Origin of the sequence: Methylopila capsulata (assembly GCF_016907975.1) — a bacterium.
Lineage (GTDB): Bacteria > Pseudomonadota > Alphaproteobacteria > Rhizobiales > Methylopilaceae > Methylopila > Methylopila capsulata.
The window spans coordinates 1-53,969 of the sequence record NZ_JAFBCY010000005.1; the positions used below are offsets into that span (position 1 = coordinate 1).

Below are 53,969 nucleotides of genomic sequence, written 5' to 3' on the forward strand. Positions count from 1 at the left end.
ATCGCCATGTCGGTCGCGACGAACGCCCCGTAGAGCTTCTCGACCACCGAGCCCGCCTGCTTGGCGAGGTCGCCCGAAAGCCCCAGCGCCTTCGCAACCGTCCGCCCATGATGCGGCTGCACGCCGGTCGCGGGATCCACGGTCACCGTGTGGATCTTCTCGGGTGTGTCGTGCGCCACATCCTCGATGTTCATGCCGCCTTCGGTCGAGACGACGAAGGCCACATGGCCGGAATCGCGATCGACGAGGGCCGACAGATAGAACTCCTTGGCGATGTCGGAGCCTTCCTCGACGTAGAGGCGATTCACCTGCTTGCCGGCGGGGCCGGTCTGCAGCGTCACCAGCGTCTTGCCAAGCATCTGGCCAACGAATTCCTTCGCCTCTTCCGGCGACTTGGCGAGCCGGACGCCGCCCTTCTCGCCCGCCTCGGGCTCCTTGAACGTGCCCTTGCCGCGGCCGCCCGCGTGGATCTGCGACTTCACCACCCAGACAGGACCGTCGAGGCCGGCGATCGCCGTGTCGGCGTCCGCGGCGACGAGGATCGGGAAGCCCGTCGGGACCGGAACGCCGAAGGTCCGCAGCAGCGCCTTGGCCTGGTACTCATGGATGTTCATCGAAGTGTCCCTGAGGCCTGAGTGAGGGCGCCCCGCCGGACGGCGGGGCCGCTCCACGCCGCCCGCGCACGGCCTTGCGGCGACGCTGGACGACCAAGCGGTCCACGCCGTTGGCCACGGAGGCCAGGATGGCGTGCACCAGAAGAAGAAACGCGGTCAGCGACGCGCCCATGACGATCGGGGGCAGGACGCCGTTCACGAAACGGTCGGACGGCTCGCCCGGCCCGAAACCGGAGAAGAGCGCGGCCAGCGCGAACAGCGGTCCGAGGAGACCGCCCGCGAGCGCGGTCGCCCCGTCGACCACGCGACGGACCGGCCCCCTGCCGGGGTTCGGTCCGTCCGGCCAGTCCTTCAGGCCGTCGGCCAGGTCGGACAGGTCCAGGTCGTCCATCGCAGCTCCCGTCGGCGCCTTCCGGCCGCATGACGTCCGCCCCCGTGTCGCTTTAGCCCCGGCCCTTTTACTTGCCGAGGTTCGGCGCGATCTGCTTGCAGGCGTCGATCAGGCCCTTCACGGCCCCGACCGACTTGTCGAAGCCGGCCTTCTCGTCGCCCTGCAGCTCGATCTCGACGATCTTCTCCACGCCGCCGGCGCCGATCACGACGGGCACGCCGACGTAGATGCCGTCCACCCCGTACTGCCCCGTCAGGTAGGCGGCGCAGGGCAGCACGCGCTTCTTGTCCTTGAGGTAGCTCTCGGCCATCGCGATGGCCGAGGCGGCCGGCGCGTAGAAGGCCGAGCCGGTCTTCAGCAGGCCGACGATCTCGGCGCCGCCGTCGCGGGTGCGCTGGATGATCTGGTCGAGGCGCTCCTGGGTCGTCCAGCCCATCTTCACGAGGTCCGGCAGCGGGATGCCGGCGACCGTGGAGTAGCGCGCGAGCGGCACCATGGTGTCGCCGTGGCCGCCCAGCACGAAGGCGGTGACGTCCTCGACCGAGACCTTGAACTCGTCGGCCAGGAAGTAGCGGAAACGCGAGCTGTCCAGCACGCCGGCCATGCCGACGACCTTCTCCGGCGGCAGGCCCGAGGCCTGCTGCAGCGCCCACACCATGGCGTCGAGCGGGTTGGTGATGCAGATCACGAAGGCGTCCGACGCATACTTCGCGATGCCGGCGCCGACCTGCTCCATCACCTTGAGGTTGATGCCGATCAGGTCGTCGCGGCTCATGCCGGGCTTGCGCGGCACGCCGGCGGTGACGATCACCACGTCAGCGTCGGCGATCCCTTCGTAGGACGACACGCCGGACAGCGCGCTGTCGAAGCCGTCGACCGGGGAGCTCTGGGCGATGTCGAGCGCCTTGCCCTGGGGAACGCCGTCGACGATGTCGAACAGCACCACGTCGCCGAGTTCTTTGAGACCCACGAGATGGGCGAGCGTGCCGCCGATCTGGCCAGAACCCACGAGTGCGATCTTGCTGCGCGCCATGTCTGTCAGTTCCTCTTTGGTCGTACGACCTGCCGAAGGGGCGAGGCATTTTGCCGCTTGTGGGCGGCGGCCCTTCGACTATCGCGATTGAGCAATCCGTTCAAGTGATCGGACCTGTGAATTGTGCGCTGCGATCTCGCATTGCGAGGTCGAGCAAAGAGTAAGGCAGGCTCACGTTTCGACCAGCCCCGCAGCGCTTCCGCTCGCCGCGCTGTCGGGCCGTCCATGGGGACGATCGAGCCAGGCGTCGGAGCGCATTTCGACCAGGCGCGAGGCGGTCCGGGCGAAGCCGAAGGTCTCGTAGCCCTCGGTCCCGCCCCAGAGACCGTCCGGCTCCGCCTCGGCCGAGGCCACCAGCTTGACGTGATGCTCGTAGAGCGCGTCGACCATCGTCATGAAGCGGCGCGCCTCGTTGCGGCGGCCCTCGTCCAATGTCGGCACCCGGTCGAGCACAAGCGTGTGATAGCGGCGTGCGATCGCGATGTAGTCGGCGGCGCCGAGCGGTCTCGCGCAGAGATCGTCGAAGCTCGCGCGGGCCACGCCGTTCGACACCCGCGGCAGCGCCACGTGGCGGCCCTGCACGTCGAGCACGCCCGGCGCGCCGTCGGAGCCCGCAAGCGCGCGGAACGCCTGATCGAGAGCGGCTTCGGCGCGGGCGTCGGCCGGCGTGTGCCACACGCCCGTGTCGCCCAGCTTCTCGCGGCGGAAATCGGTGGGCGAGGCCAGCTTCACCACCTCCATGCGCTGCTCGAGCATCTTGATGAAGGGCGTGAACAGCGAGCGGTTGAGGCCGTCCTTGTAGAGATCCTGCGGCGGCACGTTGGAGGTGGCGACCACCGTGACGCCGGCGGCGAACAGGCGCTCGAACAACCGCGCGAGGATCATGGCGTCGGCGATGTCGGTGACGTGAAACTCGTCGAAACACAGCAGCGTCGCTTCCGCCGCGAGCGCCTCGCCGACCGGCGGGATCACGTCGCCGGCAGGCCCCTTGCCGACCTTCGCGTCCGCGCGGGCCGCATGGATGCGGGCGTGCACGTCGATCATGAAATCGTGGAAATGCGCGCGGCGCTTCTTCGCGACCGGAACGGACTCGAAGAACAGGTCCATCAGCCGCGTCTTGCCGCGGCCGACGTCGCCCCAGACGTAGAGGCCGCGCAAGGGTTCGGCGGCGCGCTTGGCGAACAGCCAGCCGAGCGCTCCGGACTTGCCGCGCCCGCGGTCGCGCAGCGCCTGGTCAAGCTCGCCCAGGCGACGCACCACCGCCTCCTGCGCCGGATCGCGATCGAGCGCGCCCGATCGGACGAGCGCTTCGTAGCGCTGGGTGGTGGTTTCGGTCATCGCAGGGACGCGACGCCTCGCGGGGTGGCGGAGCGCGGAGATCGGCCGCGGTCCGAGAGGGACGACCGTCGCTTACCAGACGATCGGGGACCCGTCATGCGGTCCGATCGTGGGACAGACCTTCGTCGAGCGCGCATCACATCTGCGGAGGCCCAGGAACGCGGCGGTCGTCGGCGGCGTTTCTCCTGCGCCTCGGACGGAAGCCGGATGTCGCCGTCCGCCGCCTCAACAGAAAGGATCCGCCGCGTGCGCACCGCGCTCTGTCTCGCCCTCGGCCTCCTCGCCGCCAGCGTCGCCGCAGCCCACGCGGGCCAGACGAAGACCCACGCCCGACACGACGCGCGCGTCTACAACCGCGCGCCGGACGACGCCTGGCGGCCGTTCAGCGGCGTCCGGGAGAGGCGAGCTTACGCGCCGGACACGCCCTACGGCCCGCGCTACCAGACCCAGGAACAGGAGCAGCAGTCGATGTACGACTTCTCCACGGGCAAGCGCGGCAACATGCGGGAGTACTGGTGGCGCGACTGACGATCGGCGCAGGCGCGGGCTGAGGCGCGCCGCGGCGGCGGCAAGGCCCCGCCGCGAAGAACTCGGCGCTTGAGCGCGATCGCGCGCGGCTTGTGGGCCGCTTCCGGGCGGCCTAATCCTAGCCCTGTGAAACGGCTGAAGATCCTGACGGTCGCCCTGTGCGTGGCGGTTCTCGCGGTGTGCGCCTGGACGACGCCTTACGTCTGCGCGCCCGGCGGACATGCGCCTGTGGCCGTCGCCTCGATGCATGGCGAGCATGCCGCCGCCCATCCCGTCGACCGCGCGTCCCACTGCCTGTCCGTCTGCGCCGCGCTGCCCGCGGCCTTGGCCGCGGCGCTCGCCCCGCGGTCCGAAGGCGAGACCTCCGACCTCTGGCGCGCGCTGGGCGTGCGGAAAAGCCATACGCCCGACATGGCGAGCCCGCCGCCCCGCTCCGTCTGACGCCTCGGGCGCACCTGCGCCCTCACCTCAACACTCAGATGGAGCACTCACATGACGTCCTTCAAGGCGGCCCTTCTCTGCGCCGCGACCCTCGCCCTCGCGACGCCTGCGGCGGCGGACCAGCACGACGCGTCCGGCCATCAGGGGCACGGAAGCGCGACCGCCGGGGAAAGCCCGGCGTCCGCGGCCTTCCGCGCCGCGAACAGCAAGATGCATGAGGCGATGACGCTGCCGCTCAGCGGCGACGCCGACGCGGACTTCCTGCGCGCCATGATCCCCCATCACGAGGGAGCGCTCGACATGGCGCGGATCGAACTCAAGCACGGCAAAAACGCCGCGGCGCGGGAGCTGGCCGAGCGGATCGTCGCCGCGCAGGAGCGCGAGATCGCGGAGATGAAGGCGCTTCTGGCGCAGATCGAGGCCGCTCCGTCGAAGTGACGCGCGGGCCATAAGCCTGACGTCCGGGAGCGCGCGTCCCGACGGGCGCGCGCTCCTCAGCGGAACGCCGCGTCCACCGGCGGCCGCAGGCCGTTGACAAGGGCGTTGGTCTTGTTCGCGAGAGCGATCACGGACAGCAGCTCGGCGAGGCCGGCGTCGTCGAGCCCCTTGGCGAGGGCGCCGGCGGTGTGGGAGCGGATGCAGTACTCGCAGCCGTTCGTCACCGAGACCGCGATGTAGACGAGCTCCTTGGTCAGCGGATCGAGCGCGCCGTCGCCCATCACCGCCTTCACCTCGGCCCAGGTCCGCTCCAGCGCCGCCGGGTCGTTCGCGAGCGCCCGCCAGAAGTTGTTGACGAGGTCGGTCCTGCGAACCGCCCGGATGTCGTCGAACACGGCGGTCACGCGGGGGTCAGCCTCGGCGTCGGACACAGGCGGGAGCAGAGGACGGGGATCGGACATTGCGGTCTCCAACAAAATCGCTTCGCCGACCATTCCGCCCTGCGCTCAGGATCGCAACCCGACGCTCGGCGGTGGTCCACCCGCGCGAGAGCCCGTATCTGGCCCTGAGGAAAGCGAGGCGCTTCCGTCACTCGCCCTGGAGACCCGCGATGCCCCTGACGCTCTGGTGCGTGCTGATCGCCGGTATTCTGCCGATTTTCACGGTCGGCCTCGCCAAATGGAGCGACCGCAACTTCGACAACGCGAACCCGCGCGGCTGGGCGGATAGCCTGAGCGGTTGGCGCAAGCGCGCCGTCGCCGCCCAGCAGAACGGCTTCGAGGTGTTCCCGCTGTTCGCGGCGGCGGCGCTGGTCGCGGTGACGCAGGGCGCGGATCTCACCACGGCGAACGCGCTCGCGGTCGCCTTCATCCTGCTCAGGATCGCCTACGTCGCCTGCTATCTCGCGGACCGCCCGACCCTGCGCTCGGGGGTGTGGAGCCTCGGCTTCCTCGCGACGGCGACGCTGTTCACGTCTCCGGCGTGGAGCTGAGCTACTCGGCGATCAGCGTGAGGCCGAGCTCGGACGCCTTGGCGTGGACGTCGCCCTGCGAGCGACGCAGCCGCATGGCGATCACGCTTGCAGGCACCTTCTCGCGGGCGAGCGCCTGAAGGTCCTGCACGTTCTCCACCGTCCACGGACGGTCCTGGTCGACCACGTCGTTCATCACAACCTCCCTGACACGCGTTGATCGTTCGATCGACGTGGGTCGGAAGGGGACGGCTTTCGAGCGCTAGGCACGCCTAAAATTCAGGCGGATTCCACGATGTCCGTCGCAGGCGTTCGCCGTATCCAGAACGGAACGGCGACCCCTGCGACATAGAGCACGAGGAAAAACGTCGCGGCGTTGCGGATCGGCGCGGCCCAGAACGCGCGCGACTCGCGCAACGGCGGAGTCTCGCCCGCAAGGCGCGCTCGGGCGCGTTCGGCGTCGCCTGCGGACGTCCGGATCTCGATGCCGCCCAGGGCCGGAAGCATATGCCAGTCGAGCGAGGCGAACCCGCCGCCGACGACGGTGACAGAGACCCCTTCGGCCTCCAAAGCCGACTGTGCGGTCGCGGCGGCGGGGTAGCCGTGACAGACGGCCACGGTGACCAGCGCGTCGGAAGCCATCGCCCGCCCCCGCGCCGGCCTCAGAACTGCCGCGCGACCATCATGCCCTTGATCTCGGCGATCGCCTTGGCGGGGTTCAGCCCCTTGGGGCAGGCCTTGGCGCAATTCATGATGGTGTGGCAGCGGTAGAGCTTGAACGGGTCTTCGAGGTCGTCCAGCCGCTCGCCGGTCGCCTCGTCGCGGCTGTCGATCAGCCAGCGGTAGGCCTGCAGCAGCGCGGCGGGACCGAGGTAGCGGTCGCCGTTCCACCAGTAGCTCGGGCACGAGGTGGAGCAGCAGGCGCAGAGGATGCACTCGTAGAGGCCGTCGAGCTTCTCGCGGTCGTCGCGGGACTGCTTCCACTCATCGCCCGGCGCGCGGGTGTCGGTCTTGAGCCAGGGCTCCACGGACGCATGCTGGGCGTAGAACTGGGTGAGGTCCGGAACGAGGTCCTTCACCACCGGCATGTGCGGCAGCGGGTAGATCTTCACCGTCCCGCCCGAGGCGCAGTCGTCCATGCCCTTGGTGCAGGCGAGCGTGTTGGTGCCGTCGATGTTCATCGCGCAGGAGCCGCAGATGCCCTCGCGACACGAGCGGCGGAAGGTCAGCGTCGAGTCGATCTTGGACTTGATGTAGATCAGCCCGTCGAGGACCATCGGCCCGCAGTCCTCACGATCGACATAGAAGGTGTCGACCCGCGGATTCTGCCCGTCCTCCGGATTCCAGCGGTAGACCTTGAATTCGGTCGTGGTCTTCGCGCCGGCCGGCTTCGGCCAGGACTTGCCGCCGACGATGCGGGAGTTCTTGGGAAGGTTGAGCTGAACCATGGATTTACGGTTTCCGGTTCGGTCAGGCCGCCGCCAATTGCGGCGAGGGCAGGAAACGCAGGAGCGCGGCGACGATCGCTTCGGGCGCGTCTTCCTGCACAAGGTGGCCCGCTTCGGGGACGCGGATGAGAGCGCCGCCGGTCAGGCGGCGCGCGAGTTCTTCGCCGCGCTCGATGGGGATCCAGGCGTCCCGATCCCCCCACAGAAGCTGTACGGGGCAGCGGACGTCGCCATAGCGGGTTTCGATCTCGTCGGTGAACCGCTGATCCATCTGCGCGATCTGGCGATAGAAGGCCGGGCGCCCGGTCTCGCCGCGCCAGGGCGCCGCGTACCCCTCGAGCGCATCGGCCGCCAGCGGCCGGTGCGCTGCGCCCTTCAGATAAGCGTCGAGGGCCGCCTCGTGAATGTAATCCGGCATGCCCGAGAAGGCCGCCTCGTGCTCGCGCACATGCCGCACGAACGGCGAGCCCCAGGGCGCGAGCGCGACCGGGTCGACCAGCGTCAATGACCGGTAGTCCGCGCCGTGAAGGAGGTGCGCGCGCAGCGACGTTGCTCCGCCGAAGTCATGCGCCAGCACGTCGGGCCGATCGAGGCCCAGGTGCTTGAGGAGAGCCGCCAACATCTCGCCCTGCCGACCCAGCGAAACGTCCTGCCCATCGCGCTTCGACGACTGGCCGTAGCCGATGAGGTCGAACAGCACCACCCGTCGCTCGACCGCGAGGATCGGGGCGATGCGCCGCCAGACGAAGGACGAGAACGGCGTGCCGTGCGCCATCACCAGCGGCGGACCGTCGCCGAGGGAATCGAACGCCACCACGTCGTCGCCGAAGGCGAAACGTTCGCGGAGCGTTCCGGTCGAAGGCGCGGCGGTCATCGGTTCAGTACACCCGCGCCTTGGGCTCGATGTACTGGATGTCGTTGGTCATCGTGTAGGTGTGGACCGGCCGGTAATCGATCGAGACCTGCCGCTTCGCCACGTCCGCCCAGGCGAGCGTGTGCTTCATCCATTCCTTGTCGTCGCGGTCCGGGAAGTCCTCGCGGGCGTGGGCGCCGCGGCTCTCCTTGCGGTTGACCGCGCTGTCCATGGTGACAACGGCCTGGGCGATCAGGTTGTCGAACTCGAGCGTCTCGATCAGGTCCGAGTTCCAGACCAGCGAGCGGTCGGCGATCCGCACGTCCTCCGCGCCCGACCACACCTCGTGGATGAGGCCGTGGCCCTCCTGCAGCACCTCGCCGGTGCGGAACACCGCGCAGTTCGACTGCATGACCTTCTGCATTTGGAGGCGAAGCTCCGCGGTCGAGGTGCCGCCGGAGGCGTTGCGCAGGCGGTCGAGCCGGGCGATCGCGGGCTCGGAGTAGGACGCCTGGGGCTCGCGGTGGGTCGCGTTCGGCTCCATGGTCGCGGCGCAGCGGTCGGCGGCGGCGCGGCCGAACACCACGAGGTCGATCAGCGAGTTCGAGCCCAGGCGGTTGGCGCCGTGCACCGACACGCAGGCCGCCTCGCCCAGCGCCATCAGGCCGCGCACCACGGTGTCCGGGTCGCCGTTCGACTTGGTCAGCACCTCGCCGTGAAAGTTCGTGGGGATGCCGCCCATGTTGTAGTGCACGGTCGGCAGCACGGGGATCGGCTCCTTGGTGAGGTCCACGCCCGCGAACACCTTCGCGCTCTCCGAGATGCCCGGCAGGCGCTCGTGCAGGATCTTCGGATCGAGGTGGTCGAGGTGCAGGTAGATGTGATCCTTGTTCTTGCCGACGCCGCGGCCCTCGCGGATCTCGACCGTCATCGAACGGGAGACCACGTCGCGGGAGGCGAGATCCTTCGCGGAGGGCGCGTAGCGCTCCATGAAGCGCTCGCCCTCGGAGTTCGTGAGATAGCCGCCCTCGCCGCGGGCGCCTTCGGTGATCAGGCAACCCGCGCCGTAGATGCCGGTCGGGTGGAACTGCACGAACTCCATGTCCTGCAGCGGCAGGCCGGCGCGCAGCACCATGGCGTTGCCGTCGCCGGTGCAGGTGTGGGCGGAGGTGGCGGAGAAGTAGGCCCGGCCGTAGCCGCCGGTCGCGAGGATGGTCTTGTGGCTGCGGAAGCGGTGCAGCGTGCCGTCGTCCATCTTCAGCGCGATGACGCCGACGCAGGCGCCCTCCTCGTCCATCATCAGGTCGATGGCGAAGTATTCGATGAAGAACTCGGCCTTGGCCTTCAGCGCCGCGCCGTAGAGCGTGTGCAGGATGGCGTGGCCGGTGCGGTCGGCGGCCGCGCAGGTGCGCTGGGCCGTGCCCTTGCCGTAATGGGTCGTCATGCCGCCGAACGGGCGCTGGTAGATCTTGCCCTCCTCCGTGCGGGAGAACGGCACGCCCCAGTGCTCCAGCTCGTAGACCGCGGCCGGCGCGTTGCGCACGAGGTACTCGATCGCGTCCTGGTCCCCGAGCCAGTCGGAGCCCTTGACGGTGTCGTACATGTGGAAGCGCCAGTCGTCCTCGCCCATGTTGCCGAGCGCGGCCGAGATGCCGCCCTGCGCCGCCACGGTGTGCGAGCGGGTCGGAAACACCTTGGTGATGCAGGCGGTCTTCAGGCCGGCTTCCGAGCAGCCGACCACGGCGCGCAGGCCCGCGCCGCCGGCGCCGACGACGACGACGTCGAAGGCGTGGTCGATGAAGGGATAGGCCCGGCCGTTGAGACCGGGAGCGCCGTTCGGCTTCGCGGCGTCGGCCATGGCGTCAGACTCCGAAACTGATCTTCAGAAGCGCGAAGACCGCCGACAGACCGACGACGATCGCGAAAAAGGTGTTGCCCATCAGCAGAAGCAGCTTGGGCAGCTCCGCATGGACGTAATCCTCGATGATCACCTGCATGCCGATACGCATGTGGACCACGACCGAGATCACGAACAGCAGCATCAGGATCGCGACGATCGGATTCGACAGGGTCGCGACGACGCTCGCATGGCTGTCGCCGGCGAGCGACACCAGCACGCCGACGAAGACCGTCGACAGCACGAGATTGGAGACGGCGGTCAGCCGCTGAAGCCAGAAATGGTCGGTGCCGGAACGGGCGGCGCCGAGTCCGCGGACCTGGCCGAGGGGGGTGCGCATGGGTGCCTCCTTCAGCCGGTCGCGCCATGGGTCGCGTAGACCACGACCCAGATCAGCACGGTGAGCGCGATCGAGCCGATCAGACCGCCCTTGATCAGGCGCTCGCGGCTCTGGTGATCGAAGCCGCGGCCGGTGTCCCAGATCAGATGCCGGACGCCGCCGAGGCCGTGATGGATCAGGGCCCAAGTGTAGCAGAACAGCACGAGCTGGCCGAGGATCGACCCGTAGATCGACTGGATGGTCTCGAAGGCCGAGGGGCCCGACGCCGCGGCGACCAGCCAGATCACCAGCAGGATGGACCCGACGTAGAGCGCCGCACCTGTGATGCGATGCACGATCGACATCATCATCGACAGCATCGGACGGTAGATCTGGAGGTGCGGGGACAGCGGCCGGTTCGAACCGGCCTTCGACGACGCCATCGCTTTTTGGACCTCTTCGAAGTATGCGCCGGATGGGGTTAGCGGACGCTGCGCTGCAGCGCAATGTCGCAGACCCCCCTCTGAGACGAATATCTGAGACGCGCGGATCACGGAGCTTGCCACCGCAGCCGCACAATCCGGCGGCGTGCGAAGCCGGTCCCGCCAGCGTCGGCTCGGTTTATAAACCGCTGATTTTAAACGATTCCAACCCCCTCCCCCGGCGGTCGACCATCCGTTAGACAGAAGAATGAGTGCGACATAGCGCCGCTAAGTGTTTTACCCGTCTGGTCGGGGGGGCGGTCAAGCGCGCATTGTGTTCGACAGATCAGCCGCTCGTTTTGCGGCCGCGAACGTTGGGATGCTCCATATGTCGTCCTCCCCCATGGCAGCGGGCCTCCCCGCTCAGCCTCGTCGCCGCGCGCCTCGTCTCGCGGGCGACGCCCGGCGCGCGCAGATCATCGCCGCCGCCTGCACCTTCTTCGCGGACAACGGCTTCAGCGGCCCCACGCGCGATCTCGCCGCCTCAATCGGCGTGACGCAGGCGCTGCTCTATCGCTACTTCGACCGCAAGACCGACCTGATCGACGCCGTGTTCGCCGAAGTGTTCCGCGACCACTGGGCTGAAGGCGCGCTCGAGACGCTTAAGTCCATGGCGAACCTGCCGATGGTGGAGCGGACGTCCGCGGTCTACGAAGGCATGGTGTCGCACATGACCTGCACGGCGACCCGCCTGCTCTTCCGCGCCGGCCTCGACAATTACCCCGGCCCCATCTTCGCCAGCGCCAACCGCTGCTGGCCGATCTGGACCGCCATGCTGGACGAATGGCGCCGCGAGGAAGGTTTGCCGTCGCTCGCGAAGCGGCCCATGCTCGAGGGCGAGCGCGCCCTGATGCTCTCGTTCCACAACGCCATGGTGATGATCCGCGTGCGCGAGCACGTGTTCCACGCCCAGCGCGTGCTGTCCGACGCCGAGGAGATCCGCCAGGTCGCGGAGACCCACGACGCCGGCATCCGCGAAGTGCTCCACAAGCTGCACGGCGGCGACGCGCATGACGCGCGGAGCCTGCCCGCGAGCGACGAGACCCAGGCCGCCGCGTAAGGCGTCAGCCGGCGACCGACTGCGCCGGCGCCGGCGTCTCGACGCCGGGTTCGCCCGCCGACGGCGCCAGCTCCGCAAGAACGGCCGCCGAACTCAGCGGGACCATCATCCGGGCCGCCTTCGGCAGCGTCTCGTAGACCACCGGCATAGTCTCGCGGGTGAGCTCGCCGTCGGTCGCGACCCAGGCGCGGCGGCGCCATGACTTCGTCACCTCGACCTTGCTGGCGCGGAACGACTCGATCAGCGGGTTGGTCCGCCATCCGCCGGCCACGACGTCGAGGCCGAGCCGCAGGCGCTCCTTCATCGTTCCGGCGTGGGCCACGATGATCTCAAGTTCGCCCGCGTCGAGCCGCGGTCGCCGCCAGGCGCCGTCGCCAAACGCGTTGTTGGTGACGAGCACCGCGGTCGCGTCCACCTTGATCGGCGCGCCGTCGATGACGAGCGTGTAGCGCGAGCGACCCGAGCGGAAGAACGCCCGCAGCGCCGCGAAGCTGAACCCGGCGTAGCGACCGAAGCCCTTCAGCCCCCGCGCCGCCTCCCGCGCCCGCGCCATCTGCGCGAAGAACCCGAGGCCGGAGATCGAGTGGAACGGCCGCCCGTTGATGGAGGCGAGGTCGATCATCTGAGGCTCGGAGCGCGCGAGTGCTGAGATCGCCTCCTCCACCTGCTGCGGCACGCCGAGGTCGCGGGCCAGCAGGTTCATCGTGCCGAACGGCAGCACGCCGAAGGTCTTGCCCGACGAGATCAGCTTCCGCAGCGATCGGGAGAGCGAGCCGTCGCCGCCGCCGACGATGATTTCGTCGTGGGCGTCGGCGGCGTTGAGCTCGTCCAGCACACCGCCGAGATCGCGCGGCGGGACCAGGCGCACGTCCACATCCTTGCCGGCCGCCGCGAAGGCCTTGCGCACCCGCTCTGCGGCGTCCGCGCCGTCGCCGTCTCCAGCGAGATCCTTCAGCGTTCCCGCGCGCGGGTTGAGCAGCACGAGGCAGCGGGCCATCGGCGTCGATCCTTCGATGAGGCGGCGAGATCTCCGCGCTATATAGGCGCGACGTCTCCCGTGGATATGGGCGCCGGCGCCTCCCAGCCAAGCGCGGCGAAGGTCGCCGCCATGTGCGGCGGCAGCGGCGCCTCCACCACCACCGGCGGCAGCTTCTCGCGCATCGGGATCGACAGCGCGCGGGCGTGGAGATGGAGCGCCGCGCCGCCGGCCGCCTCCGCGCCGTAGATCGGATCGCCGAGCAGCGGCAGGCCGATGTGGGCGGCGTGCACGCGGATCTGGTGGGTGCGGCCGGTGAGCGGGGAGAAGGCGATCCAGGCCAGGCCGGCGCCGCGCGCCATCACCTTCCATTCGGTCACGGAGGGCTGCCCCGCGGGATCGACCGCCATCCACCAGCCCCGCTCGGGACTGCGCTTGGCGAGCGCCGCGTCGATCCGGCCCTCGTCCGCCTCGGGGGCGCCGCGGACCACCGCCCAGTAGGTCTTCGCCACCCGCCCGTTCGAAAACAGCTTGCCGAGCCGGGCGAGCGCCTTGCGGTGGCGGCCGAGGACGAGGCAGCCGCTGGTGTCCTTGTCGAGCCGGTGGGCGAGCGCGGGATTCCGAGGCAGGCCGAACCGCAGGGCGTCGAACATCTGCTCGAGATTCGCGCCGCCCTTCGGACCGGCGTGAACGGGCAGGCCAGCCGGCTTATCGACGACGAGCATCAGCCCGTCCCGATGCAGGACGCGGGCGGCGAGGTCGTCCGGCGTGAAGTCGTTGATGTGACGCATTTGCGAAGAGCTGGGTCCGGGAGCGGTATGGGCGGCGGGCGAGGCCGCACTATGTCGGCGCAGATGAAGCTTGTCGCCACCGTCTTCGAAGTCGACCCCGAACACATAGCGGCCTTTCGCGCCGCTGTGTTCGCGAGCGCGAACGAGGTCGAGCGCGCCGACCCCGCGTGCCGCGGGGTGGCGATCGCCGAGGACCCCGAGGCGCCGGGCTTTTTCCTCACCTCCGCGCTCTACGCCGACGACCAGGCGGCCGCGGCGCACGACCGGACCGCCGCCGGCCGCGCGTTCGAGGAGGCCGTGCGGCCCTTCGTGAAGTTGAAGCGCGTGCGGCTGTTCGATCTCGGCTAAGACGCCCGCGTCATACTTGGCTCCGGAGGTTCCGTGACCCTTCTCGTCGGCGACATCGGCGGCACCAACTCGCGCTTCGGGCTCGTGGCCCAAGGCGACCTTCGTCCCGACGGTGTGCGGACCATCAGGAACGACGATCACTCCTCGTTCGAGGAGGCTGTGGCGGCCTATCTCGATGGGGCGGCGGAACGCCCGAAACGGGCCGCTTTCGCTCTGGCGGGGCCGGTCGCCGGGCGGGCGGCGAAGCTCACGAACCGGGATTGGCCGATCGACGCCGACGCGCTCCAGACCCGCCTGGGACTGGACCACGTCGCCCTGCTCAACGACTTTGTGGCCCAGGCCTCCGCGCTTCCTCATTTCCAGGCCGGCGAAACCACGCCGATCGGCGACGTCGCCCCCTCCAACGCGGCGTCGAAGGCCGCGCTCGGCCCGGGCACCGGGCTCGGCGTGGCGGGCCTGCTCCTGACCGACGGCGCGTGGCTACCGGTTCCGAGCGAGGGCGGGCACATCGAACTCGCGGCGGTCGACGCCCGCGAGTTCGCGATCTTCGCGCTCATCCGGCGGGGTTTTGGCCGCATCTCGGCCGAGCACGTGCTCTCGGGCCCCGGCCTGCGCCGGCTGCACGAAGCGCTCGCCGCCGTCGAAGGCGCCGCGCCGCCCGACCTCGAACCGGCCGAGATCGTCGCGCAGGCGGAGGCGGGCGACGCAAGTGCGGCGGAGGCCGTGGCGCTGTTCCTGCGTCTGCTCGCGCGCTTCGCCGGCGACGTGGCGCTGACCTTCGGCGCCCAGGGCGGCGTCTATCTCTGCGGCGGGGTCGCGCCCAAGCTGCTCGGCCTGCTCGACGTCGCGGCCTTTCGCGCCGCGTTCGAAGCGAAGCGCCCCCACGAGGCGCTGATGCGCAAGACGGCGACGGTCGTCGTCACCAGCGAGGTCGCCGGCCTCATCGGGTGCGCCGCCGCCGTGAGGTCCGATCGCGCCGCCTGAAGCCAGGCCGCCAGGATCGGAAGATGGTCAACGGCCGTTAACGCGCCCGGTAAAGACTGGCTTAACCTCCGTTAACCACAAGCAACAAACGACGCCAAATCAACTAAAATTCGAGATGAATTTGATTGAAGCCGGACGCATCCCGCCGTAATTCTGATTTCAAGATGAAGCAATGAAGAGACGGCGAACGAAGACCGCCCCTTCAGACGATCATCACCGGAATTGCTTCGGCCACGCCATTCCCGGTCGAAGCAAGCGTGCGAGGCGGCGTCGTTCTGCGACGCCGCCTCGCTGCGTTTTCAACATCGGTCCCTGCCGGCAGACCGCTCAGGCCGCCGTCCAGCCCCCGTCGATCGGCAGCGTCGCGCCGGTGATCTGGGAGGCGGCGTCCGAGCACAGAAACACCACGAAGGCCGCGACCTGATCGACCGTGACGAACTGCTTCGTCGGCTGGGCCGCCAGCAGCACGTCGGTCTTCACCTGCTCCTCCGTCAGGCCGCGGGCCTTCATCGTGTCGGGGATCTGGCGCTCGACCAGCGGCGTCCAGACGTAGCCAGGGCAGATGGTGTTGGCCGTGATCCCCTGCTGCGCCACCTCGAGCGCCACGGACTTGGTGAAGCCCGCGATCCCATGCTTCGCCGCGACGTAAGCCGACTTGTAGGGCGAGGCCACCAGCGCGTGGGCCGAGCCGGTGTTGACGATGCGGCCCCAGCCCTTGCGCTTCATGGACGGCAGCGCCGCCTTGGTGGCGTGGAACGCCGAGGACAGGTTGATCGCGATGATCTGGTCCCACTTGTCCTCGGGGAATTCATCCACCGGCGCCACGAACTGCACGCCGGCGTTGTTGACGAGGATGTCGACGCCGCCGAAGCGTTCGTCCGCGGCCTTGACCATGGCGACGATCGCCTTCGGATCGCTCATGTCGGCGCCGTCGTAGAGCGCCGTCACGCCGAACTCCTGCTCGATGGCGGAGCGGATCGCCTCGATCTCCCCCTTGTCGCCGAAGCCGTTGATCACGACGTTCGCTCCAGCCTGCGCGAGCCCCCGGGCGACCGCGAGCCCGATGCCGCTGGTGGAACCCGTGACGACGGCCGTCTTGCCCTTCAGCATGGCGCGCTCCTGATGCGTTCGCGGCTCGGACGAGCCGTCCCTGGACGGCGACAATCTGGAGCGCCGCCCCGGCCTTCGCAACGCGCCGTCACACGAACCGTGCTATGAACCGACCGATGACGCAGGCTCACGCCACACACGACCACGCCGACGCCTTCGCGGGTCCCGACCACGACCATCACGTCTGCGCGCGCGACGTGATCGCCCGGGCCGAGGCGCTGTGCGCGGCGCGAGGGGCGCGCCTCACCGAGATCCGCCGCCGCGTGCTGGAGGCGCTGGCCGCCGACCACGCGCCCGCAGGCGCCTACGAGGTCATCGAGCGGCTCGCCAAGGACGGCGAGCGGCGGCCGGCGCCCATCACGGTCTATCGCGCGCTGGACTTCCTGCTCGCCCACGGCTTCGCCCACCGCATCGAGAGCCGCAACGCCTTCGTCGCCTGCAGCCACGATCATGGGCCGGACGCCCGGCAGCCGGTGGTGTTTCTCATCTGCGAGCGCTGCGGCGCGGTCGGCGAGGCGGCGACGCCGAAGCTCGGGGCCGCGCTCGACGAACTGACCAAGGCCGCGGGCTTCCGCCCGCGCGCGCCGGTGATCGAGATCGCCGGCGACTGCGCCCACTGCCGCGCCGCCGAAGGGGCGCACGAGGATTAAGCGATGACGCGCCTGTCCGAAGTTCCGCTGTCCGATCCCTGCCTGCCCGAGCCCGCCTCCTGCCCCTCCGCGCTGTCTCCGCGCCGGACGGCGCGGGCGGTCGACGTCGGCGGCGTGACCGTCGGCGGCGGCGCGCCGATCGTCGTGCAGTCGATGACCAACACCGACACCGCCGACATCGAGGGCACCGTGCGCCAGGTCGCCGCGCTCGCGCGCGCCGGGTCCGAGCTTGTCCGCATCACCGTCGACCGTGCGGAGGCGGCAGCCGCCGTGCCCCACATCCGCGACCGGCTGGCGGCCCGCGGCGTGACCGTGCCGATGGTGGGCGACTTCCACTACATCGGCCACACGCTGCTGTCGGAGCATCCGGCCTGCGCGGAGGCGCTCGCGAAGTACCGCATCAACCCCGGCAACGTCGGCTTCGGCGCCAAGAAGGACCGGCACTTCGCGCAGATCGTCGAGATCGCCGCGCGGAACGACAAACCGGTGCGCATCGGCGGCAACTGGGGTTCGCTCGACGGCGAGCTGCTGACCCGGCTCATGGACGAGAACGCCGCGGCGCCGGCGCCGAAGGACGCGCGTGAGGTGACGCGCGAGGCGCTGATCCGCTCCGTGCTGCTCTCCGCCGCCCGCGCGGAAGAGCTCGGCCTGCCACGGGAAAAGATCATTCTGTCGGCTAAGGTGTCCGCCGTGCAGGATCTGATCGCGGTCTATCTCGAGCTGTCGCGCCGCGCGGACTACGCGCTGCACCTCGGACTGACCGAGGCCGGCATGGGCTCGAAGGGCATCGTCGCCTCCTCGGCCGCGCTCGGCGTGCTGCTGCAGCAGGGCGTGGGCGACACCATCCGCGTCTCGCTGACGCCCGAGCCCGGCGGCGACCGCACGGTCGAGGTCAAGGTCGCGCAGGAGATCCTGCAGACCATGGGGTTCCGGACCTTCGTGCCGCTGGTCGCGGCCTGCCCCGGCTGCGGACGAACCACGTCGACCGTGTTCCAGGAGCTCGCGCGCGACGTCCAGACCTACATCGTCAACCGCATGCCGGAGTGGAAGGCGCGCTACCCCGGCGCGGAGGCGCTGAACGTGGCCGTCATGGGCTGCATCGTGAACGGCCCGGGCGAGTCCAAGCACGCCGACATCGGCATCTCGCTCCCCGGCACCGGCGAGGCCCCGACCGCCCCGGTGTTCGTCGACGGCAAGAAGGTCGCCACGCTGCGCGGCCCGAACCTGGTGCAGGACTTCAAGGAGATGGTCGAGGCCTACGTCGACCGCCGCTTCGGCGGAGCGGGCCAGAGCGCTGCCGGCCAGGACGCCGCGGAGTAGGCTTCTGGCGGGGGCCTTCCCTTCTCCCCCTGTGGGAGAAGGTGGCGCGAAGCGCCGGATGAGGGGTCGTCTGGGACGTCCTGAACGTGGTGAGGATGATCCAGACGACCCCTCACCCCTACCCTCTCCCGCAAGGGGAGAGGGGGACCGCGACGGCGCGAATCATCTTCACGCATAGAGCCCTGCTCGCCGCGCGTGATCCCCTCACACGATGTCGACGATCACCGGCACGTGGTCGGACGGGCGCTCCCAGCTGCGGGCGAAGCGCAGGGTCTCGACGCCGGTGGTGCGGGCGGCCACATCCGCGCTCGCCCAGATGTGGTCGAGCCTGCGGCCGCGGTCGACGGCCTCCCAGTCGGCGGCGCGGTAGCTCCACCAGGAATAAAGCTTCTCGGGATGCGGCACGTGGCTCCGCACCGTGTCCACCCAGCGGCCGGCCTCGCGCATGGCGTCGAGGCCCTCGGTCTCGACCGGCGTGTGGCTGACGATCTTGAGCAGCTGCTTGTGGTTCCAGACGTCGCTCGGGTCCGGCGCGATGTTGAGGTCGCCGACCATGATGCGCCGGCCGGTGTCCGCGATCCGCGTCGACCAGTCGGTCAGCTCGGACAGGAACTGCAGCTTGTGGGCGAACTTCGGGTTGACGATCGGGTCCGGCTCGTCGCCGCCGGCCGGCACATAGAAGTTGTGCACCGTCACGCCCTCGAGCGGGCCGGCCGCGAAGGTGGTGGCCAGATGCCGGGCGTCGTCCTTGTCGGCGAACCGCTCACGGGCGGTCGTGACGAAGGGGAAGCGCGAGAAGGTCGCGACCCCGTGGTAGCCCTTCTGGCCGTGCAGCGCGACGTGCTCGAAGCCAAGCTTGCGCACGTCCGACATCGGAAACTTGTCGTCGGGGCACTTGGTCTCCTGCAGGCAGAGCACGTCGATCCGATGCTCGCGCACGAGCTTCTCGACGAGGCCGATGCGCAGGCGCACCGAATTGATATTCCAGGTGGCGAGGCGAAGCGGCATGGGCTGGGGCGGGCGACCTGTCGGAGGGGCTCGGCCGGCTTTAGGCCATCGCGCCCCGCGGCGCCAGCGACCTCGCCAAAAAGAAAGACGCCCAGCCTCGGGGGGAAGGCTGGGCGTCTCTGCGCTCGAAGCGCTCTCTCGTCGGCATCGGGGGAAGACCGACGACGCGGGGTGCGGCTGCAGACGCGACGGGGGGACGCAGTCTGTGGCTCGTTCGCCTCGCTCAAGATCCGAGATGGGCCCGCCGCGCCCCGGCGTCAAGAGCCCTGATGCGTGATTCTACGTAGGACGAAAACCTACTTCGGCGGGCGCGCTACGCCCTGGCGGTTGATGCGGAAAATTCGCGGATCGGGCTTGGCGGAGGTGTCCACGTTCGACAGGGCGACCGAAGTCTCCATGCCCTGCGCGTCCGTCACCGTCCATTGCTGAAGCTGGTAGTCCGCGCCGCCGAACATGAGCTGGAGCTGGGCCTTGCCGCCGATCGAGCGCTTCTCCTCGAGGATCACGGAGACGAGTTCCGGCTCCTGGAACACGCCGAGCACGTTGGCGTCGCCGAGCAGATCGACCTTGCTCTGGAGCAGGAACCGCAAGGGCGTCTGGCTGAGGGGGTACATGTCCTGGGTGTTGAGCCGGCGGTTTCGGACCACCACCGAATTGCCGTCGGCGATGATTTCGAGCGGGCTCGGCTTGTCGTACTGGAAACGGATCTTGCCCGGCCGGTCCATCCACAGCGTGCCGGTGGTGCGCTGACCGTCCGGACCGACCTGCACGAACTTCGCCGTCATCTGCTGCAGGGCGTTGAAATAGGTGTTCACGCGGGAGAGCGTCGCGCGCTGCGTCGGATCGAGCTTCGCCACAGGCACGCCGCGGTTCGCCGCCGCCAGCTGGGCGTCGGCGACGCCGGGCGGGGGCGAGACGTCCATCGGCGCCGCCTGCTGCTGGGCGAAGGCGGGGCCGGCGACAACGGCGCTGGCGAGGAAGGCTGCGGCGAGAAGGCGAGTCATCGGCGGAATGGGCCTCGTCATGGGGGACGGCGCCCGGAGACTAGGGCGCGGCGGTCGATCGGTCGACGCTCACCTAGGGCGCGTTCGTGGCGTTTTGAGGTTTCGCGACGCGCCGCCCCCGGGCATCCTCCGCCGAAACGCGTGAGGAGACGGCATGCTGCGGGGCCTGCGGATCGAGTGGAGCAAGGTCGAGGACCGCGGCGGTTACCCCTATGACATTCCCGCGATCGCGCAGATCGAGGAGCTCGACCTCAACGCGTCGGTCACGATCTTCGTCGGCGCGAACGGGTCCGGCAAGTCGACGCTGCTGGAGGCGATCGCGACGCAGCTCCGGTGCAACCCGGAGGGAGGCTCGCGCAACTTCGCGTTCTCGACAGAGAACACGCTGTCCCCGCTGCACCGGACGATCCGGCTGATCACCGGCGCGCCGGTCCACAAGGATGCATTCTTCTACCGCGCCGACACCTATTTCAACGTCGCGACCGAGATGCGGCGGCTGGACGGCGAGGCGTCGTTTGGACCGCCCGTCGTCAGCTCTTATGGCGGAACCGACCTTCACGACCTCTCGCACGGACAGGCCGTCATCCGGCTGCTGCGCCACCGGTTCTCGCCGCGCGGGATTTACGTCATGGATGAGCCGGAGGCTGCTCTCGCGCCCGAGACGCAGTTCGAAGCGATCGCCGCGATCGCCGACCTTACCCGCCGCGGAGCGCAGTTCGTGCTTGCAACGCATTCGCCGCTGCTGATGGCGATGCCCGGCGCAACCCTCTACGAGCTCACCGAGCACGGCCTTGAGCGCCGCGCCTACCACGAGCTCGGCCACGTCCGGCTCTACAAACGCTTCCTCGCCGATCCCGCGAGCGTCCTGGCCCACCTGACGGAGGACTGACCGGCTCTTACGCCGCGTCGTCGTCGCGGTCGGCGCCTTCCAGCAGAATCTCGCGCTTGCCGGCATGGTTGGCCGGGCCGACGACGCCTTCCTTCTCCATCCGCTCGACCAGCGAGGCCGCGCGGTTGTAGCCGATCTGCAGGCGGCGCTGGATGTACGAGGTCGAGCACTTCTTGTCGCGCAGCACCACGGCCACCGCCTGGTCGTAGACGTCCGCGCCCTCGTCGCCGAAGCCGCCCTTGTCGAACACCGCGCCGTCGTCGCCGGCCTCGCCCGCCTCGTCGTCCTCGGTGATGACGGCGTCGAGGTAGTCGGGCTGCCCCTGCGCCTTCAGGTGCGCGACGATGTCCTCGACCTCCTCGTCCGAGCAGAACGGCCCGTGGACGCGGGAGATGCGGCCGCCGCCGGCCATGTGCAGCATGTCGCCCTGGCCGAGCAGCTGCTCCGCGCCCATCTCGCCGAGGATCGTGCGGCTGTCGATCTTCGAGGTCACCTGGAAGGAGATCCGGGTCGGGAAGTTCGCCTTGATCGTGCCGGTGATCACGTCGACCGAGGGCCGCTGCGTCGCCATAACGATGTGGATGCCGGCCGCGCGCGCCATCTGCGCCAGACGCTGGATCGCGCCCTCGATCTCCTTGCCGGCCACCATCATCAGGTCGGCCATCTCGTCCACGATGACGACGATGTAGGGGAGCTTGCCGAGCTCCATGATCTCCTGCTCGTAGACCGCCTCGCCGGTCTCCTTGTCGAAGCCGGTCTGCACCGTGCGGGTGATCGCCTCGCCCTTCTCCAGCGCCTGCGCCACGCGGGCGTTGAAGCCGTCGATGTTGCGGACGCCGAGCTTCGACATCTTGCGGTAGCGGTCCTCCATCTCCCGGACCGCCCACTTCAGCGCCACCACCGCCTTCTTGGGGTCGGTCACGACCGGCGTCAGCAGGTGGGGAATGCCGTCGTAGATCGACAGCTCGAGCATCTTGGGGTCGATCATGATCAGACGGCACTCCTCCGGCTTCAGCCGGTAGAGCAGCGACAGGATCATCGTGTTGATCGCGACCGACTTGCCGGAGCCGGTGGTGCCCGCGATCAGCAGATGCGGCATGCGCGCGAGCTCGGCGATCACCGGCTCGCCGCCGATCGTCTTCCCGAGGCAGAGCGGCAGCCGCATCTTGGCCTTTTCGAAGTCCGCCGAGGCCAGCAGCTCGCGGAGGTACACGGTCTCGCGGCGCGCGTTCGGCAGCTCGATGCCGATGGCGTTGCGGCCGGGAATGACGGCGACGCGGGCCGCGACCGCGCTCATGGAGCGGGCGATGTCTTCGGCGAGGCTGATGACGCGGCTCGACTTCACGCCGGGCGCGGGCTCCAGCTCGTAGAGCGTGACCACGGGGCCGGGCTTGACGTTGATGATGGCGCCGCGGACGCCGTAGTCCTGCAGCACGGCCTCCAGCATGCGCGCGTTCTGCTCCAGCGCCTCGTGGCTGACCTGGGGCGCGGCCGTGCGCTTCGGCTCGGCCAGCAGCGAGAGCGGCGGCAGCTCGTAGCCGTCGCGGTCGAGCAGCGAGGGCTGGGCCTCCCGCGCGAGGCGACGGCCGGGCTTGGGCGCGGCCGGCGGCGCGGCGACCCGGCCGATCGGCCGATCTCCGGCCGCGAGCTGCAGCGGCGCGCCGCCCAGAACGGAGGGGGTTTCACGGCGCAGCGGCGGCTCGCGGCGCTCCTCGGCCGCGCCGAAGCCGGGCTCCCGCCGGAGCGGCGCGCCGAGGTCCTCGTCGTCGCGAGAGGCGCGCTCGAGGATGCGGGACAGCGCGCGATCGTCGTCGCGCTCGCCGCCCCGGCGGGAGAAGGCGCGCCCGGCGGCGGCCTTCGCCGACAGCGCCCAGTGGGTGAGCAGGCCGAGCGAGATCAGGCGACGGTCGTCGTCGTCGTCATAAAGATCGGCGTCGGGTTCGGGCTCGGCGGACGCCCGCTCGGGCGCCATCCGCGGCTCGGCGCGGCCGGCCGACATCGGCGGCGGGGCGCGGACCGGCTCGTCGGCTTCGGCGCGGCGGAACGTCGGGGTGGCCCCGATGGCGAGCGCGAAAGCGACCGCGCCGCCGCCGGCGAGCGCCGCCGCCACGCCGGCGCGGACGGCGCCGTTGGCGAGGCCCACCGCGTCCGCGGTCATGAGGAACAGATCGCCCAGCACGCCGCCGAGACCCGTCGGCAGGGGCCAGGACGGCGTCGCCGGCAGCAGGCCCGCGCCGCCCGCGAGCAGCGTCGCGGCGAGCGGCCAGGCGAGCAGCTTGATCTTCTCGCGCTCGACGGCGCGGTGCGTCAGCAGCCGCCACCCCCAGATGGCGACGGGGAGCACGAACACCGCGGCGGCGAGGCCGAAGGTCTGGGTCAGCAGGTCGGCGACCACCGCGCCGAGTGGACCCAGCGCGTTGTGGACCGGACCGTTGGTGGCGTGGCTGAAGCTCGGGTCCTGCACCGACCATGTCGCGAGGGCGACGGCGGCCAGCGCGCCGAGCGCGACCAGGGCCAGCCCGCCGAGCTCCGTCGCGCGCCTCAGCAGCGTGTCGCGCAGGCTGTCCGGCAGCAGGGCGACCGACTGGAAACCGCGCGAGCGGGAGCGGGCGACCCGCATCTCAGGACGCCTCGGCCGCGCGGCCGGACATCCGACGCGACATGCCCCTGCGGGCGGCTCCGCCGCCCGCGATTTCGTCCTTGCAACGCACCTGCATGAACGACGCGACCCTTCTGAACGCTTGACCGACATGTGGCCGATCGTTTCTCAGATTCTTAGTCCGAGACGGTTAAGAGGGCCTTACCCCGCGCCGTCAGGCGGCGCCACGGCACCTCTCTCCCCCGCCGCTCTGGGGGTGGCGAACGCAAAAAGGCCCCGGCTTGCGCCGGGGCCTTCCGCTCGAACCTGGCTGACGCCGAGGATCAGCTGCTGTGGTAGGCGCGCTCGCCGTGCGAGATGAGGTCGAGACCTTCGCGCTCCTCGTCGACCGTCACGCGGAGGCCGACCAGCACGTCCACGATCTTGAAGATGATGAAGCTGCCGATGCCGGTCCACAGGATGGTGACGCCGACGGCCTTGATCTGCGTGATGACCTGGCCGGCCATCGAGTAGTCGGCGACGCCGACGCCGCCGAGGGACGGGCTCACGACGATGCCGGTGCCGATCGCGCCGATGATGCCGCCCACGCCGTGGATGCCGAACACGTCCAGGCTGTCGTCGTAGCCGAGAGCGTTCTTCACCGCGGTGCAGAAGATGAAGCAGACGGTCGCGGCGACGGCGCCGAGAACCAGCGCGCCCATCGGGCCCGAGACGCCGGCGGCCGGGGTGACGGCCACGAGGCCGGCGACGATGCCCGACGCGAGGCCGAGCATGCTCGGCTTGCCCTTGGAGATCCACTCCACGAACATCCAGGCGAGACCCGCCGCGGCGGTCGCGACGAAGGTGTTGAGCAGCGCCAGCGTGGTGACGCCGTTCGCTTCGAGGTTGGAGCCGGCGTTGAAGCCGAACCAGCCGACCCACAGCAGACCGGCGCCGATGAGCGTCATCGGCAGGTTGTGCGGAGCGATGATGTCCTTGCCGTAGCCCGTGCGCTTGCCGAGGAGCAGCGCGCCCACGAGGGCCGCGACGCCGGAGTTGATGTGCACGACCGTGCCGCCGGCGAAGTCAAGCGCGCCCCAGCCGAAGATCATGCCGTTGGCCGACCACACCATGTGCGCGACCGGGAAGTACACGAAGGTGCCCCACAGCGCGGCGAACAGCAGAGCCGCCGGGAACTTGATGCGCTCGGCGAAGCCGCCGATGATCAGGCCGGGCGTGATCGCGGCGAAGGTCATCTGGAAGCAGATGAACACGAACTCGGGGATCACGACGCCCTTGGTGAAGGTGGCCGAGGTGGAGTCCGGGGTCACGCCCGAGAGGAAGACCTTGGAGAAGTCGCCGATGAAGGCGCCGCCGTCGCCGAAGGCGAGGCTGTAGCCGTAGACGACCCAGATGATCATCATCAGGCAGGCGATGGCCGAGACCTGCATCAGGACCGACAGCATGTTCTTGGCGCGGACGAGGCCGCCGTAGAACAGGGCCAAGCCCGGGATGGTCATGAGCAGGACGAGGACGGTGGAGACCATCATCCAGGTCGTGTCGCCCTTGTTGACCGTCGGCGCGACCTCGGCCGCCGGCGCGGCGGCGTCCTGCGCGTAGACCGCAGTCGCGAGCATCAGGCCGGCCGTCAAAGCCGGGGCTCCCCAGCGGAGCACGGAACTCAGTTTCATCGAGTGAACTCCCGAAGACGTCGGATAGGGTTGGGGCGTCGACCGCGGCTCGTCAGAGCGCGTCGTTGTCGGTCTCGCCGGTGCGGATGCGCACCGCCTGGTCGATCGAATGGACGAAGATCTTGCCGTCGCCGATCTGGCCGGTCTTGGCGGCGGCGGCGATCGCCTCGACCACCTTCTCGACCGACCCGGCCGCGACCGCGACCTCGATCTTCAGCTTCGGCAGGAAGCTCACGGCGTATTCCGCGCCGCGGTAGATTTCGGTGTGCCCCTTCTGCCGCCCGTATCCCTTGACCTCGGTGACGGTCAGCCCGTGAACGCCGATCCCGGTCAGGGCGTCGCGGACCTCGTCCAGCTTGAATGGCTTGATGATGGCCATCACGAGTTTCATGCGTCGCTTCCCCGTTGGCCCGCCGATCCGGCGCGTGGTCGCGCGCGGCACCGGGAGACAGTTGCGTGGTCCGAGACGACAGCACGACGCGGCTGCGTCGTCGGGTCTCGCCGGCGCGATGAATTCAAGGGTCGTGCCAAGTGGCGGAACGGTTGCGAAAGCGTTGATTCCGGCAGCTTTCCGCCCAAGCGCGACGTGCCAATGTCGCGGCAAACCGGTTTGCAGCCCACATAATAGGCATAAAGCCTATTTTTAGGCCGACAAATTAGGCGGCGACGTGGCGTCGCTTAGGAAATGAGCAGTCTGACCGCCGCTTTACGCGCCAGGCCTGCGCCGGCGGATCAACCCTTCCTGCGCGACCGAGGCCACGAGCTCGCCTGTTACCGTGTAGATCCGACCGCGCGTGAAGCCGCGGGCGCCGCCGGCGAAGGGGCTGTCCTGGGTGTAGAGCAGCCATTGGTCCGCCCGGAACGGCCGGTGGAACCAGAGCGCGTGATCAAGGCTCGCGGCCTGGATCTCGCCCGAGAACACCGAGCTGCCGTGCGCCACGAGCGCGGTGTCCAGCAGGGTCATGTCGGAGGCGTAGGCGAGCACGCACTGGTGGATCGCTGGATCGTCCGGCAGCGCGCCTGTGGTCCGGATCCACACGCTCTGGTACGGCGGACGCGGTTTGCCGTCGAGATAGCGCATCGGATCCACGTGCCGAAGCTCGATCGGCCGCTCGCGCTCGAAGTAGTTGCGGATCGCCTCCGGCATCGTGGGCATCAACTGCTCCTTGAGCGTGCGCTCGTCGGGCAGGTCTTCGGGCCGCGGGACCTCGGGCATGTCGAGCTGGTGCTCGTAGCCCTCCTCGTCGAGGTGGTAGGAGGCGGACATCGAGAAGATCGCCTCGCCGTGCTGGATCGCCACCACGCGGCGCGTGACGAAGCTGCGGCCGTCGCGGATCGGGTCGACCTCGTAGATGATCGGCGTCTTGGGATCGCCCGGGCGCATGAAATAGCCGTGGAGCGAGTGCGGCGGCCGGCCGTCGACCGTGCGGGTCGCCGCCACCAGCGCCTGGCCCACGACCTGGCCGCCGAACACCCGCTGCCAGCCGGTCTGTGGGCTCAGGCCGCGGAACAGGTTTTTCTCAAGCGGCTCGAGGTCGAGAATCTTCAGTAGATCGGCGACGGCGGACATGCGGATTTCCTGACTCGTGCGTTGTGCGAGGATGGACGCGGCGCGTCCCGCGTCAAGGCGTCGCCGCGAGTGATCCGGCCGACGTCCCGGCGCGAACGAAGCCAGGCGCGGCCTTAAAGGCGCGCGCGGAGGATCCGCCGATGCTGTTCGCCATCCTGATGACCATCTGCCGCGCGAACGATCCGAGCGCCTGCCATGAGGAGCGCGTCGAGTTCGAAGGTCCGGCGATGGGCTGCATCGTCAGCGCCCAGCCGGTCGTCGTCGATTGGACCGACCGTCATCCCGAGTGGACGGTGAAATCCTGGAAATGCCGGCCGCGCTAGGCCGTGCTATCACACGCCCATGACCGATCCCGCTGCGTCCTCCGCTCCTCTCGACGTCGCCGTCGCCGGCGCCGGCGCCGCGGGTCTCGCGCTCGCCGTGGCGCTGAAGCAGGCGCTCGGGCCGGGCCTCAGGATCACGGCGTTCGACCCCGCTCTCGGGCGCGATCCGCGCGACGACGGTCGCGCCTCCATGCTCGCGGCCGACGTCAGGCGTTTTCTCGTTGATCTCGGCGGCTGGCCGGAGGAGGCCTCCCCGGTCGCAGGGCTCCGGATCACCGACAGCCGGCTCGACGACGTTCTCCGCCCGATCTTTCTTGAGCTCGGGGCCGAGGTCGCGGGCGAGCCTTTCGCCCATATGGCGTCCGACGCCGACCTCAGGGGAGCGCTGCGCGCGCGGGCCGAGGCGCTCGGCGTCGGTCTGGCCGCGGACAGCGTGGTCGGGCATCGGCCCGCGGGCGGGGGTCTGGCGCTCTCGCTGGCCTCGGGGGCGGAGACGACGGCGCGCCTCCTGGTCGCCGCCGACGGCGCGCGGTCGAGCGTGCGGGAGCGCGCGAAGATCGCGACCCACGTGATAGCCTACGACCAGATCGCGCTGACGGCGACGCTCGCCCACGAGCGGCCGCACGGCGGGATCGCGACCCAGCACTTCCTGCCCGGCGGCCCGTTCGCGATGCTGCCGTTGGCCGGGAACCGATCGGCGCTGGTCTGGAGCGAAAAGCGATCGGCCGCCGAGGCGGTGATCGCCTCCGACGACGACGCGTTCCTGGCCGAGGTCGAGCGCCGCGCCGGACCGGAGTTCGGCGCGATCACGCTGGCTGGGCGCCGCGGCTTCTTCCCGCTGCGGCTGCTGCTCGCCCGAAGCTTCATGGGAGATCGGGTCGCGCTCGTCGCCGACGCCGGCCACGTGGTGCATCCCCTCGCCGGCCAGGGGCTGAACGTCGGCTTCCGCGACGTGATGGCGCTCGCGCGCGTCGTGGCGGCGGCGGCCCGTTCGGGCGAGGACTGGGGCGCCCCGCAGACGCTCGACCGCTACGAGCGGGCCCGACGGTTCGACGTCGCGGCGCTCGGCGCGGCGACCGACGGGCTCTATCGGCTGTTCCGCGCCGACGCGGCGCGGCTTGCGCGCGACGTCGGCATGGGGCTCGTCGACCGAACGCCGGCGCTCAAGCGCAAGATCGTCGAGATCGCGGCCGGCGGGTGAGCGCCGACCTCAATCCTCGATCGGGCGGGCCTCGTCGGGCAGCATGATCGGGATGCCGTCGCGGATCGGGTAGGCGAGCTTCGCGGGCTTCGAGATCAGCTCCTGCCGCGCCGCGTCGTAGGTCAGCGTCGCCTTGGTGAGCGGGCAGACCAGGATCTCGAGCAGCTTCGGGTCGACGCCGCTGGCGCGGGTCGGGAGATCGGTCGCGTCTGTCATTGCAGGGAGGAACTCGCGTCGCCGCGCGCGCGGGCCAGCTCCATCTCCGTGACGGCGACCAGGATCTCAGCGCGCGATTTGAGATCCGGAGCTTCGAGCAGCGCCTGCTTCTCGCGGGCGCCGAAGGGGCTCATCATGGCAAGCGCGTTCACGAGCGCCTCGTTGGGCGCGCGGCGGATGCCGTCCCAGTCCGCCTCGAGGTCGTTGGCGGCGAGATAATCCTTGAGCGTCTTGAGCAGCGCCTCGCGGTCGACGTCGTCCTGGCCCTCGCCGGGGGCGAGATCGAGCGCGAACTCCTCGAACGCGACGCGCGCCTGCCGGTACGGCGTGGCGGCCGTCAGCTCCTCGGCGAGCTCGAAGCGGGCGACGCCGGTCAGGGTGACGAGGTAGCGGCCGTCCCCGGTCTCTGCGAAGGCCGTCAGGCGCCCCGCGCAGCCGACGCGCACGAGAGCCGGCCGCTCTTCGTCGTCGGAGGCTTCCGGCGTCGGCTGGATCAGCCCGATCAGGCGATGGGACCGGATCGAATCCTCGACCATCGCGAGATAGCGCGGCTCGAAGATGTTGAGCGGCATCTCTCCCCGCGGGAGCAGCAGCGCGGCGCGCAGCGGGAACAGCGGGAGAACGTCCGGAAGCTCGTCGAGCTTATGGTAGATGACGTTGGAGGCCATCCGTCACCCTCTCACGAGAACAGCAGCGAGGACAGGCGCTTTCGACCCGCGATCGTGTGCTCGTCCTTCGGACCCCACGCCTCGAACAGAGACACCAGCTCCTTGCGGGCGCCGTCCTCGTTCCACGAGCGGTCGCGCTTGACGATCTCGAGCAGATGGCCGAGCGCCTCCTTGCGCAGACCAGCGGCCGCGAGCCCGACGGCAAGATCGAAGCGCGCCTGGTGGTCGGCCGGGTCCGCCGCGACCTTGGCCTCGAGCGGGGCGAGGTCGCCCACGGCCGCAGCTTTCTCGGCGAGCTCGATCTGCGCCCGCGCCGCCGCGATCGCGGGGTCGGCCGCCTTCGCCTCGGGGGCGGCGTCGAGCGTCGCCTTCGCGGCGGCGAGGTCGCCCTGGGCGATGAGCGCGCGGGCGAGGCCGCCGATCGCCGCGACCTCCTCCGGCTCCTCCGCGAGGATGTCGGCGAAGATCGCCGCGGCGGTGACAGCGTCGCCGGCCTCCAGCGCCGCCTCGGCGTCCGCCAGGACCTCGGCGATCCCGCCGCCGCCGACCGGCTCGCCCAGCAAGCGCTCCACGAAGGCCTGAACCTGCGCCTCCGGCAGCGCGCCCATGAAGCCGTCGACCGGCTGGCCGCGGGTGAAGGCGAACACCGCCGGGATCGACTGCACGCCGAGCTGGCCCGCGATCTCCGGATACTGGTCGATGTTCATCTTGGCGAGCTTCACCTTGCCGCCCGCCGCCTTGACCACTTTTTCGAGCACGGGGGTCAGCTGCTTGCAAGGGCCGCACCAGGGCGCCCAGAAGTCGACCAGCACCGGGACGGACTGAGACGCCTGCACCACGTCGGCCATGAAGGTCCGGGTCGTGGTCTCGACGATGAGGCCGTCGGCGGCTCCGGCGGGGGGCGTGGCGCCATCGGCGAGCGTCATGCGCGGTCTCCTGATGAGGGCGGCGGACGCAGCGATCCGCAGCTTTCGTTGGCGAGACAGATGGGGGAACCGGAGCGCGAATGCAAATGGGCCGGGCCGGACCTCGAGGGCAGTTGGTCGCGGAGCGCGGGGTGGCAACCGCCCCCCGTTCCGAGGCATTGTGAGCGCGCGCCCCCACACGATCCGCAAAGGACACCGCCGCCCATGACCGACACGTCCCTGGCTGACACTCCAAAGGCCCGCCGCAAGGTCGTCGTGGTGGGCGCGGGCTTCGCGGGCCTCTCCGTGGCCCGGGGCCTCGCCAAGGCGGACGTCGACGTGACCGTGCTCGACCGGCACAACTACCACTGCTTCCAGCCGCTGCTCTACCAGGTCGCGACCGCCGAGCTGTCCCCGGCCGACATCGCCTGGCCGATCCGGCACGTGCTGAAGTACCAGGCCAACGCCAAGGTGCTGCTGGCGAACGTCACCGGCGTCGACGTCGCGAACAAGCGCGTCGTCGCCGACACGGTCACCGTGCCCTACGACGAGCTGGTGCTCGCCACCGGCGCCACGCACTCCTATTTCGGCCGCGACGAATGGGCGGCGGTCGCGCCGGGCCTGAAGCGGATCGAGGACGCCACCGTCATCCGCCGCAAGCTGCTGATCGCGTTCGAGCGGGCCGAACTCGCCGACGACCCGGCGGTGCGCGAGCAGCTGCTGACCTTCGCGATCGTCGGCGCCGGCCCGACCGGCGTCGAGATGGCGGGCGCCATCGTCGAGGTCGCGAAGCACGTCATGCCGTCGGACTTCCGCCGCATCGACCCGCGCACCGCCCGCGTCATCCTGATCGAGGCCGGACCGCGCGTGCTGCCGGCCTTCCCGGAGGCGCTGTCGGCCTACACCCAGGCGTCGCTGGAGCGGATGGGCGTGGACGTGCGGGTGAACACGAGGGTGACGAACTGCGACGCCACGGGCGTCGACCTGGAAGGCGGCCGGCTGGACGCCGCGACCATCATCTGGGCCGCGGGCGTCGTGGCCTCGCCCGCCGGCGAATGGATCGCCGCGGGGCGCGACCGCGCCGGGCGGGTGCAGGTGGAGAAGGATCTCTCCGTCCCCGGCCATCCCGAAATCTTCGTCATCGGCGACACCTCCGCCGTATCCCGCGAGGACGGATCGCCAGTGCCGGGCGTCGCGCCGGCGGCGAAGCAGATGGGCGTCTACGTGGCGGACGTCATCGCCTCGCGGGCGCGCGACGCCGTGCCGCCGCCGCCCTTCCGCTACAAGCACCAGGGCGACCTCGCGACCATCGGGCGGAAGTCGGCGGTGGTGAAGCTGCCCTACATGAACCTGACAGGCTTCGTGGCCTGGCTGTTCTGGTCCGTCATCCACGTGTTCTTCCTGATCGGCGTGCGCCACCGCATCGCCGTCGCCTTCAAGTGGGTCTGGGACTTCATGACCTTCCAGCGCGGCGCGCGGCTGATCACCGACCAGAAGGACCAGATTTGACCGGAGACCGCGCCACGCGCGGAACCGAGTCCTAGGCCCCGGAGTTTGTTCGTCGCACACACAGGGAGGCGACGACCATGATGAAGGGTGGACTGCTTTGGCTGATCGGCATTCCGTTGCCGATCATTCTCATCCTCTGGTTCCTCGGCTACCTCAGCTGATCACCAAAAAGGCCCCGGAGATCGCTCTCCGGGGCCTTTTTGGTTCGCGCGCGCCGGTTACAGGTTGCGCAGGTGCCGCGCGGGCGTCTCTCCGAGGATGCGCCAGGTCCCGACGAGGCCGAGCACGATGGTCAGCACCAGCGCGACCAGCGCCGCGCCGCCCGCGCCGACGGGATCGAACCAGAAGTCGATCCGCATGATCTCGGTGGCGACGGCCCAGGCCGCGAGCGAGCCGACGACGAGGCCGAACACCGCCGTCACGAGACCAAGCAGCGCGTACTCCGCCGCGAAGGCCGCGAGCAGGCGGCCGCGGGTGGCCCCCAGCGTCTTCAGCACCACCGCCTCGTAGACCCGGCGGCGATGGCCCGCGGCGAGAGCGCCCGCCAGCACCAGGATGCTCGCGACCAGCGTCACGCCGCTCGCGGCGCGGATCGCGAGCGCGAGGTTGCCGACGATGGCCTCGATGGCGGTCAGTGCGTCCTTCACCCGGATCGCCGTCATGGTCGGGAAGTCGCGGGTCAGCTCCCGCAGCAGGCCGAGCTCCTTCGCGTCGCCGGCGCCTTTCGGGAAGCCGACGGTCGCGAGCGTCATGTAAGGCGCGCCGGCGAAGGCGTTCGGCGAGAACACCATGAAGAAGTTGATCCCCATGGTCTCCCAGTGGATCTCGCGCAGGTTCGCGACCTTCGCCGTGATCGTCCGGCCGAGCACGTTGACGCCGATCTCGTCGCCGACCTTGAGCCGAAGGCCCTCGGCCAGCCGCCGGTCGAACGAGACCAGCGGAGGCCCGGCGTAGTCCGCCGGCCACCATTCGCCCGAGATCACGGTTGAGCCTTCGGGCGGCGTGGCGGAGAAGGTCACGCCGCGGTCGCCGCGCAGCGCCCAGCGCGACTCGGGGTCGACGGCCGCGTCTTCGGAGGGCTGGCCCTTCAGCGCCACGATCCCGCCGCGCAGCATCGGCGTGCTGTTGAAGTCGGCCTCCGGCGCCTTGGCCTTCACCACCTCGCCGAAGCGGTCGCGTTCGGTGGAGGGGATGTCGAGAAAGAAGAACGCCGGCGCCTTCTGCGGCAGCTCGTTCGACAGCTGGCGGCGGATCGAGGAGTCGATCAAGGTCAGCGCCACCAGCAACACCAGGCCGAGGCCGAGCGACATGACGACGGACGGCGTCAACGCGCCCGGCCGGTGGACGTTGGCGAGCGCGAGCTTCAGCTCCACGCGCTTCGGCCGCGGCAGCCGGGCGGCGACCGCCATGATGCCCCAGGAGATCAGCCGGAGCGCCACGAAGGCGCCGATCGTCGCGACGACGAAGGCGGTGGCGATGCGCCGGTCGTAGGCCGCGAACACCGCAAGTCCGGCGAGCGCGGCTGCGGCCACGCCCGTCGCGATCATGTAGCCGAGCCGGGGGTAGCGGCGGTCGGGCGCGATGGCGTCGCGGAACAGCGCCGCGACCGGCACGTCATGCGCGCGGCCGAGCGGCCAGAACGCGAAGGCGAGCGCGGTCAGGCCGCCGTAAGCCGCGGCCAGCGCCAGCTCCCGCGGGAAGATCGAGGGCGCGAGCGGCAGCGGCAGCAGGCCTTTCAGCGCGTAGGCCGCCCCGAACGGGATCGCCGCGCCCAGGATCAGGCCGATCGCGACGCCCAGCGCGCCGAGCGCCGCCACCTCGATCAGATGGACGAGGAAGACGGTCCGCCCCGAGGCGCCGACGCTCTTCAGGATGGCGATGGTGTTGCGTTTGCGGTCGACGAAGGCGGAGATCGCGTTCGCGACGCCGACCCCGCCGACCACGAGCGCGGCGAGGCCGACGATCGTGAGGAACTGGGTGAAGCGGTCGACGTTGCGCTGCAGCTGCGGCGCGGCATTGAGGCGCGAGCGAGCCTCGAAGCCGGAGCCCTTGGCCTCGCGCTCGACGTCGGCGAGCAGCGCCCGCACCGCGCCGTCGCCCGGCTCGCCGGGCATCGCGACCCGGTAGGACCAGCGCACGAGGCTGCCGGGCTGCAGCAGGCCGGAGGCCTTCAGCGCGGGTTCGGACACCAGCACCCGCGGGCCGAAGCCGATGCCGTCCGACAGCTTGTCCGGCTCCTGCGTCAGGGTTGCGCGGATGTCGAAGCGGGAGGAGCCGATCTCGATGCGGTCGCCGACCTTGACGTCCAGCCGGGCGAGCAGCGCCGGGTCGACCGCCGCGCCGAACGCGCCGTCCTTCTCCGCCAGAAGGTCCGGCAGCGGGGCGGCGGGTTCGGTCGTGGCGCGGCCGACCATTGGCCAAGCGCCGTCCACGGCCTTGAGTTCGATCAGCGTGGAGTCGCCGGAGGCTGCGCGGCCCATGGAGCGCATGGTGGCCACGATCGCGATCCGGCCCTTGCTCTCCAGCAGCGTCAGCTCGGTCGGCGTCGCCTCGCGGTGCATGAGCGAGAACGCCGCGTCGCCGCCGAGGATCGCGCGGCCCTCGCGCTGCAGCCCCTCGGTCAACCCGCGCGACAGCGAGCCGACGCCCGCGATCGCCGCGACGCCGAGCGCTAGGCAGCCGAGGAAGACGATGAACCCCTGCACCCCGCCGCGCAGGTCGCGGGCGGCGAGCCGGAACGGGATCGGCAGGCGGAACGCGGAGCGGCGGTCGGCGGGGCGGTCGGCGGCGACGTCGCTCACGCCGCGGCCTCCGCCAGGCCTTCGACGCGGCCGGAGCGCAGGCGGACGGTGCGGCCGCAACGGGCGGCGAGCGCCACGTCGTGGGTCACGAGCACCAGCGTCGCGCCGCGTTCGGCGGTCTTCGCGAACAGCAGGTCGGCGATCTGCCGGCCGGTCGTTTCGTCGAGATTGCCGGTGGGCTCGTCGGCGACCAGCAGCTCCGGCCGCGAGCTCAGCGCCCGCGCGAGCGCGACGCGCTGCTGCTCGCCGCCCGAGAGTTCGGCCGGGTGATGATCGAGCCGATGGCCGAGCCCGACCGCGGCGAGCTCCGCCTGCGCGCGCTCGATGGCGTCGTCGACGCCTGCGAGCTCCAGCGGCACCGCGACGTTTTCGAGCGCCGTCATTGTGGGGATGAGGTGGAAAGACTGGAACACGACGCCTACGTTGCGACCGCGGAACCGCGCGAGGCCGTCTTCGTCCAGCGCGCCGAGGTCCTGGCCGAGGATCGAGACCGTTCCCCCGTCCGGGCGCTCCAGGCCTGCGAGCGTCATGAGGAGGGTGGACTTGCCGGAGCCGGACGGGCCGACCAATCCGACCACCTCCCCGCGCCCTATAACGAGGCTCACGTCCTTGAGGATGTGGACGCGCGCCGGACCCTGGCCCAGCGACAGATTGACGTTTCGGAGTTCGATCGCAGACATGAAGCCTCTGGTCTCGGCGCGGAACGCGCCTGTGCGGCGCAGCATCACGTCAGATAACGACGGGAACGCGGCGCGCCAGCCGTCTCGCCGCGACTTGCTGGCGCTTGGCGCCGCCGCTCTCGCAAGCGTGATGCCGCTGCGCGACGCGCGCGCCCAAGCTCCGATCAAACTTGTCGCCTTCGGGGACAGCCTGACCGCCGGCTACGGCCTCGGGCCGCGCGAGGGCTTCGCGCCGCGCCTCGAGGCGGCGTTGAGGGCGCGCGGGCACAATGTCGTGGTCGCGAACGCCGGCGTCTCCGGCGACACCGCGAGCGGCGGCGCCGATCGGCTGGACTGGTCGGTGCCGGACGGGACCGACGGCGTGATCGTGGAGCTCGGCGCGAACGACATGCTGCGCGGCGTCGACCCGAAGGTGACCCGCGCGGCGATCACGCGCATCCTGGACCGTCTGGCGGCCCGGAAGATCCCGGCCATGCTCGCCGGCATGCGCGCCTCGCCCAACCTCGGGCCGGACTACGTCAGGCGCTTCGAAAGCATCTATCCCGACCTTGCGACGGAGCGCGGGCTGGTGCTTTACCCGTTCTTCCTCGAAGGCGTGGTCGGAAACCGCTCGCTCAATCTCCCCGACGGCCTGCACCCGACGGCCGAGGGGGTGGACGTGGTGGTCGAGAACATCACGCCGACGGTCGAAAAATTCCTCGCCCAGATCGCCGCCCGGCGATCGTAAGGCCTGCCACTTCAACGGCGCTGCCGCCTCGCGATCGACCGCGGGCCGGCGCCCACCCGACCTCAACGAAAAGGCTTTTCCGATGGAGTATCGTAAGCTCGGGCGGACGGGGCTAGACGTCAGCGTCGTCTGCCTCGGCACCATGACCTTCGGCGAGCAGAACACCGAGGCTGACGGCCATGCGCAGATGGACCGTGCCCGGGACGCCGGCGTGAACGTTCTCGACGCCGCCGAGCTCTACCCGATCCCGCCGAAGTCGGAGACGCAGGGGAGGACCGAGGAGATCATCGGCTCCTGGCTCGCCGCCCGCGGCGGACGCGACAGGACGATCGTCGCCACCAAGGTGGTCGGCCGCACCGTCATGGAATGGTTCCGGAAGGACGGTTCGAAGGGCGAGCTGTCGCGCGGGCAGATCCGCGAGGCGGTCGAGGGCAGCCTGAGACGGCTCCGCACCGACTACATCGACCTCTACCAGCTGCACTGGCCGGACCGGGAGGTCACGCAGTTCGGCTCGAACCCGGTGGTGTTCCGCCAGGTGGAGCCCGCGCCCGGAGAGCACCCGATCCACGAGACGCTGGAGATCCTGGACGAGCTGGTCCGCGAAGGAAAGATCCGGCACGTCGGGCTCTCGAACGAAAGCGCCTGGGGGACCATGCGTTTCCTCGCCGAATCCGACGCCCGCGGCCTGCCGCGCGTGGCTTCGATCCAGAACGCCTACAGCCTTCTGAACCGCACCTTCGAGACCAATCTGGCGGAGATCGCCCTGCGCGAGGACGTCGGGCTGCTGGCCTATTCGGCGCTGGGCCAGGGCTATCTCACGGGCAAGTACCGCGACGGCGCGCTGCCGGCCGGCGCCCGCAAGACGCTGTTCGACCGGCTGCAGCGCTACGAGACGCCGGGCGCCGAGGGCGCGGTCGAGGCCTATTGCGATCTAGCTGGGGAGATCGGCTGGAGCCCCGCCCATCTCGCCTTGAAGTTCGCGGCCACGCGGTCCTTCATGACCTCCGTGATCATCGGCGCGACCACCCTGGAGCAGCTCGACCACGACCTCGCGGCCTTCGACCAGCCGTGGTCGGAGGAGATCGAGGCCCGCATCGACGCCATCCACAAGGTCCGCGCGAATCCTTGTCCCTGACGGCCTGACCGCCACGGGACGCGTATTGCGAGGAGGCGCGCCATGCCGCGGCTGTTCACCGCGATCGAGGTGCCCGAGGACATCGGCCTCGCGCTCTCCGGCTACCGCGGCGGCCTGTCCGGCGCGCGCTGGATCGACGTCGAGAACTACCATATCACCCTCCGCTTTCTCGGCGACGTGGACGAGGACGTCGCGCAGGAAGCGGCCCTTCTGCTCGGCAAGATCCGCCGGCAGCCGTTCGACGTCGCGATCGAAGGGCTCGACGCCTTCGGCGGCGCCCGGCCGCGGGCGCTGATCGCCAAGGTCGCGCCCTCGCCCGCCATCCTCGAACTGCAGGCCGAGCACGAGCGGCTGATGCGCCGGGCGGGCCTTCCGGCCGAGTCCCGGAAGTTCACGCCGCATGTGACGCTGGCGCGCCTGCGCGACGCCTCGCCCCGCGCGGTCGCCGACTATCTCGGGCTCCGCGGCGGGCCGGCGCGGCTGTCGTTCCGGGCCGAGCAGTTCGTGATCTACTCGTCGCGCGATTCCGTCGGCGGCGGCCCCTATGTGGTCGAGGCCGCCTACCCGTTGAGGTGAGGCGGGTCGCCGGCCTGCTCCGCGGCTCGCGTCACCGAGCCTTGCGCAGCATCCGCGTGATGAAGCTGGCGCCGGCCACGGTCGGTCGCGGAGGGGCCTTCACGGCCTTGGCCTCCGCCAGCCTGTCGATGAACGCCCGCGTCGCGGACGCGTAGAGCCGGGCGTCCTTGGGGTTCAGCGCGAGAATGCGCGCGTAGTCCTCGTCGGCCACCGCGTCCTTGGCGGAGGTCGCGTTGTATCGGCGGCGCAGCGTCGGCGCGGCTTCGCCGAACAGCAGGCCGAGCCCGAGTTCGAAGCGCTCGGTGAGCCCGGCGAAGGCGAAGGAGGCGGGATCGGCGCCGGAGAGATAGTGGTCCTGGACGTCCCGCATGCGGCGGAGCTCGGCGAAGGTCGCGAGGTCCATCTTGCTGGGGTCCTCGCCCTCGTCGAAGCGTCGCTTGAGCGGCTGCTCCCGGATGAAGAAGTAGTGCGACAGCACCCGCTCCACCGGATCGCGCACCCAGGTCCAGACCTGCGCCCCGGGGTCCGCGACGGCGCTCTCGACCGCGCCGAGGTGATAGTGCCCGTGCAGCACCTCGACGCCCTGGTCCTCGAGCTGGGTCAGCCGGCCGACAATCTCCTTGCGCGGCGCGCGCAGCAGCGGGTGGGTGTCCGGATCGTTCGCGCCGTAGAACAGCGCCACCTTGTCGCCATAGAGCGCCTTGAGCGCATGGCGAAAGCTGGTGCCGGCGGTCTTGGGGATGTGGATGGAGAAGATCATGCCGGCGGTTCTGGCGCGGGGGCGACCCGAGGGCAAGAGCGCGAAGGCCGCCGACGGGTTGACCGGCCGCCTGCGCCGGAGCATGACAGCGCGCGAGGAGAAGACCCATGCAGAAGTTCACCACGCTGACGGGCGTCGCCGCCCCCCTGCCGATGATCAACATCGACACCGACATGATCATCCCGAAGCAGTACCTCAAGACGATCAAGCGGACCGGGCTCGGCGCGGGCCTGTTCTCGGAGCTGCGCTACAACGCCGACGGTTCGGAGAACCCGGACTTCGTGCTGAACCAGCCGGCCTACAAGAACGCGGAGATCCTGGTCGCCGGCGACAACTTCGGCTGCGGATCGTCCCGCGAGCACGCGCCGTGGGCGCTGCTCGACAAGGGCATCCGCTGCGTGATCTCGACCTCGTTCGCGGACATCTTCTACAATAACTGCTTCAAGAACGGCATTCTGCCGATCGTCGTCACGCCGGAAGACCACGCCAAGCTGATGGACGACGCGGAGCGCGGCGCCAACGCCCGGCTGACCATCGACCTCGCGGCGCAGACCATCTCCGGCCCCGACGGCGGCACGGTGACCTTCGAGATCGACCCGTTCCGCAAGCGCTGCCTGCTGGAAGGCCTCGACGACATCGGCCTGACGATGGAGAAGGTCGACCGCATCGCCGGCTTCGAGCAGAAGCTCGCCGCCGACCGCCCCTGGGCGTAAAGCGCCCCTGCCGTCCTCAGGGTCGCCCGGAGGACCTTCGGCCGACCTATCACCCGACAGAGCCCGACCCATGACCCGCCGCCTGATCTCCACCGGTTCGCCCTTCGAGAAGACGGCGGGCTACAGCCGCGCCGTGGTCGACGGCGACCTCGTGTTCGTCTCCGGCACCACCGGCTACGACTACGCCACGATGACGATGCCGGAGAGCGTCGAGCAGCAGGCCCGCAACGCCTTCGCGACCATCGAGAAGGCGCTGAAGGAGGCCGGCGCGGGCTTCGCCGACGTGGTGCAGACCCGCTACTACCTGACCGATCCCGCGACCGCGGGCGAGCTGTTCACCGTCACCGGCGAGATCTTCGGCGAGATCCGCCCGGCGAACACCACGGTCGTCTGCGCGCTGATCAAGCCCGAGATGAAGATCGAGATCGAGGTGACCGCCCGCGTCAGGTCGTGACGAGGCGGAGCTTCCGGTCCAGCACGTCGAGCACGCGGGCGAGATCGTGCCCGCGCTTGAGGATCAGCCCGGTGGTCGTGACCACGGCGTAGGTCCCCTGCCGACGCGCGAGCTTCGGCGTCTTCTCGATGCGGTAGAGCGGCGCCTCGCTGGCGCGGCGAAACACCGAGAACACCGCCTGTTCCCTCAGGAAGTCGATGGCGTAGTCGCGCCACTCGCCGGCCGCGACCATGCGGCCGTAGAGCCCCAGGATGGCCTGTAGCTCGCGACGGTCGAACGAGACCTGCACGGGGACGGACTGCGGGACGGACGCCGCAGGCGGGGCGCTGGGCGCGGCGCGCGGCGTAAAACGTATGGGCTCCTGATCGCTCATGGCGCCTCCTTCATCGCGCCGTCATGATCGCGCCGCGGAGGGGGGAGCGCAAGCGACGCGGCGACGCGGACGCGATCAGGGCGCGGGCGTGAGCGCCTTGAGGAGCGCGGCTTCGAACTCGGCCGGCGCCTGCACCTGCGGCGAATGGCCGAGCCTGTCGAAGGCGACGAGCGTCGCGCCGGGAATAGCGGCCGCCGCGGCGCGGCCGAGCGCCGGGTAGTCGCCGAGCGTCTTCGCGATCTCGGGGGCGGCGCGGTTCGCGCCAGGCGCCGTGCGGTCGAGCTGGCCGATCATCAGCGTGGTCGGGGCAGCGATCTTCGGAAACTCGTACACGACCGGCTGGGTGTAGATCATGTCGCTGGTCCGCGCGGAGGCGCGCTCGACCTCGTCCTTGCCGTCGCCCGCGTACATCCCGGCGTACATGTCGACCCAGCGGTCGTAGGGCGCGCGCCACTCGCCGGAGTAATAGTACTTCAGCTGGTAGGCCTTGACGCTGTCGAAGGAGGTCTTGCGCTCGGCGGCGAGAAGCTGGTCGATCGGCGCGTAGGGCACGCCCTTCGCCTTCCAGTCCTCGAGGCCGATCGGGTTCACCATCACCAGCCGCTCTACCTCGGCCGGGTAGCTGAGCGCGTAGCGCGCCGCGAGCATGCCGCCCATGGAATGGCCGACGATCGTCGCGCGGGGAATCTTGAGGCTCTGCAGAAGCGCGTGGGTGTTCGCCGCGAGCTGGTTGAACGAGTACTGGTAGACGGCCGGCTTCGACGACTTGCAGAAGCCGATCTGGTCCGGGGCGATCACGCGATAGCCCGCACGCGCGAGGGCGCCGATCGCGCTCTCGAAGCTCGCCGCGCAGAAGTTCTTGCCGTGCAGCGCCACGACGGTCCGCCCGTTCGCGGGACCGACCGGCGCGACGTCCATATAGGCCATCTCCACCGGCTCGCCCTGCGAGACGAAGGCGAAGGTCGAGACCGGATAGGGGTAGGCGAAGCCTTCCAAACGCTCGCCGTAGGCGTTCGCCCCTGCGCCGCCGGCGGAGGCCAGCAGCGCCGCGGCGAACGCCGCGAGGCGGCGGATCACAAGGGATCCCGGAGGCGCGACTGCAGCGTGGGCGCGATCTTCGGCTGCTCGACCTGCGCGGCGCCGAGGATCGGCCCCGGCTGCCCGCCGCTGCCCGCCTGCACGACGATCGCGACGGCGTCGCTGTCGGGATGGCTGAGTTCGTCGGCGGGCACGTCGAACTTGGCGGCGTCCCCGTTCCAGACGCCCAGCCGGGTCATCTTGCGGACCACGTTGGCGTAGGTGACCGTCCGTCCCGCGTTTTCGCCGCGGCCGATCTGGACGGTGCGCGAGCGCTCGACCGAAAAGGCCCAGATCTCGCCATGGCGCAGCCCGCCCGCGGTCGGCGCGCCGGCGACCGCGACCGACACGCGGCCGTCCGCAGCGGTCACCGCGACTGGAAGCGTCAGAGCGTTGTCGCCGGCCTCGGCGCGGGTCACGACCCCCGCCACCGCGGCGCCGTCGCCGCCGACGGCGGCCTCGCGGCCGTTCACGACGATCTGCGGGGTGTAGATCTTGCGGTCGCCGCGGGTCGCCGCATAGGCGCGCTGCCGCGCGCTGTTGGCCGGGCTCGCCAGCGTGTCGCGCCAGCCGAGATAGTCCCAATAGTCCACGGGCAGCGTCAGCACGAGGTTCTGCCCGTCACGCGCAAGCTCGCTCGCGAGGCGGTCGGCCGGCGGGCAGGCCGAACAGCCCTGGCTGGTGAACAGCTCGATCACGCCGCGAGGCGCAGGTTCGCCCGCCTGCGCGACCGGGACGGCCGCGAGGGAGGAGGCGAAGGCAAGGGCGGCGAGACGCATGGGGAACAGCCGGACGTGGACGCATTCGGGAGTCGGAGAGTAGGTCGCGACGCCCATGCGAGACCACTCACATGGCGGTGACGCGCGGCCTCGTGATCGGCGCGGGTCCCGGAACGGCGCGTCCGGCGGCGTGGGAGCCGCCGGACGCGGGGAAATGGCGTCGCGCCGCTTACGCGGCAAGGCTGCGGAGCACGTAGTGCAGGATGCCGCCGTTCTTGAAGTAGTCGAGCTCGTCCAGCGTATCGATGCGGCAGAGCAGAGGCACCGTCTGCGTGGCGCCGTCGGCGGAGACGATCTCCGCGTTCATGGTCATGCGCGGGCGAAGGCCTTCCGCGAGGCCTTTGAGCGTGACGGTCTCGTCGCCCTTGAGCCCGAGCGACTGCCAGCTCGTTCCTTCCTCGAAGGTCAATGGCACGACGCCCATGCCGACGAGGTTCGAGCGATGGATGCGCTCGAAGGATTGCGCGATCACCGCGCGCACGCCGAGCAGGTTGGTGCCCTTCGCCGCCCAGTCGCGCGAGGAGCCGGTGCCGTACTCCTTGCCGGCGAACACGACGAGCGGCACGCCCTCCGCCTTGTACTTCATGGCCGCGTCGTAGATCGGCATCTGCTCCCCGTCGGGGAAGTGCTTGGTCATGCCGCCTTCGACGCCGGCCAGCATCTGGTTCTTGATGCGGATGTTGGCGAAGGTGCCACGCATCATGACCTGGTGGTTGCCGCGGCGCGTGCCGTACTGGTTGAAGTCCGCCGGACGCACCTGGTGGTCGCGCAGGTATTCGCCCGCCGGGCTCGCCTGCTTAATCGAGCCCGCCGGCGAGATATGGTCGGTGGTGATCGAGTCGAGGAACAGGCCGAGGATGCGGGCGCTCTCGATGTCCGTCACCGGCTTCGGCTCGCGGTCCATGCCCTCGAAGTACGGCGGGTTCTGGACGTAGGTCGAACGGTCGTCCCAGGCGTAGGTCTCGCCCTGCGGCACGGTGATTTTCTGCCAGTTGACGTCGCCCTTGAAGACGTCGGCGTACTTCTCCTGGAACATCGCCTTGGTGACGTTCTCGCGGATGAACTGGGCGACTTCCTTGTTCGAAGGCCAGACGTCCTTGAGATAGACCGGGCCGTCCGTCCCCTGGCCGAGCGGCTCGGTGGCGAGGTCGATCTGGAGCGAGCCCGCCAGCGCGTAGGCCACGACCAGCGGCGGCGAGGCGAGGTAGTTCGCCTTCACGTCCGGGTTCACGCGACCCTCGAAGTTGCGGTTGCCGGAGATCACGGCGCCCGCCACCAGGTCATGGGCGTTGATCGCCTCGGAGATCGGCTCCGGCAGCGGGCCGGAGTTGCCGATGCAGGTGGTGCAGCCGAAGCCCACGAGGTTGAAGCCCAGCGCGTCGAGCTCCTTCTGGAGGCCCGCCGAGGCGAGATAGCCCTCCACGACCTGGGAGCCGGGCGCGAGCGAGGTCTTCACCCAGGGCTTCGACTTCAAGCCCTTCGCGACGGCGTTGCGGGCGAGCAGGCCCGCCGCGATCAGCACGCTCGGGTTCGAGGTGTTGGTGCAGGAGGTGATGGCGGCGATCGTCACGTCGCCGTGGCCGAGGTCGTAGTCGGTGCCGGCAACGGGCACGCGCTTGCCGGCCTCGCCCGGCTTCTTGAACTCGCCCTCGAGCGAGGCGAGGAAGCCGGCCTTGGTGTCCTTCAGCAGCACGCGGTCCTGCGGGCGCTTGGGGCCGGCGAGCGAGGGCTCGACCGTGCCGATGTCGAGCTCCAGCACGTCGGTGAACACCGGGTCGGGCGACCCCGCCTCGCGCCACAGGCCCTGCGCCTTGGCGTAGGCCTCGACGAGCGCGACGCGCTGCGGATCGCGGCCGGTCTCCTCGAGGTAGGCGATCGTCTCCGAGTCCACGGGGAAGAAGCCGCAGGTCGCGCCGTACTCCGGCGCCATGTTGCCGATCGTCGCCCGGTCGGCGAGCGAGAGGTGGTCGAGGCCGTCGCCGAAGAACTCGACGAACTTGCCGACCACGCCGCGCTTGCGCAGCATCTGGGTGACAGTGAGCACCAGGTCGGTCGCGGTGATGCCTTCCTTCAGCTGGCCGACCAGCTTGAAGCCGATCACCTCGGGAATGAGCATCGAGACCGGCTGGCCGAGCATGGCGGCCTCCGCCTCGATGCCGCCCACGCCCCAGCCCAGCACGCCGAGGCCGTTCACCATCGTGGTGTGGCTGTCGGTGCCGACGCAGGTGTCGGGATAGGCAACGGTCACGCCGTCCTCGTCCTTCGTCCACACGGTCTGGGCGAGGTACTCAAGGTTGACCTGATGGCAGATGCCGGTGCCGGGCGGCACCACGCGGAAATTGTCGAACGCGTCCTGGCCCCACTTGAGGAAGCGGTAGCGCTCCTGGTTCTGCTTGTACTCCTCGTCGACGTTCTTCCCGAAGGCGGCGTCGTCGCCGAAGAAGTTGACGATAACGGAGTGGTCGATGACCAGGTCGACCGGCACCAGAGGGTTGATCTTCTTGGGGTCGCCGCCGAGGTGTTTCATCGCGTCGCGCATCGCCGCGAGGTCGACGACGGCCGGCACGCCGGTGAAGTCCTGCATCAGCACGCGCGAGGGCCGATAGGCGATCTCGTACTCGCCCTTGCCGCGGTTCTCGAGCCAGCCCTTGACGGCCGCGATGTCGTCCTTCTTGACGGTCCGCCCGTCCTCGAAGCGCAGCAGGTTCTCGAGCAGCACCTTCATGGAATGCGGCAGCCGCGCCACGCCCTCAAGCCCGTTCGCCTCCGCATCCGCGATGCTGTAGTAGCGGTAGTCCTTGCCGTTCACCGACAGGGTTTTGGCGGATTTGAAGCTGTCGGGATGGGACACGGGGGCGGGCTCCTCGCTTGAAGGGGGCCTTGAACGCCTGCGCGGGATGCGCGGACGAGCGGCCGGAGTGACGCGTGCGCTGCACAACTAGTAGTTCCTGCGCGGTTATAGGGGAAGTCGGAACGCGGTTGAAGCCGCATCGCGTCGCCGCGAAAGTTCTTGGCTCGCACACGAAATCGAGCGGGCGTCGAAGCGTTCCAACGGCCTGCGGCGGGCGGCGGCCATGAAGCTCGTCGTCGAAGGGCTCGGGGTCGACCGCGGCGGCCGGCCCGTGCTGCGCGATCTCGGCTTCGCCGTCGCGGCCGGCGAGGCGCTCGCGGTCCTCGGCCCGAACGGCGCCGGAAAATCCACGCTTCTCCGGACGATAGCGGGCTTGATCGCCCCGGCCGCGGGCCGCGTCGCGCTCGAGGGCGGCGATCCCGATCTCGCGCTCCGCGAGCAGATCCACATGCTGGGCCATCTCGACGCGGTGAAGGGCGGGCTCGCCGTTCGCCGCAACCTGGCCTTCGCCCGTGACGTGCTCGGCGGCGGCGGCGATCTCGACGCCGCGCTGGAGACGGTGGGCCTCGCCCACATCGCCGACCTGCCCGGCTCCGCGCTCTCCGCCGGCCAGCGCCGACGCCTCGCGCTGGCCCGGCTCCTCGCCGCCCCGCGCCCCCTATGGCTGCTGGACGAGCCGACCGCGGCGCTGGACGCCGGCGCCCAGCGGCTGCTGGCGCAGCTGATGGCGGACCACCGCGCGAAGGGCGGCCTGATCGTAGCCGCGACCCACGCCGAACTCGGCCTCCCCGGCGCCGCGACGCTCGACCTGGCCGGCGCGCGCCGGCCTGCGTCCTTGACGGACGTCAGCTGAGGAAGAAGTCGACCGCGCGGGCGGCGACCGCCGGCCGCCAGGCGTGCGGGCCGTCGTACTCCACATAGGTGACGTCGTAGCCGGCGTCCTTCAGCGCGGCCGCATGCCGGCGGCCGCTGCGCTCGATCGGGATCTGCTCGTCCTTGAGCCCGTGCGAGATGAAGATGCGCGGCGCGCCCGCCTGCATGTGGACGGACATGAAGCCGGCCGAAGACACGATCATGTGCGTCACGAGATGGCCGTTGGTCGGCCCCAGCGAGAGCGTGTAGCTGCCGCCGTCGGAGTGTCCGGCGAAGGCGAAGCGCGTCGGGTCGATCATGTAGCGCGCGGCGACCGCCTCCAGCGCGACGTCGAGCCGCTCCCGGTCCGGGCCGTTGCCGGCGATCACGATGTCCCAGGTCGGGAACAGCGACTGCGGCGCGAGCAGGAGGAAGCCGCGCTCTTCGGCGTGGTCGCGCATCATCGGCAGGATCTTCTCCGCGCTGCCTCCGCCGCCGTGGAACAGCGTCATCAGCGGCGTCGGGCGGCGCGGGTTCACGCTCTCGGGCACGAACAGGAACGCGTCGCGCTCCTCGAACAGGCCGAGCGGGTTCAGGCCGGGCGCGAGCGGGTCCCGCGTCGGCAGGCGATGCATGAAGTCGAGCCGGCCGGCGAGATGGGGATCGAGCATGCGGAGGTCTCGTTGGCTTGGATAGCGCGGGTCAGGCCGGCGCCGGGGACGGCGGGTCTTCGGTCGCCTGCGCCAGGAGGGCGACCACGAGGTCGGTCTGGGACACGACGCCGGCGAGCCGTCCGTCGCCGTCCACGACCGGCAGATGATGAAGCCCGGCCTCGGTCATGCGCAGCACCACCTCGGCGATCGAGGTCTCGGGCCGGACCGCCTTCACCGCGCGCGTCATGATGTCGGCGACCACGCCGTGCGGCGCGCGCAGGCCCCTGAGGCTGACCCGGATGCGCTGCCGCAGGCCGAGCCTGGGCCCGCGCGCGCCCCAGGTCGTCTTGTCGAGCAGGTCCGTCTGGGTCACGACGCCCAGCACCCGCGCGCCCTCGTCGGTCACCGGCAGCATCTTCACGTGGTGGCCGCGCATCAGCTCGAGCGCCTCCTTCATCGGGGCGTCCGGACCGATCCCGATGACGTCCTTGGACATGATCTCGGCGCAGGTGGCGGGGCCCCGGCCCGGCCGGTAGGCGTGGACCTGCGCGCGCCGGAAGATCGCCGCGAGATCCGCCGGGGAGACGTCCAGCACCTGGCCGTAATCCTTGAGCGCCGCCGCGAGATCGGAGGCGGAGAGCCCGAGCCGGGCGGCGGGCGTGGGATCGGCGGTCCCGCGGTCCGGCGCGGCGCGCGTGGGCCGGTGGGGATAGGTCCGGCCGGTCAGATTGTTGAAGACGAGCGCGGTCGCGAGCAGCAGGATCGAGTTCGCGAGCACCGGCCAGAGCACGAAGCCGTAGCCGAGGTCATGGATCGCGGAGCCGCCCAGCACCGCGGTCAGCGCCACGGCGCCGCTCGGCGGATGCAGGCACTTCAGCGAGGCCATGAGAGCGATCGCGACGCCTGCGGCGACGGCGGCCGCGACGTAGACGTTTGGGATGAGCAGGACCGCGGTGACGCCGACCAGGCCTGCGACGAGGTTTCCGCCCAGGATCGACCAGGGCTGGGCCAGCGGGCTCGCCGGCACCGCGAACAGCAGCACGGAGGAGGCGCCCATCGGCGCGATCAGAATGGGAAGCGCGGAGCCGTCGCCGACGGCGGCGCGGCTGACGAGACCGGTGACGAGAATCCCGATCAGCGCGCCGATCCCGGACCGCGTCCGTTCCTGCAGGCTGATGTGACCGATCTCGGGGATGAGATCGCGCAGGCGGAAGGGCATCGGCGGACAGCCTCCTGGACGTCGTGGGCCGCGAGCTACGGCGCGGGACGTCCGTCCAGGCGTCACGGCCCCATGCGCCGCGCGGCGGGCGCCCGGCTCGGGGTCGATCTGTGGAATGGCGGCGGGCGGAAAGGCAAGAGGCGACGCCCGACGGCGCCGCCTCCCACACGGGCTTAGAGAGTCGGAGGGCGCCCCTCCTCAGACCGCCCGGGCCTGGTGCAGACGCTCGATCTGCTGCTCGGTGTAGCCGAGATCCTTGAGCACCGCGTCGGTGTGCTCGCCGAGCAGCGGCGAGGCCTTGATGTCGACCTTCATGTCCGAGAACTTGATCGGGCTGCCGACCGTCAGGTACGTGCCGAGCTGCGGGTGCTGCACCTCGACCACCGTGCCGCTGGCGCGCAGGCTCGGGTCGACCGAGATTTCCTTCATCGACAGCACCGGCGAGCACGGGATGTCGAACTTGCGCAGGATGTCGACGGCCTCGAACTTGGTCTTGTCGGCGAGCCACGCCTCGATCACGCCGAAGATGTCCATGATCTTGTCCTGACGGGCGCGGGCGGTGTTGTAGGCCGCGTCGTCGATCCACTCCTCCTTGCCGATCGCCTTGCAGATCGGCGCCCAGGCGTGGCCCTGGATGGTGAAGTAGATGTAGGCGTTGGGATCGGTCTCCCAGCCCTTGCACTTGAGCACCCAGCCTGGCTGGCCGCCGCCGCCCGCGTTGCCGCCGCGCGGCACGACGTCCGTGAACTCGCCGTGCGGGTACTGCGGGTACTCCTCGAGGAAGCCGAGGGCGTCGAGGCGCTGCTGGTCGCGCAGCTTGACGCGGCAGAGGTTGAGCACCGCGTCCTGCATGGAGACGGCGACCTTCTGGCCCTTGCCCGTCTTGTTCTTCTGATGCAGCGCGGTGAGGATGCCGATCGCGAGATGCATGCCGGTGTTGCTGTCGCCGAGCGCTGCGGCCGACACGGTGGGGGGGCCATCCCAGAAGCCGGTGGTCGAGGCCGCGCCGCCGGCGCACTGCGCCACGTTCTCGTAGACCTTCAGGTCCTCATAGTGGTGACCGTCGGAGAAGCCCTTCACCGAGGCGAGGATCATGCCGGGGTTGAGCTCCTGGATGCGCGCCCAGGAGAAGCCCATGCGGTCGAGCGCGCCGGGGCCGAAGTTCTCGACCATGACGTCGGACTCGGCGATCAGCTTCTCGAGCACCTCCTTGCCTTCCGCCGTCTTGGTGTCGAGCGTGAGGGAGCGCTTGTTCGAGTTCAGCATCGTGAAGTACAGCGCGTCCGCGCCTTCGACGTGGCGCAGCTGGGAGCGGGTCACGTCGCCGGCGCCGGGGCGCTCGACCTTGATGACGTCCGCGCCGAACCAGGCGAGCAGCTGCGTGCAGGCCGGCCCGGCCTGAACGTGCGTGAAGTCGATGATCTTGATTCCCTCGAGCGGCTGGGTCATCGCAGTGTCACTCCCTCTTGGCGCCACACGGCCCTCTTGGCCGATCTGACGCGTTGGCTTTTGGACGCGCAGGCGTTGGACGCCGGCGCGGTCAGCTGACCGGCGCTGAACGTGCGGCCGCCTCGAGCTCCGCCAAGCGGCGGCGCATCAGGCGTTCGTCGTTCCAGCGCGTGGTTTCGTCGCGAACGATCGCGGAGATCCCGGCGACCGAGCCGTCGGGCGCGCTCAGCAGGCCGACCGTGAAGGCGATCGACAGCTGGCGCCCGTCCTTGTGCAAAGCCGGCACGCGAAGCGTGTCCGCGCCGTAGCGCGTCTCGCCCGTCCGCATGCTCTTCTCGTATCCCGCCCAGTGCCGCGCGCGGTGGCGCTCCGGCGTGATCAGGTCGAGCGACTGTCCGATCGCCTCGTCGGCCGTGAACCCGAAAATCCGCTCGGCCGCCCCGTTCCAGACCGTGATCAGGCCAGCCGCGTCAGAGACGACGACAGCGTCACCGGCGGTTTCGACGATCTGGGCGAAGTCGATCTCTGCGGACATGTCTGGGCCTGCGGCGAAGCCGCGTCTCGTCGATTTCCTCGGACAAGCGCCGACAGGAATGGCGAACGCGGCCACGACCCGGACTCCGGGCGTGCAGCGTCAGGCGTTCGTGTTCGGCGCAACGACGTCGTGCGTCAGATGGTGCGGATGCGGCGCATCACGGGTTCAGTTCCTCCACTTTGTCGAGGCGGCTTCGCCGCTCTCGAGCGCTGTCCTTGAGGACTTTTGTGCGCTTTGTGGTATTTGGTATGCCAATAACGAGGAGGGTGTCAAGAGCCTCCGCCCTGCCGGCTGCAGGCGCCGCCCTCCCGAGGGCGTCCGAGGCGCGACCGGCCGTTCGCCGCGACATCCAGGGCGGGCCTTTCCGGCGAGATCAGGCCGGCGTCGCCGCTCCTTCGCAAGATCGCTGCAAATGGGCGCACCCCTCTGACCCCACGGCGAAAAATATCCGCATATGGAAATAGAATAATAGTTTTTTGCAGCCTGCTACGGAAGTCATAATACATTTTATTCGCTTGCTTCTGCCGCCAATATCAATTGCATAGCGCGCATAATTGGAACAATTACACATAGTCACTCATCAACTAATCTTGACTCAATCGATCGATACAACAATTGTCCCGCTCGACCTATGCGCTCGACCATATGCCGCCGGCTTGGCGCCGGCCTTCGTCAGCGAGAGAGACATGCCAGCCCAGATCGTCGAACCACGCGCGCCGGGCCTTCTCGAGGCCTTGCTCGCCGAACGGACTCTGCTCGTCGGAATGGCCCAGAAAATCCTGAAATGCCGCCTGAAGGCGGAAGACGTCGTGCAGGACGTCGCCGTGAAGCTGTGCCAGGACCCGCCGAAGCGCGCCATCCAGCGGCCGGGGAGCTATCTCCGGCGGATGGTGCGCAACCACGCCATCGACAGCCTGCGCCGCAGCGTGGGCGAGAGCGCGCAGATGGCGGCGACCGCGGACATGGACGCGCTCGCCTCTCCCTGCGCCTGCCCGCAGGACAGGATCGCGACCTGCCAGGAGCTGTGCCTTGTCGCCCGCGCCCTGCAGGCGCTGCCGTCCCGCACCCGGCAGGCCTTCGTCGCGCACCGACTGGGCGGCGAGCCGCAGAACGCCATCGCCGCGCGGCTTCAGGTCTCCCCGACGCTCGTGAACTTCATGATGCGCGACGCCACGGCGTCCTGCCGGAAAGCCCTGGAGCCAGACGAGAGCCGCTCGGCGGCGTGACCCGGCGGCCGAGCGTCGCCCACGCGACCTGAAGCGCGACCGAGGCGGTCGGAACAGCGAGGGTCGCGATGTGCGCTCCGGTGGGGCGCAGGGCGTGGAAGCTCCACGGCCCGGCGCAGGCGCCCCGCGCCAGACGCAGCGGCGAGGCGTCGGCGTCGAACGCGATCGCGCGGGGGTCGACCGTCCCGAGGCCGACGCCTTGCGCCTTCAGGAAGGCTTCCTTCGCCGTCCAGAGCCGGACGAACGTCGCCGCACGCTCCGCCGGGGGCGCGGCGCGCACCGCGTCGCGTTCGGACGGGGCAAAGGCGACCTCCGCGAGGCCCTCGAAATCCGCATGCGGCTCCAGGCGCTCCACGTCGACCCCCACCTCGCAACCTTGGGACACCGCGAGCGCAAGCAGCCCGCCCGTATGCGACAGGCTGAACCGCAGGCCCACGCGCTCGCACGGACCGGAGATGCGCGGCTTGCCGCCGGGGTCCGGAGCGAAGCGCCAGCGCTCCGGCGCGACGTCGCAGTAGGACGAAAGCGTCGTGCGCACGAGCGCCCGCGCCAGCACGTGAAGGCGACGGCTTCCGGGCGCCCGGAGGGCCTCGGCGCGGCGGCGCTCGCCCGCGTCCATCAGCGCCGCGCACTGGGCGACGACCTCGTCCGGGGCCTCGGACGAGGCGAGCCAGAGATCGACGTCGACGGCGCTCAGGACGGCCGCGCCACGCTTGGACGGACGCGGGTCGGACCGGCGTTCATCGCCGCCGCCATGACGCGCTCGGCCGGCCCCGCCCCGAACCGCCGCTCCCACAACCTCGCCGCCAGCACGAAGCCGAGGAAGATCACGGCCGAGATCCACAGCGTGTCCCACAGCCGCGGCAGGCCGTAGAGCCCGAAGCCGTAGCCGAAGAAGACCAGCGAGGCGACGACCGAGAACCCGAGATAGATCGTCATCGACATCTTGCCCGCGGGCGCGAGCGCCGCCACCGCAGGCTCCGCCGCCGGACGGCGCAGGACGTGGAGCCCGAGCGCCAGCAGGACGAGGCTGAGCGGCAGCGCGAACAGCGGGCGGAGCACGAGAGTGAGCAGAAAGAATTTGCTGCTTCCGGCGCCGCTCGGCACGGAGGCCAGCACGCCGTAGGCGATGTTTCCGAGCACGGCGGGAACCAGCGCGTAGAGCGCGAGCGAGGCCACCAGCTTCGGCAGCCGTTCGGCGCCCCCGCGCTCGGCGAAGCGACCGGCCGCGAAGCCGAACAGCATGGCGGCGAACGAGAGCGGATAGTTCGACCAGAGGCAGTAGCTCTGGAACGACGCCCAGTTCTGAAGCCGGATCGCCATGATGTCGAGGAACCCGCCCGAGGCGAGCACAGCGGTGTTGTCGGCGAAGCCGCCGCCGGCCGGCGGCGCCAGCAGGAACCGCAGGCCGAAGGCCCCGATGCCGAGCACGGCGAGCGTCCAGAAGCCGATCGCGGCGCCCACGAGGAAGCGGCAGGAGCGGTTGCGGAACAGGATCAGCGCCGCCCCTAGGACCGCATAGGGCAGCAGGATGTCGCTCTCGAACAGCAGCGCGAGGTCGGCGACGCCGAAGGCGCCGAGCGCCAGCAGCCGCCGTCCGTAGCGTCCGACGCCGTAGCGCGACAGCTGCCGCCACGCGCCGTAGCCGAACAGCGCGGAGAAGATCAGGATGAACTTGCTTTCGAACACGCCCTGGATGGTCGCCGCCGCCAGAAGGTCGGCGACCGATGGGCCGGTCTTCTCCCAGGCGGTCCCGGCGAAGCCGCCGGACAGCGCGAAGAACGGCAGGTTGACGACGAGGATGCCGAACAGGGCGCAGGCGCGCAGGGCGTCGATCGATTGATCCCGGCCGGTGGGGGCGTGCATGGGGGCCTCTCTGTCTCTCGGCGGATGAGCGAAGGAACGGGCGGGGCGGGCGCCTTCCGTCACCGCCTTGCGCGGGCGAGCGCCTGCTCGACGTCGGTCCAGATGACGTCGGCGTCCTCCAGGCCGACGCCGAAGCGCACGGCGCGCGGGCTGACGCCGAAGCGCTGCAGGGAGTTCGCCTCGCCCGGCATCTGCAGGGGCGCGAGCGCCGGCATCACCAGCGATTCCGGCCCGCCCCAGCTGACCCCGATCCGCACGTGGCCGAGCGCGTCGGCGAAGCGCGCGACGTCGATCGCGTCGGTGACTTCGAAGGCGAACAGGCCGCCGAAGCCCGACAGGGTCGCCTTGCCGGGGTGGTCGCTGAAGGCCGGGTGCCGCACGCGCTCGACCTCGGGGTGGGCGGCGAGCCGCTCCGCGAGCGCGAGCCCGCTCGCCATGTGGCGCTCCATCCTGAGCGGTAGCGTGCGCATGCCGCGCAGCAGCAGCCAGGCCTCCAGCGGCGAGAGCTTGGCGCCGAGGTAGGGGTAGGAGCCCGTGTTTATGCGCGCGAGGTGCGCGGCCGAGCCGACGACCAGACCGCCCACCGTGTCGCTGTGCCCGCCAAGATATTTGGAGGCCGCATGGATCACGAGGTCGACGCCGTGGGCGATCGGCTTCTGGTAGAGCGGCGTCGCCCAGGAGTTGTCGATGACGGTCAGTACGCCGTGGCGGCGGGCCTCGGCCGCGACCGCCGGCAGGTCCTGCAGGTCGAAGACGAGCGAGGTCGGGCTCTCGAGGTAGAGCAGCTTGGCGCCCGGCAGGGCGGCGACCACCGCGTCCGTGTCGGAGCCGTCGACGTAATCGACCGCGACGCCGAACTTCCTGAGGAGCTTCTCGCAGATCCTAAAGGCGTCGCTGTAGAGGTGGCGCACCGCGACGATGCGGTCCCCCTGCTCCAGGAAGGCGAGCAGGGTGGCCGCGATCGCGCCGGTGCCGCTGGAGAAGGCGCGGGCGGCCTCGGCGCCCTCGAGCGCCGCCACCAGGCTTTCGAGCTCCATCACGGTCGGGTTGTCGCCGCGCGAGTAGATGAACTGCTTGGAGCGCCCCGCGAACACCGCCTCCAGATCGGCGTAGCTGTCGAAGGTGAACAGCGAGGTCTGGAAGATCGCGGGCGAGGCGGCGTTGAACGGGCTGTTCGCCGGCGGCGCCGCGATCCGGGTGGCGGCGTCGAGCAGGAGGTGGTCGGGGTCGAGGATCGGCTTGTTCATGGGGGTCGCCTTCACGAGGTCTGGGGCTTGGGCGTCAGGCGGGAAGGATCGGGCCGGCGAAGCTCGCCGAGCAGCGTCGCGCCGAGGCCCGCCGCGAGCAGCGCCGTCAGACCGGCCGCGGCGGCGAGGCTCCAGGCGACGCCGGCGAAGCCGAACCACAGGGGCAGCACGGCGAGCAGCGGCAGCAGCAGGTAGCCGTTGGGCGCGAGGCTGAGCGCCGCCGCCTGCCGCGGCTTACCCGCCGACTGGAGCAGGACGAGCAGCACGTAGCGGAGGCCGAGGAACGGGAACACGACGTGGGACGCCACCAGCGCCTCGGCGGCGAGGTCGATCGTGGCGGGATCGGCGGTGAAGAGGCCCGCGATCGGCCGCGCGAATAGGATGACGGCGAAGGCGTAGGCCGCGCAGAAGGCGGACGAGGCCGCCCCCATGAATCCGGCGGC

The 53,969-nt window shown here is 70.1% G+C and carries 59 protein-coding genes (1 of these 59 running past the window's edge); 20 read left to right on the top strand and 39 right to left on the bottom strand.

Annotated features, from left to right (window positions below):
* The 4 genes from JOD31_RS18000 to zapE all read right to left on the bottom strand — a co-directional run.
* Positions 1-614, bottom strand: a 614-nt coding sequence (locus tag JOD31_RS18000) for an ATP-grasp domain-containing protein (protein ID WP_338100625.1), incomplete at its 3' end; no start/stop codon positions are given.
* Positions 601-1,005: a hypothetical protein gene (locus JOD31_RS18005; protein WP_204951826.1), complete on the bottom strand. Its 405-nt coding sequence runs from the start codon at positions 1,003-1,005 to the stop codon at positions 601-603. The genes JOD31_RS18000 and JOD31_RS18005, both read right to left, overlap by 14 nt.
* A gap of 67 nt (positions 1,006-1,072) precedes the next feature.
* Entirely contained in the window at positions 1,073-2,038 is a 966-nt protein-coding gene (gene mdh / locus JOD31_RS18010) for a malate dehydrogenase (protein WP_204951827.1), read from the bottom strand.
* A 171-nt stretch (positions 2,039-2,209) separates the two neighbouring features.
* Positions 2,210-3,376, bottom strand: a complete 1,167-nt coding sequence (gene zapE, locus JOD31_RS18015; RefSeq protein WP_204951828.1) for a cell division protein ZapE — start codon at positions 3,374-3,376, stop codon at positions 2,210-2,212.
* A gap of 246 nt (positions 3,377-3,622) precedes the next feature.
* Between zapE and JOD31_RS18020 the strand changes: the two genes are divergently transcribed.
* From JOD31_RS18020 to copM, 3 genes are all read left to right on the top strand, one after another.
* Positions 3,623-3,904, top strand: a complete 282-nt coding sequence (locus tag JOD31_RS18020) for a hypothetical protein (protein WP_204951829.1) — start codon at positions 3,623-3,625, stop codon at positions 3,902-3,904.
* 126 nt (positions 3,905-4,030) lie between these two features.
* On the top strand, positions 4,031-4,345 hold the full coding sequence (locus JOD31_RS18025; RefSeq protein ID WP_204951830.1) for a hypothetical protein: 315 nt from the start codon (positions 4,031-4,033) through the stop codon (positions 4,343-4,345).
* A 51-nt stretch (positions 4,346-4,396) separates the two neighbouring features.
* Positions 4,397-4,783, top strand: a complete 387-nt coding sequence (copM, locus tag JOD31_RS18030; protein ID WP_204951831.1) for a CopM family metallochaperone — start codon at positions 4,397-4,399, stop codon at positions 4,781-4,783.
* 56 nt (positions 4,784-4,839) lie between these two features.
* Here the strand turns inward: copM and JOD31_RS18035 are convergent, their stop codons facing one another.
* Positions 4,840-5,244: a carboxymuconolactone decarboxylase family protein gene (locus JOD31_RS18035; RefSeq protein WP_204951832.1), complete on the bottom strand. Its 405-nt coding sequence runs from the start codon at positions 5,242-5,244 to the stop codon at positions 4,840-4,842.
* A 149-nt stretch (positions 5,245-5,393) separates the two neighbouring features.
* Here JOD31_RS18035 and JOD31_RS18040 point away from each other — a divergent pair, with 149 nt between their 5' ends.
* Positions 5,394-5,774 carry an MAPEG family protein gene (locus JOD31_RS18040; protein ID WP_204951833.1) on the top strand — a complete coding sequence of 127 codons (381 nt, stop codon included), beginning with the start codon at positions 5,394-5,396 and terminating at the stop codon, positions 5,772-5,774.
* Position 5,775: 1 nt separating this feature from the next.
* Here the strand turns inward: JOD31_RS18040 and JOD31_RS18045 are convergent, their stop codons facing one another.
* The 7 genes from JOD31_RS18045 to sdhC all read right to left on the bottom strand — a co-directional run bounded on the left by JOD31_RS18045 (position 5,776) and on the right by sdhC (position 10,713).
* The gene (locus JOD31_RS18045; RefSeq protein ID WP_020186820.1) at positions 5,776-5,949 is read right to left on the bottom strand and encodes a hypothetical protein; all 174 of its coding nucleotides are present in this window, start codon (positions 5,947-5,949) and stop codon (positions 5,776-5,778) included.
* Between the two features lie 83 nt (positions 5,950-6,032).
* Positions 6,033-6,395 (bottom strand): hypothetical protein, encoded by a 363-nt coding sequence (locus JOD31_RS18050; protein WP_204951834.1) that lies wholly within the window; start codon positions 6,393-6,395, stop codon positions 6,033-6,035.
* Positions 6,396-6,415: 20 nt separating this feature from the next.
* The gene (locus JOD31_RS18055; protein ID WP_204951835.1) at positions 6,416-7,201 is read right to left on the bottom strand and encodes a succinate dehydrogenase iron-sulfur subunit; all 786 of its coding nucleotides are present in this window, start codon (positions 7,199-7,201) and stop codon (positions 6,416-6,418) included.
* Positions 7,202-7,223: 22 nt separating this feature from the next.
* Complete coding sequence (locus JOD31_RS18060; RefSeq protein WP_204951836.1) at positions 7,224-8,075, bottom strand: alpha/beta fold hydrolase; 852 nt, start codon at positions 8,073-8,075, stop codon at positions 7,224-7,226.
* A gap of 4 nt (positions 8,076-8,079) precedes the next feature.
* Positions 8,080-9,912: a succinate dehydrogenase flavoprotein subunit gene (gene sdhA, locus JOD31_RS18065; protein ID WP_204951837.1), complete on the bottom strand. Its 1,833-nt coding sequence runs from the start codon at positions 9,910-9,912 to the stop codon at positions 8,080-8,082.
* A gap of 4 nt (positions 9,913-9,916) precedes the next feature.
* A complete protein-coding gene (gene sdhD / locus JOD31_RS18070) occupies positions 9,917-10,291 on the bottom strand; it encodes a succinate dehydrogenase, hydrophobic membrane anchor protein (RefSeq protein WP_204951838.1) in 375 nt (124 codons plus the stop codon).
* 11 nt (positions 10,292-10,302) lie between these two features.
* Positions 10,303-10,713 carry a succinate dehydrogenase, cytochrome b556 subunit gene (gene sdhC / locus JOD31_RS18075; protein WP_204951839.1) on the bottom strand — a complete coding sequence of 137 codons (411 nt, stop codon included), beginning with the start codon at positions 10,711-10,713 and terminating at the stop codon, positions 10,303-10,305.
* A gap of 367 nt (positions 10,714-11,080) precedes the next feature.
* On the opposite strand from sdhC, the gene JOD31_RS18080 reads away from it, so the two are divergent.
* Entirely contained in the window at positions 11,081-11,812 is a 732-nt protein-coding gene (locus tag JOD31_RS18080) for a TetR/AcrR family transcriptional regulator (protein WP_246482591.1), read from the top strand.
* Positions 11,813-11,816: 4 nt separating this feature from the next.
* On the opposite strand, the gene JOD31_RS18085 is transcribed toward JOD31_RS18080, so the two are convergent.
* Together JOD31_RS18085 and JOD31_RS18090 are read right to left on the bottom strand one after the other, a co-directional pair.
* On the bottom strand, positions 11,817-12,809 hold the full coding sequence (locus JOD31_RS18085; protein WP_204951841.1) for a diacylglycerol/lipid kinase family protein: 993 nt from the start codon (positions 12,807-12,809) through the stop codon (positions 11,817-11,819).
* 38 nt (positions 12,810-12,847) lie between these two features.
* Positions 12,848-13,579, bottom strand: a complete 732-nt coding sequence (locus JOD31_RS18090; RefSeq protein ID WP_204951842.1) for an RluA family pseudouridine synthase — start codon at positions 13,577-13,579, stop codon at positions 12,848-12,850.
* 51 nt (positions 13,580-13,630) lie between these two features.
* Between JOD31_RS18090 and JOD31_RS18095 the strand changes: the two genes are divergently transcribed.
* A complete protein-coding gene (locus JOD31_RS18095) occupies positions 13,631-13,927 on the top strand; it encodes an antibiotic biosynthesis monooxygenase (RefSeq protein WP_020186830.1) in 297 nt (98 codons plus the stop codon).
* A 33-nt stretch (positions 13,928-13,960) separates the two neighbouring features.
* Positions 13,961-14,911: a glucokinase gene (gene glk, locus JOD31_RS18100; RefSeq protein ID WP_204951843.1), complete on the top strand. Its 951-nt coding sequence runs from the start codon at positions 13,961-13,963 to the stop codon at positions 14,909-14,911.
* Positions 14,912-15,238: 327 nt separating this feature from the next.
* On the opposite strand, the gene JOD31_RS18105 is transcribed toward glk, so the two are convergent.
* Entirely contained in the window at positions 15,239-16,021 is a 783-nt protein-coding gene (locus JOD31_RS18105; protein WP_204951844.1) for a 3-hydroxybutyrate dehydrogenase, read from the bottom strand.
* 116 nt (positions 16,022-16,137) lie between these two features.
* Here JOD31_RS18105 and JOD31_RS18110 point away from each other — a divergent pair, with 116 nt between their 5' ends.
* The gene (locus tag JOD31_RS18110; RefSeq protein WP_246482592.1) at positions 16,138-16,671 is read left to right on the top strand and encodes a transcriptional repressor; all 534 of its coding nucleotides are present in this window, start codon (positions 16,138-16,140) and stop codon (positions 16,669-16,671) included.
* Positions 16,672-16,674: 3 nt separating this feature from the next.
* Positions 16,675-17,991, top strand: a complete 1,317-nt coding sequence (gene ispG, locus JOD31_RS18115) for a flavodoxin-dependent (E)-4-hydroxy-3-methylbut-2-enyl-diphosphate synthase (protein WP_204951846.1) — start codon at positions 16,675-16,677, stop codon at positions 17,989-17,991.
* A gap of 204 nt (positions 17,992-18,195) precedes the next feature.
* On the opposite strand, the gene JOD31_RS18120 is transcribed toward ispG, so the two are convergent.
* Complete coding sequence (locus JOD31_RS18120) at positions 18,196-18,999, bottom strand: exodeoxyribonuclease III (protein ID WP_204951847.1); 804 nt, start codon at positions 18,997-18,999, stop codon at positions 18,196-18,198.
* 296 nt (positions 19,000-19,295) lie between these two features.
* A complete protein-coding gene (locus JOD31_RS18125; RefSeq protein ID WP_204951848.1) occupies positions 19,296-20,003 on the bottom strand; it encodes an outer-membrane lipoprotein carrier protein LolA in 708 nt (235 codons plus the stop codon).
* A gap of 154 nt (positions 20,004-20,157) precedes the next feature.
* On the opposite strand from JOD31_RS18125, the gene JOD31_RS18130 reads away from it, so the two are divergent.
* On the top strand, positions 20,158-20,892 hold the full coding sequence (locus tag JOD31_RS18130; protein ID WP_204951849.1) for an AAA family ATPase: 735 nt from the start codon (positions 20,158-20,160) through the stop codon (positions 20,890-20,892).
* 7 nt (positions 20,893-20,899) lie between these two features.
* Here the strand turns inward: JOD31_RS18130 and JOD31_RS18135 are convergent, their stop codons facing one another.
* From JOD31_RS18135 to tesB, 4 genes are all read right to left on the bottom strand, one after another.
* Entirely contained in the window at positions 20,900-23,512 is a 2,613-nt protein-coding gene (locus JOD31_RS18135) for a DNA translocase FtsK (protein WP_204951850.1), read from the bottom strand.
* Positions 23,513-23,814: 302 nt separating this feature from the next.
* Positions 23,815-25,161, bottom strand: coding sequence for an ammonium transporter (locus JOD31_RS18140; protein ID WP_204951851.1), 1,347 nt, complete (start codon positions 25,159-25,161; stop codon positions 23,815-23,817).
* A 52-nt stretch (positions 25,162-25,213) separates the two neighbouring features.
* Positions 25,214-25,552, bottom strand: a complete 339-nt coding sequence (locus JOD31_RS18145; protein ID WP_020186841.1) for a P-II family nitrogen regulator — start codon at positions 25,550-25,552, stop codon at positions 25,214-25,216.
* Between the two features lie 315 nt (positions 25,553-25,867).
* Complete coding sequence (tesB, locus tag JOD31_RS18150) at positions 25,868-26,731, bottom strand: acyl-CoA thioesterase II (protein ID WP_204951852.1); 864 nt, start codon at positions 26,729-26,731, stop codon at positions 25,868-25,870.
* Positions 26,732-26,871: 140 nt separating this feature from the next.
* On the opposite strand from tesB, the gene JOD31_RS18155 reads away from it, so the two are divergent.
* Positions 26,872-27,054, top strand: coding sequence for a hypothetical protein (locus tag JOD31_RS18155; RefSeq protein ID WP_204951853.1), 183 nt, complete (start codon positions 26,872-26,874; stop codon positions 27,052-27,054).
* A gap of 19 nt (positions 27,055-27,073) precedes the next feature.
* Positions 27,074-28,255, top strand: coding sequence for an FAD-dependent monooxygenase (locus JOD31_RS18160; protein WP_204951854.1), 1,182 nt, complete (start codon positions 27,074-27,076; stop codon positions 28,253-28,255).
* Positions 28,256-28,264: 9 nt separating this feature from the next.
* Here JOD31_RS18160 and JOD31_RS18165 read toward each other — a convergent pair whose 3' ends face one another.
* From JOD31_RS18165 to trxA, 3 genes are read right to left on the bottom strand one after another with little or no spacing between them, the layout of a single operon-like run.
* Positions 28,265-28,471 (bottom strand): Trm112 family protein, encoded by a 207-nt coding sequence (locus JOD31_RS18165; RefSeq protein WP_204951855.1) that lies wholly within the window; start codon positions 28,469-28,471, stop codon positions 28,265-28,267.
* The gene (locus JOD31_RS18170) at positions 28,468-29,139 is read right to left on the bottom strand and encodes an LON peptidase substrate-binding domain-containing protein (RefSeq protein WP_204951856.1); all 672 of its coding nucleotides are present in this window, start codon (positions 29,137-29,139) and stop codon (positions 28,468-28,470) included. Before JOD31_RS18170 ends, JOD31_RS18165 begins: the two co-directional genes overlap by 4 nt.
* Before the next feature lie 11 nt (positions 29,140-29,150).
* Positions 29,151-30,065, bottom strand: a complete 915-nt coding sequence (trxA, locus tag JOD31_RS18175; protein ID WP_204951857.1) for a thioredoxin — start codon at positions 30,063-30,065, stop codon at positions 29,151-29,153.
* A gap of 204 nt (positions 30,066-30,269) precedes the next feature.
* Between trxA and JOD31_RS18180 the strand changes: the two genes are divergently transcribed.
* Positions 30,270-31,553 carry an NAD(P)/FAD-dependent oxidoreductase gene (locus JOD31_RS18180; RefSeq protein ID WP_204951858.1) on the top strand — a complete coding sequence of 428 codons (1,284 nt, stop codon included), beginning with the start codon at positions 30,270-30,272 and terminating at the stop codon, positions 31,551-31,553.
* 218 nt (positions 31,554-31,771) lie between these two features.
* Here the strand turns inward: JOD31_RS18180 and JOD31_RS18185 are convergent, their stop codons facing one another.
* Complete coding sequence (locus JOD31_RS18185; protein ID WP_204951859.1) at positions 31,772-34,354, bottom strand: ABC transporter permease; 2,583 nt, start codon at positions 34,352-34,354, stop codon at positions 31,772-31,774.
* Positions 34,351-35,034, bottom strand: a complete 684-nt coding sequence (locus JOD31_RS18190) for an ABC transporter ATP-binding protein (protein ID WP_204951860.1) — start codon at positions 35,032-35,034, stop codon at positions 34,351-34,353. The genes JOD31_RS18185 and JOD31_RS18190 overlap by 4 nt, the downstream gene beginning before the upstream one ends.
* 130 nt (positions 35,035-35,164) lie before the next feature.
* Here JOD31_RS18190 and JOD31_RS18195 point away from each other — a divergent pair, with 130 nt between their 5' ends.
* From JOD31_RS18195 to thpR, 3 genes are all read left to right on the top strand, one after another.
* Positions 35,165-35,761, top strand: coding sequence for an arylesterase (locus JOD31_RS18195; RefSeq protein WP_204952050.1), 597 nt, complete (start codon positions 35,165-35,167; stop codon positions 35,759-35,761).
* A gap of 82 nt (positions 35,762-35,843) precedes the next feature.
* The gene (locus JOD31_RS18200; RefSeq protein WP_204951861.1) at positions 35,844-36,896 is read left to right on the top strand and encodes an aldo/keto reductase; all 1,053 of its coding nucleotides are present in this window, start codon (positions 35,844-35,846) and stop codon (positions 36,894-36,896) included.
* Positions 36,897-36,938: 42 nt separating this feature from the next.
* Positions 36,939-37,472 (top strand): RNA 2',3'-cyclic phosphodiesterase, encoded by a 534-nt coding sequence (gene thpR / locus JOD31_RS18205; protein WP_204951862.1) that lies wholly within the window; start codon positions 36,939-36,941, stop codon positions 37,470-37,472.
* Between the two features lie 31 nt (positions 37,473-37,503).
* Here thpR and JOD31_RS18210 read toward each other — a convergent pair whose 3' ends face one another.
* Positions 37,504-38,232 carry a sulfotransferase family 2 domain-containing protein gene (locus JOD31_RS18210; protein ID WP_204951863.1) on the bottom strand — a complete coding sequence of 243 codons (729 nt, stop codon included), beginning with the start codon at positions 38,230-38,232 and terminating at the stop codon, positions 37,504-37,506.
* Between the two features lie 107 nt (positions 38,233-38,339).
* Between JOD31_RS18210 and leuD the strand changes: the two genes are divergently transcribed.
* Positions 38,340-38,945 carry a 3-isopropylmalate dehydratase small subunit gene (gene leuD, locus JOD31_RS18215; protein WP_204951864.1) on the top strand — a complete coding sequence of 202 codons (606 nt, stop codon included), beginning with the start codon at positions 38,340-38,342 and terminating at the stop codon, positions 38,943-38,945.
* Between the two features lie 70 nt (positions 38,946-39,015).
* Positions 39,016-39,399, top strand: coding sequence for a RidA family protein (locus tag JOD31_RS18220; RefSeq protein ID WP_204951865.1), 384 nt, complete (start codon positions 39,016-39,018; stop codon positions 39,397-39,399).
* On the opposite strand, the gene JOD31_RS18225 is transcribed toward JOD31_RS18220, so the two are convergent.
* The 4 genes from JOD31_RS18225 to acnA all read right to left on the bottom strand — a co-directional run bounded on the left by JOD31_RS18225 (position 39,389) and on the right by acnA (position 44,479).
* A complete protein-coding gene (locus JOD31_RS18225; protein ID WP_204951866.1) occupies positions 39,389-39,772 on the bottom strand; it encodes a DUF2794 domain-containing protein in 384 nt (127 codons plus the stop codon). The two genes, JOD31_RS18220 and JOD31_RS18225, sit on opposite strands and share 11 nt — an antisense overlap.
* A gap of 75 nt (positions 39,773-39,847) precedes the next feature.
* The gene (locus JOD31_RS18230) at positions 39,848-40,849 is read right to left on the bottom strand and encodes an alpha/beta fold hydrolase (protein WP_204951867.1); all 1,002 of its coding nucleotides are present in this window, start codon (positions 40,847-40,849) and stop codon (positions 39,848-39,850) included.
* Positions 40,846-41,685 carry a DUF1223 domain-containing protein gene (locus tag JOD31_RS18235; protein ID WP_246482593.1) on the bottom strand — a complete coding sequence of 280 codons (840 nt, stop codon included), beginning with the start codon at positions 41,683-41,685 and terminating at the stop codon, positions 40,846-40,848. Before JOD31_RS18235 ends, JOD31_RS18230 begins: the two co-directional genes overlap by 4 nt.
* Before the next feature lie 112 nt (positions 41,686-41,797).
* Positions 41,798-44,479 (bottom strand): aconitate hydratase AcnA, encoded by a 2,682-nt coding sequence (gene acnA, locus JOD31_RS18240; RefSeq protein ID WP_204951868.1) that lies wholly within the window; start codon positions 44,477-44,479, stop codon positions 41,798-41,800.
* Between the two features lie 223 nt (positions 44,480-44,702).
* Between acnA and ccmA the strand changes: the two genes are divergently transcribed.
* Positions 44,703-45,332 carry a heme ABC exporter ATP-binding protein CcmA gene (ccmA, locus tag JOD31_RS18245; RefSeq protein ID WP_204951869.1) on the top strand — a complete coding sequence of 210 codons (630 nt, stop codon included), beginning with the start codon at positions 44,703-44,705 and terminating at the stop codon, positions 45,330-45,332.
* Here ccmA and JOD31_RS18250 read toward each other — a convergent pair.
* The 4 genes from JOD31_RS18250 to JOD31_RS18265 all read right to left on the bottom strand — a co-directional run bounded on the left by JOD31_RS18250 (position 45,325) and on the right by JOD31_RS18265 (position 49,187).
* On the bottom strand, positions 45,325-46,002 hold the full coding sequence (locus JOD31_RS18250) for an alpha/beta hydrolase (RefSeq protein WP_204951870.1): 678 nt from the start codon (positions 46,000-46,002) through the stop codon (positions 45,325-45,327). The genes ccmA and JOD31_RS18250 overlap by 8 nt on opposite strands.
* A gap of 31 nt (positions 46,003-46,033) precedes the next feature.
* Complete coding sequence (locus tag JOD31_RS18255) at positions 46,034-47,203, bottom strand: HPP family protein (protein ID WP_204951871.1); 1,170 nt, start codon at positions 47,201-47,203, stop codon at positions 46,034-46,036.
* A 198-nt stretch (positions 47,204-47,401) separates the two neighbouring features.
* Positions 47,402-48,652, bottom strand: a complete 1,251-nt coding sequence (gene frc / locus JOD31_RS18260; RefSeq protein ID WP_204951872.1) for a formyl-CoA transferase — start codon at positions 48,650-48,652, stop codon at positions 47,402-47,404.
* 91 nt (positions 48,653-48,743) lie between these two features.
* Positions 48,744-49,187, bottom strand: coding sequence for a PAS domain-containing protein (locus tag JOD31_RS18265; protein ID WP_204951873.1), 444 nt, complete (start codon positions 49,185-49,187; stop codon positions 48,744-48,746).
* A gap of 686 nt (positions 49,188-49,873) precedes the next feature.
* Between JOD31_RS18265 and JOD31_RS18270 the strand changes: the two genes are divergently transcribed.
* Positions 49,874-50,413, top strand: coding sequence for a sigma-70 family RNA polymerase sigma factor (locus JOD31_RS18270; RefSeq protein WP_204951874.1), 540 nt, complete (start codon positions 49,874-49,876; stop codon positions 50,411-50,413).
* On the opposite strand, the gene JOD31_RS18275 is transcribed toward JOD31_RS18270, so the two are convergent.
* The 4 genes from JOD31_RS18275 to JOD31_RS18290 form a co-directional block, all read right to left on the bottom strand.
* A complete protein-coding gene (locus tag JOD31_RS18275) occupies positions 50,343-51,032 on the bottom strand; it encodes a 4'-phosphopantetheinyl transferase family protein (protein WP_204951875.1) in 690 nt (229 codons plus the stop codon). The genes JOD31_RS18270 and JOD31_RS18275 overlap by 71 nt on opposite strands.
* A 74-nt stretch (positions 51,033-51,106) precedes the next feature.
* Positions 51,107-52,279 (bottom strand): DUF418 domain-containing protein, encoded by a 1,173-nt coding sequence (locus JOD31_RS18280; protein WP_204951876.1) that lies wholly within the window; start codon positions 52,277-52,279, stop codon positions 51,107-51,109.
* 59 nt (positions 52,280-52,338) lie between these two features.
* On the bottom strand, positions 52,339-53,526 hold the full coding sequence (locus JOD31_RS18285; RefSeq protein ID WP_204951877.1) for a PLP-dependent transferase: 1,188 nt from the start codon (positions 53,524-53,526) through the stop codon (positions 52,339-52,341).
* Positions 53,527-53,537: 11 nt separating this feature from the next.
* On the bottom strand, positions 53,538-53,969 hold the end of the coding sequence (locus tag JOD31_RS18290; protein WP_204951878.1) for an MATE family efflux transporter. 951 nt of this gene lie beyond the right edge of the window; 432 of the gene's 1,383 nt are visible here — the last part of the coding sequence; the start codon falls outside the window, past its right edge — the gene reads right to left on this strand; it ends in the stop codon at positions 53,538-53,540.

Excerpts from the sequence above, each read along its gene's own strand:
- JOD31_RS18005 (WP_204951826.1), bottom strand. The coding sequence starts at position 1,005 with ATGGACGACCTGGACCTGTCCGACCTGGCCGACGGCCTGAAGGACTGG.
- mdh (WP_204951827.1), bottom strand. The coding sequence starts at position 2,038 with ATGGCGCGCAGCAAGATCGCACTCGTGGGTTCTGGCCAGATCGGCGGC.
- zapE (WP_204951828.1), bottom strand. The coding sequence starts at position 3,376 with ATGACCGAAACCACCACCCAGCGCTACGAAGCGCTCGTCCGATCGGGC.
- copM (WP_204951831.1), top strand. The coding sequence starts at position 4,397 with ATGACGTCCTTCAAGGCGGCCCTTCTCTGCGCCGCGACCCTCGCCCTC.
- JOD31_RS18035 (WP_204951832.1), bottom strand. The coding sequence starts at position 5,244 with ATGTCCGATCCCCGTCCTCTGCTCCCGCCTGTGTCCGACGCCGAGGCT.
- JOD31_RS18040 (WP_204951833.1), top strand. The coding sequence starts at position 5,394 with ATGCCCCTGACGCTCTGGTGCGTGCTGATCGCCGGTATTCTGCCGATT.
- JOD31_RS18045 (WP_020186820.1), bottom strand. The coding sequence starts at position 5,949 with ATGAACGACGTGGTCGACCAGGACCGTCCGTGGACGGTGGAGAACGTG.
- JOD31_RS18050 (WP_204951834.1), bottom strand. The coding sequence starts at position 6,395 with ATGGCTTCCGACGCGCTGGTCACCGTGGCCGTCTGTCACGGCTACCCC.
- JOD31_RS18055 (WP_204951835.1), bottom strand. The coding sequence starts at position 7,201 with ATGGTTCAGCTCAACCTTCCCAAGAACTCCCGCATCGTCGGCGGCAAG.
- JOD31_RS18060 (WP_204951836.1), bottom strand. The coding sequence starts at position 8,075 with ATGACCGCCGCGCCTTCGACCGGAACGCTCCGCGAACGTTTCGCCTTC.
- sdhA (WP_204951837.1), bottom strand. The coding sequence starts at position 9,912 with ATGGCCGACGCCGCGAAGCCGAACGGCGCTCCCGGTCTCAACGGCCGG.
- sdhD (WP_204951838.1), bottom strand. The coding sequence starts at position 10,291 with ATGCGCACCCCCCTCGGCCAGGTCCGCGGACTCGGCGCCGCCCGTTCC.
- sdhC (WP_204951839.1), bottom strand. The coding sequence starts at position 10,713 with ATGGCGTCGTCGAAGGCCGGTTCGAACCGGCCGCTGTCCCCGCACCTC.
- JOD31_RS18080 (WP_246482591.1), top strand. The coding sequence starts at position 11,081 with ATGTCGTCCTCCCCCATGGCAGCGGGCCTCCCCGCTCAGCCTCGTCGC.
- JOD31_RS18085 (WP_204951841.1), bottom strand. The coding sequence starts at position 12,809 with ATGGCCCGCTGCCTCGTGCTGCTCAACCCGCGCGCGGGAACGCTGAAG.
- JOD31_RS18090 (WP_204951842.1), bottom strand. The coding sequence starts at position 13,579 with ATGCGTCACATCAACGACTTCACGCCGGACGACCTCGCCGCCCGCGTC.
- JOD31_RS18095 (WP_020186830.1), top strand. The coding sequence starts at position 13,631 with ATGTCGGCGCAGATGAAGCTTGTCGCCACCGTCTTCGAAGTCGACCCC.
- JOD31_RS18105 (WP_204951844.1), bottom strand. The coding sequence starts at position 16,021 with ATGCTGAAGGGCAAGACGGCCGTCGTCACGGGTTCCACCAGCGGCATC.
- JOD31_RS18110 (WP_246482592.1), top strand. The coding sequence starts at position 16,138 with ATGACGCAGGCTCACGCCACACACGACCACGCCGACGCCTTCGCGGGT.
- ispG (WP_204951846.1), top strand. The coding sequence starts at position 16,675 with ATGACGCGCCTGTCCGAAGTTCCGCTGTCCGATCCCTGCCTGCCCGAG.
- JOD31_RS18120 (WP_204951847.1), bottom strand. The coding sequence starts at position 18,999 with ATGCCGCTTCGCCTCGCCACCTGGAATATCAATTCGGTGCGCCTGCGC.
- JOD31_RS18125 (WP_204951848.1), bottom strand. The coding sequence starts at position 20,003 with ATGACTCGCCTTCTCGCCGCAGCCTTCCTCGCCAGCGCCGTTGTCGCC.
- JOD31_RS18130 (WP_204951849.1), top strand. The coding sequence starts at position 20,158 with ATGCTGCGGGGCCTGCGGATCGAGTGGAGCAAGGTCGAGGACCGCGGC.
- JOD31_RS18135 (WP_204951850.1), bottom strand. The coding sequence starts at position 23,512 with ATGCGGGTCGCCCGCTCCCGCTCGCGCGGTTTCCAGTCGGTCGCCCTG.
- JOD31_RS18140 (WP_204951851.1), bottom strand. The coding sequence starts at position 25,161 with ATGAAACTGAGTTCCGTGCTCCGCTGGGGAGCCCCGGCTTTGACGGCC.
- JOD31_RS18145 (WP_020186841.1), bottom strand. The coding sequence starts at position 25,552 with ATGAAACTCGTGATGGCCATCATCAAGCCATTCAAGCTGGACGAGGTC.
- tesB (WP_204951852.1), bottom strand. The coding sequence starts at position 26,731 with ATGTCCGCCGTCGCCGATCTACTGAAGATTCTCGACCTCGAGCCGCTT.
- JOD31_RS18155 (WP_204951853.1), top strand. The coding sequence starts at position 26,872 with ATGCTGTTCGCCATCCTGATGACCATCTGCCGCGCGAACGATCCGAGC.
- JOD31_RS18160 (WP_204951854.1), top strand. The coding sequence starts at position 27,074 with ATGACCGATCCCGCTGCGTCCTCCGCTCCTCTCGACGTCGCCGTCGCC.
- JOD31_RS18165 (WP_204951855.1), bottom strand. The coding sequence starts at position 28,471 with ATGACAGACGCGACCGATCTCCCGACCCGCGCCAGCGGCGTCGACCCG.
- JOD31_RS18170 (WP_204951856.1), bottom strand. The coding sequence starts at position 29,139 with ATGGCCTCCAACGTCATCTACCATAAGCTCGACGAGCTTCCGGACGTT.
- trxA (WP_204951857.1), bottom strand. The coding sequence starts at position 30,065 with ATGACGCTCGCCGATGGCGCCACGCCCCCCGCCGGAGCCGCCGACGGC.
- JOD31_RS18180 (WP_204951858.1), top strand. The coding sequence starts at position 30,270 with ATGACCGACACGTCCCTGGCTGACACTCCAAAGGCCCGCCGCAAGGTC.
- JOD31_RS18190 (WP_204951860.1), bottom strand. The coding sequence starts at position 35,034 with ATGTCTGCGATCGAACTCCGAAACGTCAATCTGTCGCTGGGCCAGGGT.
- JOD31_RS18195 (WP_204952050.1), top strand. The coding sequence starts at position 35,165 with ATGCCGCTGCGCGACGCGCGCGCCCAAGCTCCGATCAAACTTGTCGCC.
- JOD31_RS18200 (WP_204951861.1), top strand. The coding sequence starts at position 35,844 with ATGGAGTATCGTAAGCTCGGGCGGACGGGGCTAGACGTCAGCGTCGTC.
- thpR (WP_204951862.1), top strand. The coding sequence starts at position 36,939 with ATGCCGCGGCTGTTCACCGCGATCGAGGTGCCCGAGGACATCGGCCTC.
- JOD31_RS18210 (WP_204951863.1), bottom strand. The coding sequence starts at position 38,232 with ATGATCTTCTCCATCCACATCCCCAAGACCGCCGGCACCAGCTTTCGC.
- leuD (WP_204951864.1), top strand. The coding sequence starts at position 38,340 with ATGCAGAAGTTCACCACGCTGACGGGCGTCGCCGCCCCCCTGCCGATG.
- JOD31_RS18220 (WP_204951865.1), top strand. The coding sequence starts at position 39,016 with ATGACCCGCCGCCTGATCTCCACCGGTTCGCCCTTCGAGAAGACGGCG.
- JOD31_RS18225 (WP_204951866.1), bottom strand. The coding sequence starts at position 39,772 with ATGAGCGATCAGGAGCCCATACGTTTTACGCCGCGCGCCGCGCCCAGC.
- JOD31_RS18235 (WP_246482593.1), bottom strand. The coding sequence starts at position 41,685 with ATGGGCGTCGCGACCTACTCTCCGACTCCCGAATGCGTCCACGTCCGG.
- ccmA (WP_204951869.1), top strand. The coding sequence starts at position 44,703 with ATGAAGCTCGTCGTCGAAGGGCTCGGGGTCGACCGCGGCGGCCGGCCC.
- JOD31_RS18250 (WP_204951870.1), bottom strand. The coding sequence starts at position 46,002 with ATGCTCGATCCCCATCTCGCCGGCCGGCTCGACTTCATGCATCGCCTG.
- JOD31_RS18255 (WP_204951871.1), bottom strand. The coding sequence starts at position 47,203 with ATGCCCTTCCGCCTGCGCGATCTCATCCCCGAGATCGGTCACATCAGC.
- frc (WP_204951872.1), bottom strand. The coding sequence starts at position 48,652 with ATGACCCAGCCGCTCGAGGGAATCAAGATCATCGACTTCACGCACGTT.
- JOD31_RS18265 (WP_204951873.1), bottom strand. The coding sequence starts at position 49,187 with ATGTCCGCAGAGATCGACTTCGCCCAGATCGTCGAAACCGCCGGTGAC.
- JOD31_RS18270 (WP_204951874.1), top strand. The coding sequence starts at position 49,874 with ATGCCAGCCCAGATCGTCGAACCACGCGCGCCGGGCCTTCTCGAGGCC.
- JOD31_RS18275 (WP_204951875.1), bottom strand. The coding sequence starts at position 51,032 with ATGGACGCGGGCGAGCGCCGCCGCGCCGAGGCCCTCCGGGCGCCCGGA.
- JOD31_RS18280 (WP_204951876.1), bottom strand. The coding sequence starts at position 52,279 with ATGCACGCCCCCACCGGCCGGGATCAATCGATCGACGCCCTGCGCGCC.
- JOD31_RS18285 (WP_204951877.1), bottom strand. The coding sequence starts at position 53,526 with ATGAACAAGCCGATCCTCGACCCCGACCACCTCCTGCTCGACGCCGCC.